Origin of the sequence: Ottowia thiooxydans DSM 14619 (assembly GCF_000422885.1) — a bacterium.
In the GTDB taxonomy this organism is placed as follows: Bacteria; Pseudomonadota; Gammaproteobacteria; order Burkholderiales; family Burkholderiaceae_C; genus Ottowia; species Ottowia thiooxydans.
Window position 1 is genome coordinate 1 of the sequence record NZ_KE383945.1, and the last position, 57470, is coordinate 57470.

54 protein-coding genes (1 of these 54 running past the window's edge) are annotated in these 57470 nt (G+C 59.5%); 23 read left to right on the top strand and 31 right to left on the bottom strand.

Features of this window, described 5'->3' with window-relative positions:
* Window positions 1-127: 127 nt before the first annotated feature.
* From G518_RS38040 to G518_RS0132280, 7 genes are all read left to right on the top strand, one after another.
* Window positions 128-964: a gamma-glutamyl-gamma-aminobutyrate hydrolase family protein gene (locus G518_RS38040; RefSeq protein WP_051237655.1), complete on the top strand. Its 837-nt coding sequence runs from the start codon at window positions 128-130 to the stop codon at window positions 962-964.
* A gap of 49 nt (window positions 965-1013) precedes the next feature.
* Window positions 1014-2021 carry a thiamine-phosphate kinase gene (gene thiL / locus G518_RS0132255; protein WP_028605979.1) on the top strand — a complete coding sequence of 336 codons (1008 nt, stop codon included), beginning with the start codon at window positions 1014-1016 and terminating at the stop codon, window positions 2019-2021.
* A gap of 148 nt (window positions 2022-2169) precedes the next feature.
* Window positions 2170-3057, top strand: a complete 888-nt coding sequence (locus tag G518_RS0132260) for a ParB N-terminal domain-containing protein (protein WP_028605980.1) — start codon at window positions 2170-2172, stop codon at window positions 3055-3057.
* Between the two features lie 192 nt (window positions 3058-3249).
* Window positions 3250-3864, top strand: coding sequence for a glutathione S-transferase family protein (locus tag G518_RS0132265; protein WP_028605981.1), 615 nt, complete (start codon window positions 3250-3252; stop codon window positions 3862-3864).
* Window positions 3865-3868: 4 nt separating this feature from the next.
* Window positions 3869-4114: a Pathogenicity locus gene (locus G518_RS0132270; protein WP_028605982.1), complete on the top strand. Its 246-nt coding sequence runs from the start codon at window positions 3869-3871 to the stop codon at window positions 4112-4114.
* A 208-nt stretch (window positions 4115-4322) separates the two neighbouring features.
* The gene (locus G518_RS0132275; protein WP_245598234.1) at window positions 4323-4799 is read left to right on the top strand and encodes a phosphatidylglycerophosphatase A family protein; all 477 of its coding nucleotides are present in this window, start codon (window positions 4323-4325) and stop codon (window positions 4797-4799) included.
* A 313-nt stretch (window positions 4800-5112) separates the two neighbouring features.
* A complete protein-coding gene (locus G518_RS0132280) occupies window positions 5113-5595 on the top strand; it encodes a CinA family protein (RefSeq protein WP_028605984.1) in 483 nt (160 codons plus the stop codon).
* A 14-nt stretch (window positions 5596-5609) separates the two neighbouring features.
* Here G518_RS0132280 and G518_RS40300 read toward each other — a convergent pair whose 3' ends face one another.
* The gene (locus G518_RS40300; RefSeq protein ID WP_156909629.1) at window positions 5610-5765 is read right to left on the bottom strand and encodes a hypothetical protein; all 156 of its coding nucleotides are present in this window, start codon (window positions 5763-5765) and stop codon (window positions 5610-5612) included.
* Window positions 5766-5955: 190 nt separating this feature from the next.
* Here G518_RS40300 and G518_RS38045 point away from each other — a divergent pair, with 190 nt between their 5' ends.
* The 6 genes from G518_RS38045 to G518_RS0132315 all read left to right on the top strand — a co-directional run bounded on the left by G518_RS38045 (window position 5956) and on the right by G518_RS0132315 (window position 12865).
* The gene (locus tag G518_RS38045) at window positions 5956-7866 is read left to right on the top strand and encodes an FMN-binding glutamate synthase family protein (protein WP_084652486.1); all 1911 of its coding nucleotides are present in this window, start codon (window positions 5956-5958) and stop codon (window positions 7864-7866) included.
* Window positions 7867-8079: 213 nt separating this feature from the next.
* On the top strand, window positions 8080-8841 hold the full coding sequence (locus tag G518_RS0132295) for an ABC transporter ATP-binding protein (protein WP_028605985.1): 762 nt from the start codon (window positions 8080-8082) through the stop codon (window positions 8839-8841).
* A gap of 69 nt (window positions 8842-8910) precedes the next feature.
* Window positions 8911-9624 carry an ABC transporter ATP-binding protein gene (locus G518_RS0132300; protein ID WP_028605986.1) on the top strand — a complete coding sequence of 238 codons (714 nt, stop codon included), beginning with the start codon at window positions 8911-8913 and terminating at the stop codon, window positions 9622-9624.
* Between the two features lie 124 nt (window positions 9625-9748).
* The gene (locus G518_RS0132305; protein ID WP_028605987.1) at window positions 9749-10969 is read left to right on the top strand and encodes an ABC transporter substrate-binding protein; all 1221 of its coding nucleotides are present in this window, start codon (window positions 9749-9751) and stop codon (window positions 10967-10969) included.
* Window positions 10970-11017: 48 nt separating this feature from the next.
* On the top strand, window positions 11018-11902 hold the full coding sequence (locus tag G518_RS0132310) for a branched-chain amino acid ABC transporter permease (RefSeq protein ID WP_028605988.1): 885 nt from the start codon (window positions 11018-11020) through the stop codon (window positions 11900-11902).
* Window positions 11903-11905: 3 nt separating this feature from the next.
* On the top strand, window positions 11906-12865 hold the full coding sequence (locus G518_RS0132315; protein ID WP_028605989.1) for a branched-chain amino acid ABC transporter permease: 960 nt from the start codon (window positions 11906-11908) through the stop codon (window positions 12863-12865).
* A gap of 102 nt (window positions 12866-12967) precedes the next feature.
* On the opposite strand, the gene G518_RS0132320 is transcribed toward G518_RS0132315, so the two are convergent.
* On the bottom strand, window positions 12968-13381 hold the full coding sequence (locus G518_RS0132320; RefSeq protein ID WP_036596900.1) for a putative toxin-antitoxin system toxin component, PIN family: 414 nt from the start codon (window positions 13379-13381) through the stop codon (window positions 12968-12970).
* A 182-nt stretch (window positions 13382-13563) separates the two neighbouring features.
* Between G518_RS0132320 and G518_RS40305 the strand changes: the two genes are divergently transcribed.
* On the top strand, window positions 13564-13713 hold the full coding sequence (locus G518_RS40305; RefSeq protein WP_156909630.1) for a hypothetical protein: 150 nt from the start codon (window positions 13564-13566) through the stop codon (window positions 13711-13713).
* A 247-nt stretch (window positions 13714-13960) separates the two neighbouring features.
* On the opposite strand, the gene G518_RS0132330 is transcribed toward G518_RS40305, so the two are convergent.
* On the bottom strand, window positions 13961-14986 hold the full coding sequence (locus G518_RS0132330; protein WP_028605991.1) for an NAD(P)H-dependent flavin oxidoreductase: 1026 nt from the start codon (window positions 14984-14986) through the stop codon (window positions 13961-13963).
* 21 nt (window positions 14987-15007) lie between these two features.
* Window positions 15008-16168 (bottom strand): thiolase C-terminal domain-containing protein, encoded by a 1161-nt coding sequence (locus G518_RS0132335; RefSeq protein WP_028605992.1) that lies wholly within the window; start codon window positions 16166-16168, stop codon window positions 15008-15010.
* Window positions 16169-16261: 93 nt separating this feature from the next.
* On the opposite strand from G518_RS0132335, the gene G518_RS0132340 reads away from it, so the two are divergent.
* Together G518_RS0132340 and G518_RS0132345 are read left to right on the top strand one after the other, a co-directional pair.
* A complete protein-coding gene (locus G518_RS0132340) occupies window positions 16262-16957 on the top strand; it encodes a nitroreductase (protein WP_028605993.1) in 696 nt (231 codons plus the stop codon).
* A gap of 55 nt (window positions 16958-17012) precedes the next feature.
* Window positions 17013-17756, top strand: a complete 744-nt coding sequence (locus tag G518_RS0132345; RefSeq protein WP_028605994.1) for a TetR family transcriptional regulator C-terminal domain-containing protein — start codon at window positions 17013-17015, stop codon at window positions 17754-17756.
* 86 nt (window positions 17757-17842) lie between these two features.
* Here the strand turns inward: G518_RS0132345 and G518_RS0132350 are convergent, their stop codons facing one another.
* The 14 genes from G518_RS0132350 to lptA all read right to left on the bottom strand — a co-directional run bounded on the left by G518_RS0132350 (window position 17843) and on the right by lptA (window position 35075).
* Window positions 17843-18994: an acyl-CoA dehydrogenase family protein gene (locus G518_RS0132350; RefSeq protein WP_028605995.1), complete on the bottom strand. Its 1152-nt coding sequence runs from the start codon at window positions 18992-18994 to the stop codon at window positions 17843-17845.
* A 29-nt stretch (window positions 18995-19023) separates the two neighbouring features.
* Window positions 19024-20196 carry an ABC transporter substrate-binding protein gene (locus tag G518_RS0132355; RefSeq protein ID WP_036596904.1) on the bottom strand — a complete coding sequence of 391 codons (1173 nt, stop codon included), beginning with the start codon at window positions 20194-20196 and terminating at the stop codon, window positions 19024-19026.
* 280 nt (window positions 20197-20476) lie between these two features.
* The gene (locus tag G518_RS0132365) at window positions 20477-22336 is read right to left on the bottom strand and encodes an AMP-dependent synthetase/ligase (protein WP_028605997.1); all 1860 of its coding nucleotides are present in this window, start codon (window positions 22334-22336) and stop codon (window positions 20477-20479) included.
* A gap of 4 nt (window positions 22337-22340) precedes the next feature.
* Window positions 22341-23114, bottom strand: a complete 774-nt coding sequence (locus G518_RS0132370; protein ID WP_028605998.1) for an ABC transporter ATP-binding protein — start codon at window positions 23112-23114, stop codon at window positions 22341-22343.
* Window positions 23111-23884, bottom strand: a complete 774-nt coding sequence (locus G518_RS0132375; RefSeq protein ID WP_028605999.1) for an ABC transporter ATP-binding protein — start codon at window positions 23882-23884, stop codon at window positions 23111-23113. The genes G518_RS0132370 and G518_RS0132375 overlap by 4 nt, the downstream gene beginning before the upstream one ends.
* On the bottom strand, window positions 23881-24957 hold the full coding sequence (locus G518_RS0132380; protein ID WP_028606000.1) for a branched-chain amino acid ABC transporter permease: 1077 nt from the start codon (window positions 24955-24957) through the stop codon (window positions 23881-23883). The genes G518_RS0132375 and G518_RS0132380 overlap by 4 nt, the downstream gene beginning before the upstream one ends.
* A 27-nt stretch (window positions 24958-24984) precedes the next feature.
* Complete coding sequence (locus tag G518_RS0132385; protein ID WP_028606001.1) at window positions 24985-25866, bottom strand: branched-chain amino acid ABC transporter permease; 882 nt, start codon at window positions 25864-25866, stop codon at window positions 24985-24987.
* Window positions 25867-25876: 10 nt separating this feature from the next.
* Window positions 25877-26314 carry a Zn-ribbon domain-containing OB-fold protein gene (locus tag G518_RS38050; protein ID WP_051237656.1) on the bottom strand — a complete coding sequence of 146 codons (438 nt, stop codon included), beginning with the start codon at window positions 26312-26314 and terminating at the stop codon, window positions 25877-25879.
* A 25-nt stretch (window positions 26315-26339) separates the two neighbouring features.
* A complete protein-coding gene (locus G518_RS0132395) occupies window positions 26340-27173 on the bottom strand; it encodes an enoyl-CoA hydratase/isomerase family protein (protein WP_051237657.1) in 834 nt (277 codons plus the stop codon).
* Between the two features lie 643 nt (window positions 27174-27816).
* Window positions 27817-29799, bottom strand: a complete 1983-nt coding sequence (locus G518_RS0132400; RefSeq protein ID WP_084652491.1) for an ankyrin repeat domain-containing protein — start codon at window positions 29797-29799, stop codon at window positions 27817-27819.
* Between the two features lie 607 nt (window positions 29800-30406).
* A complete protein-coding gene (locus G518_RS0132405) occupies window positions 30407-31696 on the bottom strand; it encodes a THUMP domain-containing class I SAM-dependent RNA methyltransferase (protein WP_028606004.1) in 1290 nt (429 codons plus the stop codon).
* 283 nt (window positions 31697-31979) lie between these two features.
* On the bottom strand, window positions 31980-33557 hold the full coding sequence (gene rpoN / locus G518_RS0132410; RefSeq protein WP_028606005.1) for an RNA polymerase factor sigma-54: 1578 nt from the start codon (window positions 33555-33557) through the stop codon (window positions 31980-31982).
* 64 nt (window positions 33558-33621) lie between these two features.
* Window positions 33622-34416 carry an LPS export ABC transporter ATP-binding protein gene (gene lptB, locus G518_RS0132415; protein ID WP_028606006.1) on the bottom strand — a complete coding sequence of 265 codons (795 nt, stop codon included), beginning with the start codon at window positions 34414-34416 and terminating at the stop codon, window positions 33622-33624.
* A gap of 20 nt (window positions 34417-34436) precedes the next feature.
* Complete coding sequence (lptA, locus tag G518_RS0132420; RefSeq protein WP_028606007.1) at window positions 34437-35075, bottom strand: lipopolysaccharide transport periplasmic protein LptA; 639 nt, start codon at window positions 35073-35075, stop codon at window positions 34437-34439.
* Window positions 35076-35467: 392 nt separating this feature from the next.
* Here lptA and queE point away from each other — a divergent pair, with 392 nt between their 5' ends.
* The gene (gene queE, locus G518_RS0132425) at window positions 35468-36103 is read left to right on the top strand and encodes a 7-carboxy-7-deazaguanine synthase (protein ID WP_028606008.1); all 636 of its coding nucleotides are present in this window, start codon (window positions 35468-35470) and stop codon (window positions 36101-36103) included.
* A complete protein-coding gene (locus G518_RS0132430; RefSeq protein WP_028606009.1) occupies window positions 36100-36462 on the top strand; it encodes a 6-carboxytetrahydropterin synthase in 363 nt (120 codons plus the stop codon). Before queE ends, G518_RS0132430 begins: the two co-directional genes overlap by 4 nt.
* A 68-nt stretch (window positions 36463-36530) precedes the next feature.
* On the opposite strand, the gene G518_RS0132435 is transcribed toward G518_RS0132430, so the two are convergent.
* From G518_RS0132435 to argS, 3 genes are all read right to left on the bottom strand, one after another.
* Window positions 36531-37151, bottom strand: a complete 621-nt coding sequence (locus G518_RS0132435; protein WP_028606010.1) for a thiol:disulfide interchange protein DsbA/DsbL — start codon at window positions 37149-37151, stop codon at window positions 36531-36533.
* An 841-nt stretch (window positions 37152-37992) separates the two neighbouring features.
* Window positions 37993-38874, bottom strand: coding sequence for an SPOR domain-containing protein (locus tag G518_RS0132440; RefSeq protein ID WP_342663797.1), 882 nt, complete (start codon window positions 38872-38874; stop codon window positions 37993-37995).
* A gap of 15 nt (window positions 38875-38889) precedes the next feature.
* Window positions 38890-40563, bottom strand: a complete 1674-nt coding sequence (argS, locus tag G518_RS0132445) for an arginine--tRNA ligase (protein ID WP_028606012.1) — start codon at window positions 40561-40563, stop codon at window positions 38890-38892.
* 218 nt (window positions 40564-40781) lie between these two features.
* Between argS and G518_RS0132450 the strand changes: the two genes are divergently transcribed.
* Window positions 40782-41762 carry a glycosyltransferase family 2 protein gene (locus G518_RS0132450; protein ID WP_028606013.1) on the top strand — a complete coding sequence of 327 codons (981 nt, stop codon included), beginning with the start codon at window positions 40782-40784 and terminating at the stop codon, window positions 41760-41762.
* Window positions 41763-41806: 44 nt separating this feature from the next.
* Here the strand turns inward: G518_RS0132450 and G518_RS0132455 are convergent, their stop codons facing one another.
* The 3 genes from G518_RS0132455 to G518_RS0132465 form a co-directional block, all read right to left on the bottom strand.
* Complete coding sequence (locus G518_RS0132455) at window positions 41807-42679, bottom strand: ChbG/HpnK family deacetylase (RefSeq protein ID WP_245598233.1); 873 nt, start codon at window positions 42677-42679, stop codon at window positions 41807-41809.
* Between the two features lie 44 nt (window positions 42680-42723).
* The gene (locus G518_RS38055; protein WP_084652495.1) at window positions 42724-44316 is read right to left on the bottom strand and encodes an ArnT family glycosyltransferase; all 1593 of its coding nucleotides are present in this window, start codon (window positions 44314-44316) and stop codon (window positions 42724-42726) included.
* Between the two features lie 145 nt (window positions 44317-44461).
* Entirely contained in the window at window positions 44462-45403 is a 942-nt protein-coding gene (locus G518_RS0132465) for a LysR family transcriptional regulator (protein ID WP_028606015.1), read from the bottom strand.
* A gap of 153 nt (window positions 45404-45556) precedes the next feature.
* On the opposite strand from G518_RS0132465, the gene G518_RS0132470 reads away from it, so the two are divergent.
* Window positions 45557-47779 (top strand): malate synthase G, encoded by a 2223-nt coding sequence (locus G518_RS0132470; RefSeq protein WP_028606016.1) that lies wholly within the window; start codon window positions 45557-45559, stop codon window positions 47777-47779.
* A 79-nt stretch (window positions 47780-47858) separates the two neighbouring features.
* On the opposite strand, the gene G518_RS0132475 is transcribed toward G518_RS0132470, so the two are convergent.
* From G518_RS0132475 to G518_RS0132500, 6 genes are all read right to left on the bottom strand, one after another.
* Window positions 47859-48248: a TraR/DksA family transcriptional regulator gene (locus G518_RS0132475; RefSeq protein WP_036596906.1), complete on the bottom strand. Its 390-nt coding sequence runs from the start codon at window positions 48246-48248 to the stop codon at window positions 47859-47861.
* A 116-nt stretch (window positions 48249-48364) separates the two neighbouring features.
* Window positions 48365-48583, bottom strand: coding sequence for a formate dehydrogenase subunit delta (locus G518_RS0132480; protein WP_028606018.1), 219 nt, complete (start codon window positions 48581-48583; stop codon window positions 48365-48367).
* A 3-nt stretch (window positions 48584-48586) separates the two neighbouring features.
* On the bottom strand, window positions 48587-49402 hold the full coding sequence (gene fdhD / locus G518_RS0132485; RefSeq protein ID WP_028606019.1) for a formate dehydrogenase accessory sulfurtransferase FdhD: 816 nt from the start codon (window positions 49400-49402) through the stop codon (window positions 48587-48589).
* Window positions 49399-52308, bottom strand: a complete 2910-nt coding sequence (fdhF, locus tag G518_RS0132490) for a formate dehydrogenase subunit alpha (protein WP_028606020.1) — start codon at window positions 52306-52308, stop codon at window positions 49399-49401. Before fdhF ends, fdhD begins: the two co-directional genes overlap by 4 nt.
* Window positions 52309-52328: 20 nt before the next feature.
* Window positions 52329-53891 (bottom strand): formate dehydrogenase beta subunit, encoded by a 1563-nt coding sequence (locus G518_RS0132495; protein ID WP_028606021.1) that lies wholly within the window; start codon window positions 53889-53891, stop codon window positions 52329-52331.
* Window positions 53888-54373: an NAD(P)H-dependent oxidoreductase subunit E gene (locus G518_RS0132500; RefSeq protein ID WP_028606022.1), complete on the bottom strand. Its 486-nt coding sequence runs from the start codon at window positions 54371-54373 to the stop codon at window positions 53888-53890. Before G518_RS0132500 ends, G518_RS0132495 begins: the two co-directional genes overlap by 4 nt.
* Before the next feature lie 220 nt (window positions 54374-54593).
* Here G518_RS0132500 and G518_RS39710 point away from each other — a divergent pair, with 220 nt between their 5' ends.
* The 3 genes from G518_RS39710 (at window position 54594) to G518_RS0132510 (ending at window position 57338) form a co-directional block, all read left to right on the top strand.
* Window positions 54594-54818, top strand: a complete 225-nt coding sequence (locus G518_RS39710; RefSeq protein ID WP_084652496.1) for a cysteine-rich CWC family protein — start codon at window positions 54594-54596, stop codon at window positions 54816-54818.
* Between the two features lie 2 nt (window positions 54819-54820).
* Complete coding sequence (locus tag G518_RS0132505; RefSeq protein WP_028606023.1) at window positions 54821-56299, top strand: MFS transporter; 1479 nt, start codon at window positions 54821-54823, stop codon at window positions 56297-56299.
* Between the two features lie 274 nt (window positions 56300-56573).
* Window positions 56574-57338, top strand: coding sequence for a class II glutamine amidotransferase (locus G518_RS0132510; protein ID WP_028606024.1), 765 nt, complete (start codon window positions 56574-56576; stop codon window positions 57336-57338).
* A 48-nt stretch (window positions 57339-57386) separates the two neighbouring features.
* Here the strand turns inward: G518_RS0132510 and G518_RS0132515 are convergent, their stop codons facing one another.
* On the bottom strand, window positions 57387-57470 hold the 3' end of the coding sequence (locus G518_RS0132515) for a hypothetical protein (protein ID WP_028606025.1). It continues 261 nt past the right edge of the window; 84 of the gene's 345 nt are visible here — the last part of the coding sequence; the start codon falls outside the window, past its right edge; its stop codon occupies window positions 57387-57389.

The following is a 57470-nucleotide window of genomic DNA, read 5'->3' on the forward strand; positions in this document are numbered from 1 at the left end:
CGCGATACCACGAGGTATCCCTGCGTTTTTCGCCTTGCATCCACAGTCTTTCGAACACAATAGCCCTCGCGCAGAGACTTTGAACAGGCTCTAAGATTCTTCTCACCGCTGAACGTCCAATAAGAAAATGACCATTCGCATCGGGATTTCCGCTCGTCTGCTGCACAGCCCACCGCCGGGGCTTGGCTTACCGCTAAAGCGCCTGCAGTTTCTGGAAAGCAATATGGCGCAGTGGATCATGTCGCACGGGGTGGTGGCGCTCATGATCCCATTCATCGACGAGCGCGTCCCCCGCAAGCGCCGCAACCCACCGTTTCGCGATCTGGTGGAAAGCCTGGACGGCCTGGTGCTTCAAGGCGGCATTGACATCTGCGCCGAAACCTATGGCGCCAAGCCATGGAAGGAAGACACAGATAGCGATCCAATTCGCGACGAATACGAGCTGGATCTTTTGCGCGGCTTCGTGGAGGCCGACAAGCCGGTGCTGGGCATTTGCCGTGGGGCGCAACTTCTGAACGTCTACTTTGGCGGCACGCTGATCCAGGACATCCCCACGCAATGGCCGGGCGCCATCCGGCACCAGGACGAACGAGATTACGACCGGCTGACCCACGAAGTGCATTTTCTTCCCGGCTCTCGGCTGTCTGATATTTACGGCTACGAGCCGCAGCGCGTCACCAGCATTCACCACCAGTGCGTTGATCGCCTTGGCAAAGGGCTGGTGCTCGAAGCGCGCAGCCCCATTGATTTGGTGCCCGAGGCCATTCGCCATACAGACGCACCCTTCGTCATGGGAGTGCAATGGCATCCTGAGTTTCACATGGGCGGTGCGGAAGATGGCTTACCCGGGGTGCTTGACAGCGGCCCCTTGATGATGGCTTTTCTAAAGGCCGCTGTTCGGCGTGCGGGCCGCATGCGTTTCCTCACGGACAGCATGGCGCATGTGCGTGAAAAAATCCGGTGAAAAACGGATCTAAGAGCACGTTCAAAGAGCATTCCGGACTAAACACGACATGGGCGAGTTTGAACTGATAGAGCGCTTCTTCAAGACGCCCGCTCAAACACAAGCAAAAGCGCAATTAACCACCATCGCGCTGGGCATTGGCGACGACTGCGCCCTGATACAGCCCGCTCCAGGCACCCAAATCGCCATCAGCAGCGATATGCTGGTGGAAGGTCGCCATTTCTTCGCCGACGTCGACCCGAACGCCCTGGGCCACAAAGCGCTGGCGGTCAACCTCAGTGATCTCGCGGCTATGGGAGCCGAGCCACTGGGGTTCACCTTGGCTCTGGCACTGCCGCCTGAGCGCGCCCGCGACGAGGCATGGCTCGCGGCCTTTTCAGGCGGGCTGCTGGCTCTGGCCAACGCGCACCACTGCCCCCTCATCGGGGGCGACACCACTGCAGGGCCACTCAACCTGTGTATCACCGTGTTTGGTCAGTTACCCGTCGGACAGGCCTTGAGGCGAGATGGTGCCCATGCAGGTGACGACATTTGGGTCAGTGGCACGCTGGGCGATGCGCGCCTCGCCTTGGGCGTCCTTCGTGGCGAATGGATGCTACCGCCCGACGTGATGGCCGCTGCGCGCCAACGGCTGGAACGCCCCACCCCGCGCCTGGCCCTCGGCGTGGCACTGCGTGGTATGGCCAGCGCCTGCGCGGACGTGAGCGACGGTCTGGCGGGTGATCTGGGACACATCTTGAAGGCCAGCTCGGTCGGAGCGGAGATCGAAGCCAGCATGGGGGCTCATCTGACGGCCGCTGGCGCTTTTCCCTCGCTGGCAGGAGGTCGTTTCCATTCAGAGACCCTACTCCAGTTGGCGCTCACTGGCGGCGACGATTACGAGCTTGTCTTTACCGCACCCGCGGCCGCCCGCCGTGCCGTGCAGTCAGCCGCCGAGCGTGCGACCACCCCGGTCACCCGCGTCGGTCGAATCGTGGAGCAGCCAGGCCTGCGTCTCATCGAAGCGAACGGTCAACCCACGCCACTGGAGGCACGCGCCTTCGACCACTTCGACTAGGAGTCCCTTCATTCCCCGCAGGGAACCCAGCCTGTAAAAGCCGAAGACCGCACGCGTAGAATCGCGCCCTTTCGTTTCTCCAGCCCGCGCCTGCCGGCCTCGGCCTCGGCGGTTCGCCCATCACCCTCTCGCGCCTGATTTATTGCTCATGGATATCGTTGTCAAGGAAGACCTCAAAGCCTATATCGACCCTCTTACCCCAGACGAATACAGCGCGCTGGAGCGCAGCATCCTGGCCGAAGGTTGCCGCGATGCACTGGTACTCTGGGGTGATCTGCTGGTCGACGGGCACAACCGCTACGGCATCTGCCAGAAACATGGTTTGCCTTTCTCCACCGTACAGGCGCTCCAATTCCAGACGCTGGAAGACGTGCATCTGTGGATGATTGACCAGCACCTGGGCCGGCGCAGCATTTCGGACTTTCAACGCGGCGTGCTTGCGCTGCGCAAGCGCGACATTCTGGAAACACGCCTGAAAACTGCACCCGCGGCTGAGAGATCCGTCAGCCCAGCCGGTAGCCCTCCCTTTGACGTGGATGGGGACGGCAGCACTTCAACGCACGAGGCCAGCCCCGAACCTAAGCCCCCCTCCGGCACCACCACCGCCCCCGCTGACACGCAGTTGCTGAAAAGCCGTGAGGCCCTGGCCAAGGCCGCGCGCCTCAGCAGCACCCAGGTGCGCATGATCGAGGCCATCCAGAGCCAGGCTGCACCCGAGGTGGTGGCGGCCGTCAGGGCGGGCGACATCACGCTCAGCACTGCCGCCACGGTCGCCAGCCTGCCCGCCGAGGAACAAGCGCAAGCTGCCCATGGCGGCGCCAAGGAATTGCGCCAGGCTGCCAAACGGGTACGTGAGGCCAAACGCAAGCCCAAGCCAGAAGACACGGGATCGGGCGATGAAGCCGCAGCGACCTCGGAGGAACACAGCGTCGACAGCCTGCTGGCCCGTGTTCGCGAGCTGGAATCCGAGAACGCCAGCCTGCGCGCGCGCATCGCACAACTGCAGGCCCAGCTCAGCCCCAGCGACGCCGACTGATGCTCGGCACCGGACGGCTTGATTCCGTCCGGCGGGAGCCAGCTTGCGCTGCTTCAGCAGACGCATCATTTTTGACGCGCCTGAAATCCTCACCCGTCGAGCTGAGCCAGTAGGGGCCGCCGAAGCGGCTCTATCAGCCAGAAGTGGACCATGCCGATTCGGGATTGGATAATTCACCGACAAGGAGAACCTATGAACGCCCCTCTCACCTTCTATACCCACCCGATGTCGCGTGGCCGAGTTGCACGCTGGATGCTGGAAGAAACCGGCTTGCCCTATGAAACCGTGCTGCTCGACTACGACACTACGATGAAGGCACCCGAATACCGCGCCATCAATCCCATGGGCAAGGTGCCGGCCATCAAGCACGGAGATACGGTGGTCACGGAAAACGCCGCCATCGCCATGTACCTGGCCGATCTGGTGCCGGGCAAGCAACTCTCGCCGCCGGTGGGCAGCGCCGCACGTGGCCCTTACTATCGGTGGATCAGCTTCATGGGGCCAATGGAGCAACTGATGGTAGCCAAGGCATCAGCAGCCAAGCTGCCTGATCCACGGATGGCGGGGTTCGGTACTGAGCAGGAGCTGCTTGACACGCTGGAAAGCGCGGTAAAAGACCGCGAACATCTGGCTGGTGATCACTTCACCGCGGTCGATCTGCTGGTGGCGGCCTCTCTAAGCTGGTACCTGCAGTTCAAACTACTGGAAGCCAGGCCCGCTTTCACACAATTTGCGACGCTCCACCGGACCCGGCCGGCGGCTCTGCGAGCCGAGGAAATCGACAACGCGTTGTTAGCAAAGAAGTAATCTAATGCCTTTTCCGCTCAGTGAACGCCGCGCCTTACTGGCAGTAAAGGGCGTGGGCCCCACGGTCATCGCGCGGCTGGAGCAAATGGGTATTGAGTCGCTCGCGCACCTGGCGAGCGAGCACCCGGTGGATATCCTGGCCAGAGGTGCGCAGCTAACCGGATCAAGCTGCTGGAAAAACAGCCCTCAGGCGCGCGCCGCAATCGCGGCTGCGATTGAGGAAGCGCAGCAGCATAAAGCGCCCGGCTGATAGGATCAGCTTTCGATTGTTCTTAGATCGTGTTCAGAACCCCATGAGCCTGGCCGACGCCCCCCGTGAAGATGTGACTGATGTGCAGGTTCGCCCTGCCGAAACTGTACCCAGGGCGGCAATAGCCCCTGAACCGGTCGAACTCGAACCGCTTTCCCCCGCCGCGGGGCCGCCACCAGCGGGTGCCGTACGGCCCAGTGCCCGCTTCATGCGCACGCACCCCGCGCATTGGATCGCCTTTGGGTTCGGCTCCGGGCTCTCGCCCCTCGCGCCCGGCACTGCCGGCACCTTGTGGGGATGGCTGGCCTGGTTGGTCCTGACGCAATGGCTCACCACCCCGGTGGAGCAAGCCTGGGTGATTGTGATTGGTCTGGCCGTGGCTTGGTGGGCCAGTACGGTCACCGCCAAGCACTTGCGTATCGCTGATCCTAGCGCCATCGTGGTCGATGAGATCATCGCGTTCTGGATCGTGCTGTGGTTGGTGCTGCCTGCCGGCTTCTGGGCGCAAGTGGTGGCATTTGCGCTGTTTCGCTTTTTTGATGCTGTCAAACCCGGACCTGTGGGCTGGGCTGACCGGCTCTTTCATGGTGCGAAAGGATGGCGCGGCGGGTTTGGGATCGTCTGGGATGATTTGGTGGCGGCTTTCTGCACGCTAGGGGTGATTGCGCTTTGGCAGGTGTGGTGAGGGGCCAGATGGGGGGACGTGGCGCGCTATGTGGAAGCTGCTGGCCCTCACGCCGCAGCCGGCCGCCCCAACCCTCTCCCGCATGCGGGAGAGGGAGTAAGTCCGTGTGCTCGGGGAGGGGGTGCCACCATGGACACGCTGCTTGCCCCCACCGGTTGGCCGGCCCCGCCCAACCTTCCCCCAACGGGGGAAGGAGTAATACCAGCGCTCAGTCACAGTCTCAGGTTCTGGGGCTCAAGTCTGCATGCGGGGGAAGGAGCTTTACGGCCGTGTGGTGCGATATGGGTAGCGCAGAGCACTATGGATGACGGATATGAATATGAATGACATCGTTCAGGAATTGGCTGCCGCACTTCGCGGACATCGCTGGCAGCTTTGCACTGCGGAGAGCTGCACAGGCGGGCTGATCTCGGGGGCTTGTACAGACCTCGCAGGCTCGTCCGATTGGTTCGATCGTGGTTTTGTGACCTATAGCAATGCAGCCAAATCTGAATTGCTCGCAGTTCCCATGGACTTGATCGTTCTGCATGGCGCCGTGAGCGAGCCCGTCGTGCGCGCCATGGCGGAAGGTGCGCTGGCTCGATCAAACGCCCAGGTCAGCGTGGCGGTGACCGGCGTCGCGGGGCCTGGCGGCGGTAGTGCGGAGAAGCCGGTGGGCACCGTGTGGTTCGGCTGGTGTGTGAACGGCAAAACCATCAGCGAGTGCGCGCACTTCGAAGGTGATCGCGCTCGCGTACGAGCAGCCACCGTAGAGCATGCGCTGCGCGGGTTGTTGGCCAGACTGAGCACTGTTTGATCTCACGATCGAGCTCAGAAGGTGTCAGTGAATCCTGCATGCCCGAAAGGGCCGCCAGAAACCGCCCACTCCAGGCGCGAAGCACAGGTGTAGATCGAGCTACGGCGTGCATTGGTGCGGCCGGCCCAGGCAACGCCAAGCGTGTGGTTTTTGGCGGTCACAGGGGGCATGAGGGATTCGTTCGTACCTTCTCTGCACGCTGAACTGCGGACCTCCGCTTTTCGTTCGCGGCAGAGACATGGCGTGCGGGCAGGTGGTCTGCAAGAAGTTTCATTTCATACACGTATGATGTTCTGAACACTCGCTGCGGTCACCCGCCAGCTTAGCGCGTCCAGGACGCGCACATAAAGAAAGCCCGCTATGTCCGCATCATCCCTGACGCCCTCGAACACCGTTCGCTACAGCACACTCGCCCTGTGCGCGCTGGTGCTGATCCTGAGTTTGTTCTCCATGATTGCCTTCGGCAGCGGGGGCCTGTGGTTTCTGGCGTCCGGCCTGCTGGTCGCACTGGGGGTGTATGACCTCGTGCAAACACGCCATGCCATCCTGCGCAACTACCCCATACTGGGGCATATGCGTTTCGTGCTGGAATTCATCCGCCCGGAAATGCGTCAGTATTTCATTGAAAGCGACACCGAGGCTCAGCCTTTTTCTCGTGCCCAAAGGTCGGTGGTGTACCAGCGCGCCAAAGGTGACCCGGACAACCGACCGTTTGGCACACAGTTGGATGTGGGCGCCGAAGGTTACGAGTGGATCAACCACTCCATGAGCCCGACGAAGATCGAATCGCACGACTTCCGGCTCTGGATCGGCGGCCAGCCGGGCGCGCAAAACCCCGGCACCGAGCCCTGCACACAGCCTTACAGCGCAAGCGTATTCAATGTGTCCGCCATGAGTTTTGGCGCCTTGTCGGCCAATGCCATTCTGGCGCTCAACCAAGGTGCCAAGATTGGCGGCTTCGCGCACGACACCGGCGAAGGCTCCATCTCCCAGTACCACCGCTTGCACGGCGGAGACCTGATCTGGCAAATCGCCTCAGGCTATTTCGGCTGCCGAGATACCAACGGTAAATTCAGCCCCGAGCGCTTTGCAAAGCAAGCCTGCGAGCCGCAGGTGAAAATGATAGAGCTCAAGCTCAGCCAAGGCGCCAAACCCGGCCACGGCGGCGTGTTGCCAGGCGCCAAGGTCACACCTGAAATTGCCGCCACGCGCGGTGTGCCCGTAGGCGTGGATTGCATTTCGCCCTCAGCGCACAGCTCCTTCTCGACGCCCGTGGAACTTCTGCGCTTCGTGGCTGAATTGCGCCGTCTCTCGGGTGGCAAACCGACTGGCCTCAAGCTTTGCATTGGGCACCCCTGGGAGTGGTTTGCCATCGCCAAGGCCATGCTGGAGACGGGCATTACGCCGGATTTCATCGTCGTTGATGGCGCTGAGGGCGGCACGGGCGCCGCGCCGGTGGAATTTGTGGACCATGTGGGCACACCGCTGCAAGAAGGCTTGCGGCTGGTGCACAACACATTGATTGGCATCGGCTTGCGTGATCGCGTCAAGCTCGGCTGCGCTGGCAAGGTGATCACCGCGTTCGATGTCGTGCGCATGCTGGCGCTGGGAGCCGATTGGTGCAATTCAGCGCGAGGCTACATGATGGCGCTAGGCTGCATACAGGCTCAAAGCTGCCATACGGGCCGCTGCCCCACCGGAGTGACCACACAAGACCCGCTGCGTCAGAAAGCACTGGTGGTGACCGACAAGGCTCCCCGGGTAGCGCAGTTTCATGCCAATACCTTGCACGCCCTCAAGGAATTGCTGCAAGCAGCCGGCCTGAAGCACCCCGATGAAGTGACTTCCCACCACATCGTGCGGCGCATCGACGATACCGAAGTGCGTCTGCTTTCCACCTTGATGCCGCGTCTGGAAGCGGGCGCCATCTTGAACGACCTGGCCCATCAGCCCAATGTGTTTCGACTGTATTGGCCCCTCGCCAGCGCGCACAGCTTTGCGCCGCAACACCCTACTGCGGGCGAAACACCGCCTGACCTGCGGGATTCGCATGCGGGCTATAGAAACCGGGCACCTGCGTCCGCACGCGAAGTGGCGCAGGAGCTGAAAACCAATCACCCACCCGAGCCACCACCAGAGCATCCAGTGGCCGCCGAACAGGCCCCTGCCCCTGCGGCGACGCCTGCCTCACCCACTCAAGTGCCCACCGAATGGACCTCGTCCGATAAAGCACATGCGGCCGAAAAAGCCAAAGCGACGGACGTAGGCTAGCGCTTGCCAAAACAGCATGAGGGTGTCATAACTTGACGCCCGTCAAGCGAGCGTCGATTGAATAGGTACATACCCGAAGAGAACAACTGATCCAGATCATGGGGAAGCTCCGGTACAAACCCGAATCGGCAAAACCCCAATCGGCATAGCGACTTAGCCCCCGCATAATTCCCCGGTCTACAGCGGAATCGGAAAATTTTGCACACGGGTCGCATGAGTTCAGACATCATTTTGGAAACACGGGGACTCGTCAAAGAGTTCAAAGGTTTTGTCGCCGTCAGCGACGTCAACCTCAAAGTACGCAGGGGTACTATTCACGCGTTGATCGGCCCTAATGGAGCCGGAAAAACGACGTGCTTCAACCTGCTCACCAAATTCCTGGAACCCACACGCGGGCAAATCCTGTTTGATGGCCAGGACATCACAAAAGAGAAACCTGCGCAGATCGCACGGCGTGGCGTGGTGCGGTCATTTCAGATTTCCTCCACCTTCCCGCACATGAGCGTGCTGAAGAATGTGCGCGTGGCATTGCAGCAAAAACTGGGCACAGAGTTTCACTTCTGGAAAAAGGAACACACGCTGAACCAGCTTGACGACCGTTGCATGGAATTGCTTGGTTTCGTAGGACTGGCCGAGTTCGCCGACCTGGAGGCCGGAGATTTGCCCTATGGCCGCAAGCGCGCGCTGGAGATCGCCACGACCTTGGCCATGGACCCACAGTTGATGCTGCTGGATGAACCTACGCAAGGCATGGGCCTGGAAGATGTGGAAATGGTCACTCAGCTGATCAAGAAGGTGGCTGCCAACCGCACCATTCTGATGGTGGAGCACAACATGGGCGTGGTGGGCACGATTGCCGACACGATTACCGTGTTGCAGTTCGGCGAAGTGATTGCGGAGGGGCCTTATGCGGAGGTGTCTCGCAACCCGCAGGTGCTGGAAGCCTACATGGGCAGTGCCGATGAAACTCTTTAATGCGCGGAAACCCTCTTCCATGCTCGCACCAGCGCACGGGCCCAAACACGATCGCTGTGGACTTCTGACATGAGCACCTCATCCACCCCTGCCATTCAGCTCAAGGACGTGCATGCCTGGTATGGCGAGTCGCACATTCTGCATGGCGTGAACATATCTGTGATGCCGGGTGAGGTCGTTACTCTGCTGGGCCGCAACGGCGCCGGCCGCACCTCTACGCTTCGCGCCATCATGGGGCTGGTGGGCAAGCGTACCGGATCCATATCGATTTCCGGTTCAGAAACCGTGCGCTTGGCGCCTCACCAGATTGCACGGCTTGGCCTGGGTTACTGCCCCGAGGAGCGCGGCATCATGACCTCGCTCACGTGCGAGGAAAACCTGATGCTGCCGCCCAAGATCGCGGAAGGCGGCATGAGCCTGGACGAGATCTACACCATGTTCCCCAACCTGAAGACACGCCGCTCCAGCCCGGGCGGTCGTCTTTCAGGGGGAGAGCAGCAAATGCTGGCGGTAGCGCGCATTCTGCGTACGGGTGCCAAGATATTGCTGCTGGATGAAATCTCGGAAGGTCTCGCACCAGTGATTGTGCAGACCTTGGCGCGCATGATCCAGGAGCTCCGAAAACGCGGTTTCACCATCCTCATGGTGGAGCAGAACTTCCGCTTCGCCGCGCCATTGGCTGATCGCTTCTACATCATGGAGCGTGGCCTCATCCTGCGTGAGCTTTCCGCCGCCGAACTCAAAGACAACATGCACACCTTGCATGAGTCCCTGGGAGTGTGAGCATTGATTGCCAAGCCCTTTCAGAAAATTGAATCCTCCCGGAGCCAGCGATCATTCGCTCCAAGCGCCGAGGCATAGGGTGATATCCGCTTTTTACAGTCCACTAAGTCAAGGAGACAAACCGATGAAACGCAAACTACTGTGCTCTCTCATGGCCGCCGTTGGCCTCACCGCAGCTGGCCTGGCCCAAGCCCAGATATCGGGCAACGTTGTCAAGATTGGCGTGATGAACGATATGTCTGGCGTGTATGCCGACATCGGTGGCCCAGGCTCTGTGCTGGCCGCCAAGATGGCCGTCGAAGACTATGTGAAGGCCACCAAATCAACGCTGAAGGTGGAGATCGTCTCTGCCGATCACCAGAACAAGCCAGACATTGGTTCCAGCATCGCTCGCAAATGGTATGACTCCGACGGCGTGGACATGATTGTCGACGTACCAACTTCCTCGGTTGGCCTGGCGGTGAGCGAAGTCACCAAGGAAAAGGGCAAGGTACACGTCAACACCGGTTCTGCCGCTTCTGACTTGACCGGCAAGGCATGCTCGCCCAATACCGTACATTGGCTCTACGATACGTGGATGCTTGCTCATGGCACAGGGAGTGCAGTGGTGAAGAGCGGCGGCGATACCTGGTTTTTCCTGACGGCTGACTACGCCTTCGGTCACGCCCTGGAACGCGATACGTCAGAAGTCGTGAAAGCCTCTGGCGGCAAGATCCTTGGCGGCGTGAAGGTTCCGCTGTCGACTCAGGATTTTTCATCGTTCCTGCTGCAAGCCCAGGCCTCCAAGGCGAAGATCGTCGGCCTGGCCAATGCAGGCGGCGACACGATCAACTCCATCAAACAAGCCGCTGAATTCGGCATCGTCAAAGGTGGACAAAAACTGGCTGGATTGCTGGTGTTCCTGCCGGACATTCACGGCTTGGGTCTGGCGACTGCACAAGGCCTGAACGTGACCGAAGCCTGGTACTGGGATCTGAACGACTCCAGCCGTGCCTGGGCTAAGCGCTTCGCCGGAGCCAATAAAGGCAAGTATCCATCCTCAGACCACGCCGGCGTCTATGCGGGTGTAATGCACTACCTGAAGGCGATCGACGCCAGCAAGACCGACGACGGCACCAAAGTAGTGGCCAAGATGAAAGAGCTTCCCACAGACGATCCACTGTTCGGCAAGGGCAGTATTCGTGCTGACGGACGCAAGATTCACCCCGTCTATCTGTTCGAGGTCAAAGCGCCCAAAGAGTCCAAAGGACCCTACGATTACTACAAGCTGAAGCAGACCATTCCAGCTGATCAGGCGTTCCGCCCACTGGCTGAAGGCAACTGCCCGCTGGTCGCCCAGAAGTAATCAGCACACCAGCCTTCATATCAGAGTTAACAGGGAACGAGAGAGCGCATGGAAGTCTTCGGCATTCCGATCCAGGCCATGATGGGGCAATTGCTCATTGGCCTTATTAACGGCTCGTTCTACGCCCTGCTCTCACTGGGGCTGGCTGTCATCTTCGGCCTGCTCAACATCATTAACTTCACCCATGGTGCCCAGTACATGCTGGGTGCCTTTGGTGCTTACCTTCTGCTGAACGTGGTGGGGTTGAGTTATTGGTGGGCGCTGCTGCTGGTTCCGCTCCTGGTAGGCGCTTTGGGCGTGATCATTGAGCGCACCATGCTGGCCAGGCTATACAAATTGGACCATCTGTACGGCCTGCTACTGACCTTTGGCTTGGCGCTGATGATCCAGGGATTTTTCCGAAATGAGTATGGCTCCACTGGCTTGCCTTATGCCATTCCGGAGGAGCTCTCTGGTGGGATCAGCCTGGGCTTCATGTTTTTGCCGAAGTACCGAGGCTGGGTCATTGTGGCTTCGTTTGTCATCTGCTTGTGCACGTGGTTTGTCATAGAGCGCACCAAACTGGGCGGCTATTTGCGAGCGGCCACGGAGAATCCGCAACTCGTTCAAGCTTTCGGCATCAACGTGCCTCGCATGGTCACGCTCACCTACGGCTTCGGGGTAGCGCTGGCCGCACTGGCCGGTGTGATGGCTGCGCCTATTTACCAAGTGAGCCCTCAAATGGGCGCGGATCTCATCATCGTGGTTTTCGCGGTGGTGGTGATCGGAGGCATGGGCTCCATCATGGGCGCCATCGTCACAGGGTTCGGCCTGGGGCTTGTAGAGGGGCTTACCAAAGTGTTCTACCCGGAAGCCTCCAGCACCGTTATTTTTATCATCATGACCATAGTGCTCCTGATCCGGCCAGCAGGCCTGTTCGGCACTCAGAAGTAAGCCATGACCGCGCCCACCACCAATACCGCACTGGCGGCAAGTGCCACGCACCGCAAGGTGTTCATCGCCATGGCTTTGGTATTCGCATTGGCCCCGCTGGCCGGCGTATATCCAGTTTTCATGATGAAAGTGATGTGTTTCGCGCTGTTTGCGTGCTCCTTCAATCTGCTGCTTGGATTTGGCGGGTTGCTCTCGTTCGGCCACGCCATGTTCCTCGGCAGTGCGGGATACGCGGCAGCACACGCCGCCAAGGTTTGGGGCTTCACACCCGAGTTGGCTATTCTTTTCGCAACGCTGTGCGCGGCCACCCTAGGCTGGCTTGCGGGCATGCTCGCCATTCGCCGACAAGGCATTTACTTTGCCATGATCACGCTGGCGCTGGCCCAGATGGTTTTCTTCTTCAGCCTCCAGGCACCATTTACTGGCGGTGAAGACGGCATCCAGGCCGTCCCGCGCGGACGGCTATTCGGCCTGATCGATCTATCGCAACCGATGGCGATGTACGCGTTCGTGTTCACGATCTTCATCGGCGGCTTTCTGCTGATCTACCGTATCGTCCATTCGCCTTTCGGCCAGGTACTCCAAGCCATTCGAGAAAACGAACCACGCGCTATTTCGCTGGGCTATGACGCAGACAAATTCAAGCTCCGGGCCTTTGTGCTGTCTGCAGCCCTCTCAGGAATGGCTGGTGGCACCAAGTCTCTCGTATTTCAACTTGCTTCGCTGACGGACGTGCATTGGAGCATGTCAGGCGAGGTCATTTTGATGACCCTGCTGGGCGGCATGGGGACCATCTTTGGTCCGGTCGTGGGCGCCGCGGTGATCATCACCATGCAAAACTATCTGGCCGAACTGGGCTCCTGGGTTTTGGTGATTCAGGGGGCCATCTTCGTAGTTTGCGTCTTGCTGTTCAGGCGCGGCATTGTGGGCGAAGTCGGGGCGTGGTTTAAGAAATCGCTCTGAGCGTTCTTTGATCGGCCACAGAGCCTGGCCCCAGTGCGCAGGAGGTGGCTCAACAGCCTTGGCCCGCAGAGAGCCCATGACCCACAGCCGGTTGCTCTGCCCCTACCCCGTCCATGTTGACGAAGTCTTTGCACCGAGAGATTGCATTGGCCGGCGCAGAGACAGCACGGCTGCATCTTTACTCAGTAAAAGCGCGCCGTGCTGAACGGCCAGGTCAATGAAAGGCTGATCATCAGCATCAGCACACCGGCAAGGCGCTGTGGGTGCGGGCGCTACGATGCACGTCAGCCGATCAAACTCAGCCAGGACTGCCTCGACATCCAGGCCACGGGCCGCTACGCGGGGCGCCACTTTGGGATAGTCCAACACCCGCGCCAATTCATCACGCATACCCGTGCTCGCAAGCCAGATGGCCTTCTCCGCAAGTAGCGCTTCGCGCAATGCCTCCGTAGTGGGATCCGCAAACACCAGCAAATCCAAAGCCACGTTGGTGTCGATGACCAGTTTGGTCGTCATACCCACAACCTACGCGCCCGCATTTCCGAATGCATCGTTGGAACCCAAGATCCGTTGCACGCTACCAATCTCCATCATGTGGCAAGAATTGCCGTGAAACACACAGCGATTGTGCGGTACCTAGAACTCCCCCTGGCGAAACGGCCTCTCTCCAAACAACCACTGCCCGACAGGAAGCATACATGCGGTTCTTTCCAGCCGCCGTTGGCCACCCGCTCCCGCTTCCATTCCCCGCATCCCAAGCTCAGCTTGCGACCACCCTGCATGCTCAGCTGACCACGGTCGTGGGTAACGGGGCCAGTACGCAGAACTTGCAGGATAACGTCCATTAGTTGGCTATACCGGTCAATGCAGCACATCGATCTGGGGCATCACACTGCCTCTGAAGAGGACGGCACCATTCTCGCAACCGGAGCTTGAGCACCAGTTCGCGCTGCACGTGCGGCAAGGCACGATCGATCCGCACTCCACGCATGGCAGCTCTTTCGTGCAGCTAGCAGCCTACAGCGTCGACGCAAGGGCGTCATGGAACCTTGGAGGTGACCGAGGAGGCCTTTCAACGCCTTTGAGAGCCTATTTTCAAGACCGGACTCTCCCCCCCAGGGCTTGCAAAATCTCACAGGCTTCTTCCGCCATCTTTGGCACAAACTCCGCTACATGCACGATGCTGTCGATTGCGCTGGAAACTTGGCCAGCTGCGATCAGGCCGTCTTCGACATCGCCCTCGCTCTGCGCACGTATCAAAGCCTTGTCCTTCCATTCGTTCAGCGCTTCGGCAGACATTTCACCGGCGTCTATGAGTTCCCGAAGCCGCTCCACCCCTTGGTTTCTTAAGCCACGGCCTGGCCCGTAGACAGAAGGGAAGAGCGTGTCGTCACCCTCGCGTGCGTCCACGATCTTTTGTCGATATACAGGGTGCCATTCGTTCTCGTATGTGGCGATGAAGCGAGTGCCCATAGCCACACCATCAGCGCCCATCGCCAGCGCAGCAGCGAGTGTTCGGCCGTCGTGCGCGCCACCGGAGAGCAGAACCGGCACGCGTACCTTAGCAGTAACATTGGGAATCAGCACAAAGGTGTGAACCGGCGAAGCGTGTGTGTGCCCGCCCATCTCGTAGCCGGATGCGATCACCACGTCTACTCCGGCAGCTTCCGCCTTGAGCGCCTGACGGGTGGATCCAACCTTGTGCATGTGAACAATCCCTGAGTCCTTGATGCGGTCACGGAACATGCCAGGAAAGCCCGCACTGGTGGTCAACACACGCAACTGCTTGGCGATGGCCGGGTCCGAGTCACGCGCATCAAGAACGGCCTTCACATAGGCGGCACTCACAGGCATCATCTCGCCAGATTCGGTAGTTCCTACCGGTACATTGACCGCAAAAACCGCTGACGTGAGCTTCATCACCTCATCGATCTGCGCACGCATGTCGCGCGCACCCACTTCCGGTGTTGCGGTCATGCCGGGAATGCTCACAGTGCCCAGGCCACCTGCAGACGATACAGCAGCTGCAAGACGAGAGGTACGAAAAGGTCCCATCCCCTCTTGCACGATAGGAAAGCGGATACCCACGAGTTCCGTGAACCGTGTCGTGATGGTTTTCATAGGAAATCTTTCAGTGCTGGATCAGCTTGTAGCGGCTTGATCGGAGAGAAGAACCATGGCCGATCCGTCGCACAGTGCTCCCGAAGTCACCACGCAACAGTCGTGGCGCGGCACCTGCCGGTTGCCACCACGCCCCTGCATCTGCAGCACTGCCTCGGCTACTGTATTCATGCCATGAAGATAGCCCTCAGACAACAATCCGCCATGTGTGTTGACTGGCAGGCGCCCATCGATCGCCGTGGCCCCGGAGGCGATGAACGCGCCCGCCTCGCCGCGCTCGCAAAAGCCCATGCCCTCAAGTCCCATGAGCACCACGCTAGTGAAGCAGTCATAGATCTCAGCGAATTGCACGTCATTCGCAGAAATACCGGCACGACGGTAGAGCTCCTCGCTCAACAGGCTGGTGAAGTTGCGCGTGTAGTCGTCATAGAGCATCTGGTCGCCGATGTCGAGGCCGGGCCGGGCGCCCGCACGGTAAGCAGCGGCGGCGACGACGGCAGGTGGATGGCGTAGATCGCGCGCACGTTCCAGCGAAGTCACTAAGATCGCGCACGCGCCATCTACCTCGGCGGTGCAGTCGGCCGCACGAAAAGGATCAGCGATCCACGGCAACTTGTAATAGCTCTCCAGATCTAGCGGCTTGCGCTGGACCGCGCGTTCATTGCGTTCGGCAAACCAGCGCTGCGCAACCGCCACGTTTGCCAGTGCTTCTGGCCCCTGCCCAGTCTCGTGTAAATAGCGACGCGCCCACATGGCGATGTACATCAGGTAAGAGTCATAGCCGATGGGATAGCGGTACTGCGACGCACCGCCCGGCATCTGGCCGCTACCCACACGCACACCAGAACGGCCGTTCAGCGCGCGAAACACAATGACGGATTCAGCCAGCCCATTTTCTATGGCCATCGCGGCTTGTCCGACCACATGCGACGGGCTTTGACCGCCTTGCTGAAAGTCCAGCACCCAGCGCAGACCAGGCAGGGCCAACGCGGTGGCCAACGCGTTACAGGTGACAGAGTCATTGAGCACCATGAAGGAGCCGACGCCATCCACCTCGCGCGCTGGCATTCCCGCGTCAGCCAACGCGGCCGATGCGGCCTCACAGGCCAGATCAAGGACGGTGCGTCCGGAATTGCGCGTGAACGCCGTGTAACCGACTCCTGCGATGGCTGCTTTTCCCACTGATATCTCCTTCAAACGTACCTTATGGCGTTTTGTGATTAAAATATTAACGTAATATTTAATTTTTGACAATGGCAGTCGGGGGCAAGCGGGATGATCGAATCGGATATGCAGCGTTGTGTCGACCGAGTGCTGCTGGAACGCAGGTCGATTCGGGCATTTCTTTCCGATCCGGTTGCACGGGAAGACATCGAGCAGATCCTGCGCTGCGCCGCCCGCGCGCCCTCTGGCACCAATACGCAGCCTTGGATGGTGCACGTCCTGCGGGGCGACTCCAAGGAGCGGCTGTCGCGAGAAATCCTGCGGATCCACGATTCGCCGGAACTGCGGGAGCAGCACTCAGAGGAGTACCCGTACTACCCTGACCGTTGGATCTCACCGTTCATCGATCGTCGCCGCAAGGTCGGTTGGAGCTTGTACTCTTTGCTGGGTCTGACCCGCGAAAACAAGCCAGGCATGCATGCACAGCTCGGGAGAAACTTCACTTTTTTCGATGCACCGGTGGCGCTCATGTTCACCATCGACCGTGTGATGTCACATGGATCATGGCTAGACTACGGCATGTTCCTGCAGAACATCATGATTGCGGCGCAGGCTCGCGGCCTCGGCACCTGCGCGCAAGCGGCGTTCAGGCCATACCACCGACTGATCGCCGCTCACCTCAAACTTCCTGCCCACGAAACGCTCGTCTGCGGTATGGCTCTGGGACATGCCGATCCGGCCGCCATCGAAAATACCCTGGTGACTGAAAGAGATGAACTCGAAGCTTTCGTTCGGTTCAACGACTGACATAATCCAATACGCATTCGCTCACCATCGCACCCCCTAATCGAGACTAGCCCCCATGGTGAAAGCTGCCACCAAACAGCCCCGCAGAAAGCCGGGACGCCCCCTTGCCACCGCCGACGTTGACACCCGCAAGGCGCTGCTCAACGCGGCGCACGACCTTCTCCTCGAAAGCAAAGGGCTACCAGTGCCCATCAGCGCGATCTGCGAGAAAGCGCGCGTTAACCCCGCGATGGTCAACTACTACTTCGGTGGTAAACGTGACCTCACGGTTTCACTTTTCGAGCAGTTGTGTGAATCGTGGAATCCCGATCTGGAAAGTCTGCTTTTGCTGGACGTCCCTCCAAGCAAGAAGTTGGAGATCCACATCCGGCAGATGATCCGCAACTACCAGAACACCCCATATGCCAGCAGGCTGATGACGGAAGTCATCATGACTACCAAACCTGCAGTCGCCAAGCGGCTCGGGAATAACTTCGTGAGGCCACTGATCTCGTTTTACGAACGGCTGATTGAGCAAGGCGTGGCAGCCGGCGAGTTCCGGCCGGTTGAACCAATGTTCCTGTTCTTCTCAGTGGTAGGCCAATGCGAGTACATGTTCGCCTCGTTGCCGCTGCTGTCGTCCGCGCTTGGTATCACCAAGCTCGACGAAGAGTTCCAGGAGTCTTTCATCAAGCATACGACGCAACTCGTGTTCTACGGCGTGGCCAGCGGTAACAACGCAAGCTCAGAAAGCCCTGCGAAGCCGGCGCGCAAGGCAACGGCTAAGACAACAAAGGCCGCAGCCAAGATTCAAGAATAGGTGTCTGTGTAGCCGAAGATACCCAAGAAGCGCGCACATCGAGAGTAACGGTTGTACCGAGAAGCTCCTCCCAGACAGTAGCACCGTTACCGGCGCGAGCCGAAGCCCTTCATTTTTGCAATCACCTGCAACATGGTCTCGTCGCTACCGCCCCCAATCGACAGGAGACGCAGGTCGCGGTAATAGCGGCTGACAGGGTTGTCCCACATAAATCCCATACCCCCCCAGTACTGAAGGCAAGAGTCGGTCACGACTCGCGCCAGGCGCCCTGCCTTGAGTTTGGCCATCGTGGCCAGCAACGTGACGTCTTCGCCCGCGACATAGGCATCCGTCGCCCGGTAGACCAAGGAGCGTAACGCCTCCACGTCAACCTGGAGTTCAGCGAGGCGAAACTGCACCGCCTGGTTGCCAAGCACCGAGGAGCCGAAGATCATTCGCTCCCGACAATAATCCGCCGTAGTGTCGATACAGCGCTCCATGGCACGCAGCGTGGTGGCCGCCACATACAGACGCTCGTCCTGAAACTGCACCATCTGGTTGCGAAAACCCTCACCCTCTTCGCCGACCATAAAGCTCGCGGGCACGCGCACGCCATCGAACACGATCTCGGAGGTTTCTGACGAGCGCATTCCCAGCTTGTCCAGAGGCTTGGAAACCGCAATGCCTCGCTGCTTGGCGGGCACGATGAACATGCTCTTGTTTCGGTGCGATGGCTCGTCGGAGGTATTGGCCAGCACACAGAAGAAGTCTGCCTGCAATGCATTCGTGATCCACATTTTGGTGCCAGTGACGACGTACTCACCGCCATCCCGTACGGCCTTGCACTTCAGGCCGGCCACATCGGACCCCGCTTGCGGCTCACTTACGGCCACCGCGGCCACGTAATCCCCAGCGATCACCGGTGCGAGGAACTCGCGGCGCAACTCGTCGCTGCCGAACCGCGCGAGGGCCGGCGTGCCCATGCAGGTCTGTACACCAAAAGCCATAGGCAACGCGCCGATGCTGCAATGTCCGAGCTCCTCGGCTACAAGAACTTCCCAGCTGAAGTCCAACCCCAGGCCACCGTATTCCACAGGCTTGGAGACACCTGTAAGTCCAAGTTCCGCCATGCGCCGGAACACTTCATGCGCAGGGAATGCTCCGCGGCGCTCCCACTCTTGCGCGTTCGGGTCCACCTCTTCGGCGATGAAGCGCCGAATGACGGATCTAAGCGCGACTTGTTCGTGGGAGTTTTGCATGTCGTGATCCGTGGCTTGGACGTTGGTGATCAGTAATCCAGATACTCGGTGATCGCCGCCCAGCGACCCGCCTTGATCTCACTCACCCGCGAGCGCTCATTGCCCAGGTGGGTCTTGGCGGTGAATTTGTATTCGGGACTACCAAAGACGTCGCGCGGCACCACCGTCTTTTCCAGTTGTGCATTCAGCGTGTCTACGGTGATGTTGTTGCCAAGTTTGGCAATGGCGTCAAGCGTGATCTGCATCATCGAATAGCCATATACGGAGAAAACACCCGGATCTTCCTTGAAGCGGGCTTGGTAACGCTTCACCCAGTCACGCACCGCTGGCGATGCATCGTCCGGATACGGCTGACCGACCTGATGCACCGCGAGGTAGCCATCCATGCCCGGACCACCGATCTTGTGGATCAAATCGGTATAGGAGCCGGCCACGCCTATGAACTTGGGCGCCCAGCCAATCTTCTTGGCTTCGTTGAGTGTTCCAATCGTCTCGCGGATGATGGTGCCCATCACCACGGTATCGCAACCAGAGGTGCGCATGCGCGCCACCTGGGAGGAGAAGTCGGTCGAGCCGCGCTTGTAACTGGTCTTCTCCTTGAAGGCTTGGCCCAGCTCCTTCAGTCCAGCTTCAGCGCCGCGCAAAATCTCCAGACCGTAGTCGCCGTCTTCATAGATGATGCAGAAGCTCTTGGAGCCACGATCACGCGTCATGTACTTCACCGCCGTGGTCGCTTGCAACAGGTATGGCGGCAGGAAGGCGTATTTCAGCTTGGTGGTGGGCTCAAACATTTCTGCCGCGCCCGATAGCGGGAACAGGTTTGGAACATTGCGCTCCATAAGCATCGGCAGCGAGGGCACCACCACCACCGTGCCCATAGTCGAGACCATCGCGAAGATGTTGTCGCGTTCAATCATTTTCTGCGTGGCAATGATGCCCTTCTTGGGGTCATAGCCGCTGTCTTCGATCACGAGCTTGATCTTGCGGCCGTTGATCCCGCCCGCGGCGTTCGCCTCCTCCACGCGCATGATGAGGCCATCGCGGGACTGCTTGCTGAAGCCGGATGTAGGGCCCGAGAGATCCTGGACAGAACCCAGGATGATCTCGTCCTTGGTGATACCGCGCACCTGGGCTGAAGCGGTTGTCGCGACGGCGAGGCCGATCGCAACGGCCGCCAGACCGAGTCTGAATTTCGTGTTCACTGCTGTCTCCTTATGGTTGATATGGCATTGACCAATACACACTCTCTTGCCAAGCCAGGAGGCTTTCGAACTTGGAAATCGCCAACTAAAAATCAGCGCTTCAAGTCCGACAGCTTCCCAGTACTGCGCTTCACCAAAAGGCTGACGAAATAGAGTCGATGGATTTGTTCGCCAGGCAAGGCGCAAACCATAGCGATAGCCGTAGCTATCGCTATGGTTTGCAACGCAGCATGGCAGGCAAAAACGCGATTTCATTTCAGCTTTTTGGTGCAACGCAGTACTAGTACATCGACTCGATCAGGTCGGCGTACTTGGCGTTCACAAACTTTCGCTTGAGCTTCATGGTGGGCGTGAGCTCCTCGTCTTCGGCGGTCAGTTGCGTCTCGATCAACCGGAACGCCTTGACCTGCTCTACTCGGGCGAACTTCGCATTCACCGCTTGCATCTCGTTTTCGACCAGGTTCTGGATGGCCTGCGCGCGGCACAAGCTCACGTAGTCTGAGAATGGGATGTCGTGGTCCTGCGCGTACTTGACGACGTTGTCCAGGTCAATCATGATGAGCGCCGTGAGATAAGCGCGGCGATCGCCTATGACAACTGCATCGGTGATGTAAGGCGAGAACTTCAACTCGTTCTCTATCTCCGAGGGCGTGATGTTCTTTCCGCCAGCCGTGATGATGATGTCCTTCATCCGGTCGACGATCTTGAAGTAGCCATCCTCGTCCACGCGACCTACGTCGCCTGTGTGTAACCACCCTTCTGCATCCAGCGTCTCGGCGGTCTTTTCCGGCAAGTTCAAGTAACCCATGAACACGTTCGGACCGCGAATCAGCAACTCGGATGTCTGAGGGTCTAGCTTCACTTCGTTCATTGGGGAAGCGGGGCCAATCCATCCTGGCTTTATCTTCCCCACCGGGGTGGCGGTGCCGCCGCCAGCAGCCTCGGTTTGCCCCCAAATTTCTCGCACAGGAATACCCAGTGCGAGGTACCAACGGATCAGATCCGGCGAAATGGGCGCAGCGCCAGTGATGATGAAGCGGCAGCGGTGAATGCCCAACAGGCGGCGTGTGTTGTTCAGCACCAGGGTCCGCGCGAGCCAGTAGCGTACTGCGAGGCCCACCGGCAAGGGTTTGCCGTCTTGCAAATAGGGCGCGGCGTCATACCCCACCTTCAGGGCCCGGGCATAGGCCCACTTTTCCAGTGGAGTGGCCTCCGACAACGCAATAGTGGAAGCTGAATAGAACTTCTCCCAAATCCGCGGCACAGCAAGGAATACTGTGGGCGCAATCTCGCGCACATTCTCGGGAATGGTTTGCGGGTTCTCCACGAAATTGAGGCACGTGCCCGAGTAAAGCGCCAAGTAGGCGCCCATAATCCGCTCGGCCGCATGACACAAGGGAAGGAAGCACATACGTTGATCGCGTTCGTCTTGATCCACAACACGACGCAGGCCGCGGATCGAAGCCACGACATTGCCGTGCGAGAGCATCGCACCCTTGGGCTTTCCAGTGGTGCCGGAGGTGTAGATGAGGATGGCCAGATCTGATACTTGCCGGCAAGACAGACCCTGCTCCCACCGCGCGTCCGCACCTGCTTCTGTCATGCGTGCGCGCCCCAGAGCCCGCAGGCCGTCCAGGCTGATGACACTCGGATCATCGAATTTTTGCAGGCCTTCCATATCGAAGACGACCACGCGTCTTAGCAGCGGCAATTGTTCGCGCACAGCAAGCGCTTTGTCCAACTGTTCCTCGTCCTCGACGAAGAGAATGGTGGAAGCCGAATCGGCCATCAGGTAATGGGTTTGCTCAGCTGAGTCGGTAGGATAGATACCACTGGAAACACCACCCACGAACAGAGCGCCCAAATCTGCATACAACCATTCGCGCACGGTGTTCGACAGGATAGACACGCACTCGCCGCGTTGAAACCCAACGGCGAGCAAACCCTCGCCCAACTCACGGCTGATATTGGCCAGTTCGCCATTGGTGATGCTGATCCAGATGCCGAGCTCTTTCTGCCGCAACGCCACTTGTTGGCTGCGCTTCATGAAGGTACGCCAGAACACCTCGGCCACCGTGTCGCCCGGGATGTAATGCGGCAGGCCGGCGGCGTCCGACTCCGTCTGAGGTTGTGACTGCATCACGTTATCTCCAGTTCTTCTTGCGTTTCCACCGGTGCTGACCGCGAACACCGGCTTCTTTGATGCCCAGGTAGAACTCCTTGATGTCACTCTGCTCACGCAACACGGCGCACTCGCCTTCCATCACAATGCGGCCAACCTCGAGCACGAACCCATGGTCTGCGCAATCCAACGCGACGCGCGCGTTCTGCTCCACCAAGAGGATGCTCGTGCCCCTCTCTCGGTTGATGCGCTTGATGATGGTGAAGATGTCTTTGATCAGCTTGGGCGACAGCCCCAGGCTGGGTTCATCCAGCAACATCAGCGTGGGTTCGGTCATCAGACCGCGGGCGATCGCCAGCATCTGCTGCTGTCCGCCCGAGAGCAGCCCTGCCCGGGCTTCAGCTTTTTCCTTGAGGATGGGAAAGTAGGTATAAACCGTCTCCATGTCACGCGCGACCGCGTCGCGATCGGAACGGGTGAACGCACCCATCACGAGGTTCTCGCGCACGCTAAGGAAAGGAAACACCTCTCGGCCTTCCGGCACATGCACCACGCCGCGGCGCACGATCTTTGCAGGGTTGAGGGAGGCAATCGAGGCGCCATCGAAAATGATGCTTCCCTTATCCGGGTCGATGATGCCGGAGATGGTCTTCAAGATGGTCGACTTTCCTGCACCGTTAGCGCCCAACACCGTAGATATCTTGCCGCGAGCAATGCTCATGCTGACGCCGCGGATGGCCTTCACGGGCCCGTAGCTGCTTTCAACGTTGCTGAGGGTAAGAAGGGCGTCGCTCATTCTTCGGGTCCCCCAAGGTAGGCTTCGATCACACTGGCGTTGGACTGCACCTCTGCGGCGGTACCCGTTGCAAGCACGCGGCCATAGTTCAACGCAAGGACCCGATCAGACACGCGACTCACAAGCGACATGTCGTGCTCCACCATCACCACAGTGATGCCCAGATCGTCGCGTATGTCTTCAATCCAGTACGCCATGTCCTCGGTTTCCTCCGGATTGAGTCCAGAAGAGGGCTCGTCTAACAGCAGCAAGTGCGGCTTCATTGCCAATGCTCTGCCCAGCTCCACCACTTTGCGCACACCGTACGGCAAGCCATCTACCAACATGTCGCGGTAGTGCTGCAAGTCCAGGAAATCGATGACTTGCTCCACCTGAGTGCGAAACTCCAACTCGCGACGACGTGCGGTCCGTGTGAACAGCGCGTCTTGCCACATGCGGCTGCGCCGTTGCGTGTGGCAGCCGATGAGCAGGTTCTGCAACACGGTCGCATGTTCGAACAGCTCAATATTTTGGAACGTGCGGGCCACACCAAGCCCGGCAATCCGATGCGCCGGCAGACGCGATATTAACTCGCCGTTGAGCCTGATCTCCCCAGCTGTAGCGCGGTACAAGCCGCTGATGAGGTTGAAGGTAGTGGTCTTGCCAGCGCCATTGGGGCCAATAAGCGAGAACACTTCTCCTTGACGCACGGTGAAGTCCACACCGTCCACCGCCTTTAAACCACCGAATTGCACGGTGAGGCCTTTGGCCTCCAGCAGGGGCTGACTCATCGCATCCGCTCCGATTTCACATAGGTCTTCTGGCGACGGTGGCTGCCCTTGCGGTAGTAGGGGAACTGCTCCAGGTAGCTGCGCACCTTGATCCAACGTCCGTTGATCCCCTTGGGCTCGAAGATGATGAATGCGATGAGGATGACGCCGAAGATGATAGGTTGCAATCCGACCTGATTCGAAATGGCTGCTGGCAGGTAATCCTTGAACATCAGAATCATCTGCTGCACCACGATCCAGAAGGCCGCACCGAAATAGACACCCTTGATCGAACCAAGCCCCCCAATCACCATCATCATCAGCAGCTCAATGGAAAACGCGAAGGTGAACTGCTCGGGTGAAATGAAGCGCAGCTTGTGCGCATACAAAGCGCCAGCGATGCCGGCCAGCAGTGCGCTGATGGAAAAAGCCGCTGTTTTGTAATAGGCCAGGTTGATGCCCATGCTTTGCGCGGAAATCTCGGAATCACGGATGGCGATGAAAGCACGTCCTGTCGGGCTGCGTAGTAGATTCAAGATGCACAGCGTCGCAGCCACCGCGATCGCCAACGCGAGGAAATAGAAGCGTGCATCCGTGTTGACGGGAAAGCCAAACAGGCTGATGGCACCCACTGTCATACCAGAGTTCCCACCCGTGATGCCTTCCGCACGGGTCAACACTTCCTCAACCACCACCGCGCAAGCGAACGTCGCGATCATGAGGTAAATACCCTTGGTGCGTAGCGCCGGAAGCCCCACTGCGATCCCGACCAGGGCCGCCGATAGCGCGGCCACCGTGATCGAGACCGGGAACGGAACGCCCTTCTTCGATAGCCAGGCCTCCACGTAGGCACCGATCGCAATGAAAGCGGCGTTGCCAATCGACACCAGGCCTGTGAAACCTGTCAGCAGCATGAGGCCAAGCCCGGCGATCGCGTAGATCAATATGAAGATCAAGGGCGTCAGCAGATATCCCGGCAGAAAAATCGGCGCCGCCAGCGCTGCCACGGCAAGCGCACCGTACCAGAAGCGCATGCCGCCGTGCCGCAACAGCACAACATCCTGCTCGTAGTCAGTCTTGAATATGAATCGCATGTTCGTCCTGGATGGGTGCTGCGTCGTTCAGGCCCGCTTGGCCATTTTTTCGCCAAACAAGCCTCTTGGCCGCACGACGAGCATCACCAGCACCGCAACATATGGCGCCACATCTTTGAAGCCTTCGGGCAGGTAATAGCCAGCCATCGCTTCGATGACACCGATGATCAGCCCGCCCACGATGGCGCCCGGAATGCTGCCGAATCCACCGATGATGGCCGCCGGAAATGCCTTCATACCGATGAAGCCCATGTTGGCGTGCACGAAAGTGATCGGCGCCAGCAAGATGCCCCCTATCGCGGCAATGGCGGCAGACAAACCCCATACCGCGGTGTTCAGGCCGCGTACGGGGATGCCCATGTAATAGGCGGCCAACTGGTTCTGCGACACGGCCTGCATCGCGATGCCGTATTTGGAGTAGCGAAAGAACAAGTACAGGGCCAGGCACAGCACAGCGGTCGCGCCGATGATCACCAACTGTTCTACGCTGATCACCAATTGCCCGCCAGCCACTCGAACAAGCTCACCCTTATACGGAACTGGCAACGCATGCGTGTCAGTGCCCCAGCCAGGGATCATCGTGATGGCTCCGCGCGCAATGTAGCCAAAGCCAATGGTCACCATGACTACCGTGAACGCCATTTGCCCCAGGAGGGGGCGAATCAGCGCCCATTCCAGGATGACTCCAACGGTCACCATAGCCAGCATTGTCACGATGATGGAAGCCCAGAACGGCAGACCGAGCACCGTCATACAGGCCAAACCAATAAAGGCACCGAGCATCATCAACTCTCCTTGGGCGAAGTTGATGGTCTCAGTCGCTTTGTAGATCAGCACGAAGCCGAGCGCGATAAGCCCATAGATGCAGCCTTGCGCAAGGCCGCTCAGTAGGATCTGGGCAAGCTGCATGAGGCGCCGCTCAGACTCGATTCACCGGCGCAACGGTGAATCGAAGCTCTGTCCAGTCACCGTGATCGAGGTAACCTGCACGCACCCCTTGACCGATCACAAGCTCTGCTCCAGGCGTGTCCACTCGCGCAGCGATGCGCCCACCCCCTTCAAGATCAATGGTGGCAACGATGTATGGCAGGTCTGCCTTGAAGGCTGGGTGAAAAGCATGGTGCACCACCACCCAGCTGTACACGGTGCCCCGACCCGTGGGCTCCACAATCCTCGACTCCCGCCCGGCGCAGAACGGGCAGGTTGGCATCGGTGGGAAGCGGCGCTTGCCGCAATCCAAGCATTCCTGCACCTTGAACTCGTGGGCACGCAAACCGTCCCAGAAGAACGCACTGTCCTGGTCCGGAGAGGGGATAGGGCGCGGAGGCAAATCGGAGAGTGAGAGGACGTTAGGCATGGCGCTTGCGCTTGTGGTGAGTGGCTCAGCGGCCAGTGAACTTGGGTGGGCGCTTGGTCGCGAATGCTTCCAGGCCCTCGTGCGCATCGCTGCTGGTAAGGCAATAACGCGCGGTCGCCTCGCGCTCTAACCGGAATGCAGCCTGTACACCTGTACCCTCATTCAAGCCCGCGTTAAGCACTTGCTTGGCGTTCGCGACCGCCAATGGAGACTTCTTTGCGACATCCCGGGCGAATTCAAGTACCGCGTCCAGCAAACCCCCATCTGGAACGATTCGGTTGACCAACCCGAACTCCATCGCTTCCGCTGGCTCAAGCAAACGACCGCTGAAGATCAACTCGCGAGCACGCATTGGCCCAATGATCCGAGGGAGCATCGTCAGGACGCCACCACCGCCCATCTGTCCGAAGTTCAGGTGCGCATCGCCGATGCGCCCAGACTGCGCACAGATCACGAGGTCGCAAGAGAGGATCAGCTCTATACCGCCAGCCACCGCGATGCCGTTGACGAGGGCTACATACGGTTTCGGGTACGTCGCGATCCTCTGAAATGTCTCATGGATGTCAGCCAGGAAGTGGGGGAAGTCTGTGCTTTCGCGCTGGAGCTTCTGGTACTTCTTCATATCACCACCAGCACTGAATGCACGGCCAGAGCCTGTGATGCCGACAACGCGCACATCCTCATCCACCGCCAACTGGTCAAACACACGACGCATTTCACGCGCCATTGCCCAATCCATGGGGTTCATCTTGTCCCCGCGGTTGAACGTAACGATCGCCAGACTGCCGGCGCCTTCCCCCAAAGAGTGCTTTTCAACCAGCAGAAGGGGCGCCTGCTCTTCGATCTGTACGGCGCTCATGGAGTCAAGCCTCCGGGAATGCCAGAAAGCACCCCTGATGCTGGCCTGAAGCCCAAGCTCGCCAAGGCAGATTTCTCTTTGAGTCGTGCGGTCACTTTGTCTCCAGTTCGAGTGAGGTCCGTCGTGCGTCACACATGGCTGGGATGAGCCAAGGCAAGAGCGATGAAAATTATTATATGTTCCTTTAATTAATTTTCAACCGGATAGGCCTTGCACTGGGGAAAACCCCGGTAGAGGTAACCCGGGGGCTGCTGAGGCGCGTGCCGCCGCCCGGGTTGGTGCTCTCAAATCGAGTCACTCACACAGACCCGCTAGAAGCTCTCGTCATCGCGATGAGTCATAGTGCTAGGACAACAAAAGCAACACCCGCTGCAGCGCGTGAAAGAACGGACGATCACGTGACGACCTCTTACGCCCAAGGCTCTGAGCAGGTAGTGGCAAGGACGCAGCGCTGAAATACCCTGAGAAGACTTCTTCCCTTGGAGAAGGGCGATGTCGCGCATCCTTGCAAATTGGTTTGGATAGGCATGGGCCCCCGCGGCATAGACAGCTTGCGAAACTACCCGCGTGCTCCTCGGTTCAAACTCCTAGAGGTGCTCGGATCCAGCCGTCTGGGTGCCTATGGTCCCGCGAACGCAAGGGCTTAATCGTCTTGTAAAGCGAGCACGCGTTCATCGGCAAATTGCTCAGGAACGAACTCAGCATGGACTGCGAGCGCCACGGAGTTTAGATCTGCCTCGGAACTGGCGTCCGACAAGATCCCCACAATTTCACTGAAGCCTAATTCGGTCGCATACATGAGCGCGTTCCTATGGAATTTGTCTCGCGCGTGAATATTGGCTGGCCCGTGCTCCCTCGTTGTTCGCACCAGCAACTCAACCAGAGCAACGTTTCTTGCTACTGCAGCCCATATCAACAGGGTCTGCCCGTTCCACATATCTATTTCTGCATCTGCGCCTGCAAGGAATAGAGCCCTCACCACATCCATATGGCCTTTCTCGGCGGCGACTTCGATGGGTTGACCTGAATTCAAGTCAGCACCCGCCGCGATCAGCATCTCTACGATCTGAAGGTGACCCGATTCAGAAGCTGAGTGGAGTGCCGTTTTGCCGGAACCTGATTTGGCCTCCAGGTTTGCACCTGAATCAATGATGATTTTCATCGCATCAGGCTTGTTGAAAACCGCTGCCAGCGTGGCGATGGTATAGCCCACGGGGCACGGCAAGTCAATTCCGAGCAACTCAACTTTCTCCACTTTGGCCTCATTGACGTAGCCATTCAGGATATGTTTTAAGAACTCAAGTTGATCGTAGACGATAGCCGATTTAATGCCCTCCCATATTCTGTAACCATCCTTCGCCCGCTTAGGATGATCCGCAGGCCTGGGATCAGTCTTCATCAGGTAGTCGAACATCTCCACGTGCCCATGCCTTGCGGCATAAGCGAAGCTGCTATCCCCCAAGGCATTTTTGGCATCGAGATTGGCGCCAGAACCAATCAGCAGGCCTGCGGCTCGAATGTCATTTAACTGAGCCGCTCGCATTAAGGGAACTTCAAAATGATAATTGCGCTCATCGACATTTTTCCTAAGCTTAATAAGAATTTCGAGAGCCGGAAGTGCATGGTGTTCGACACATAGCATGACTGCAGACGATGCGCGCTTTTCGCGTGTATCAGAATCCAAATCAATTTCCCTCAAATATTCTGATTTCAATATATTTTCGGGAGGAGTCAATTTACCCGAAAAATGACGCATCACCTCTTCCTCCAAATCAGTGCCTCGTTCCGAAATTGCTTTCAGAAAATTCCACTTTCCAAACTCGAGGGCCGTCGGAATGAGGCTTCTCTTGAGATCGATCGCTACATCTTCAATTGATGAAACAGGTTCAAGCCCATTAACGGGGTGATCTCCCAGGATGATTCGAATTACCTCAGGGTTATCTTGTTTTAGTGCTAGATGAAGGAGCGCTATTTTTTCAACTTCGGTAGAGCCCATGTGGGCGCCAGCCTCCTTGAGGATAGAAAGCACGCCAACATGTGATTCCTCAACGGCCAACATCACCGCAGTGAGCCCTTTTTCATTCTTGGCTTCCAGCAATTTACTCCGTGCTTCGGGGTCTGCAACTCGTTCAATCAGGGCATTTAGAATGTTAGCGGCACCCATGCGGCTTGCGGTCATAGCGACGGTTTCGCCGCAGTTATCTGAAATGGCTGGACTCGCGCCTACGGCTAAGAGTTCGTTGAAAGTCTCCTGCTTTTCTGACTGCGCTGCCCATGCCAACGCCGTTCGACCTTGAGCATCTTTGTCATCAATTTCTATCCTCCCAGAACCCGCTGAAACCAGAGTCTTTAACGCGTCTATAAAACCGTGCCGGGCCGCGATCATCAGCGGGCTAAGGCCATATGTGTTTTTTGCATTCAGGTCTTGACCTGGGTCTATCGCCAGCAAAAATATATTATCAAGGTCATTATCCTCTATGGCTCTGTGGAGCCCAAAGGCTTCCTCAGACCTTGATGAGGCTTGAAATTCCTCCGATTTATCGAGGAAAAGTTGATTGTCATTGTCCATAGAAAATAATCTGGACAAAAAATTTCCAATACCTAGGTTGCTTGAAGGATTGTTCATTTGATTAGATATCAGCTAAAAATATTTATATTCGAGATTTACTATTTCAGGGCAGAGCACACCACACCAGGGACATTGCATGTCGTCAGCTTTTGATGCTCAACAATCGAAATTTCGAGGTCGCCAAAGTGCAACTCCAGGGAAATTACAAATTTCACTAGGTAACATATTATTTTTGGTACACGCACTGAATTAATCGCGCGTCACGTGAACCTGAAGGCGTCTCAGGCACTTTATTCAAGCGGCCTGAATTAGCACCGCCCGCCCGAACGCGGGCTTAGATTCAAAGCGAAAAGGGGCATGCCATTGAACCTACGGCGTGCTGCCTCCCCCAATGCGGAACTCACGGTTTCATGCACTTCATGCCGAGCACTCCTGACTTGCGATCAGGAATTAGCTTGAGCCCGCTTGCGGCGAGCGACATCAAGAGCTCTAAGAATTGCAAAGCTCGGACTGTTGCCGGGCGATCTCCGTGCGAAGATCAAAAAGCGTCTCGCAGTTTAGCACCAAAGTACTACATTAAAAGAAGGCGCTATATCCTTGACTATGCGCTGCGTTCCGGCCAGGCGCGCACTCGTGCCGCGATTGCGCAGCAACGCCCGCTTTTTTACGCAGCTTCCTGATTGACCGGGGGGCGCCGCGCAGTCAGATCGAAACGAAACATCCGGCATTCAATAGGACCATTCCACATGGGAACACGGCGCGACTCTTTCAGACGCAGCTTGCCAGGGAGCTTGAGATCGGGCGTCAGCATCCAGGCGGTCCAGCCCGCAAAGTGGCTTTTCCAGTGCGTACTGAGTTGACGGAAGAAGTCGTCGCCAGCGTCGACTTCAGCAACCGACTCGCTGTCGCCGGCGCGGGCGCGGGACAACGCACCGCTCTGAAACGCTTCCCGGCCCCGGCCTGCCACCCCTGCGGCCGCTATGCGCTCGCCATAAGGAGGGTTCATGAGAATGACGCCCGGCTGCTCGCTAGGGGGCATGCGCTGAAGGGCATCACCGCCGCGCAATTGCAGGGCGCGCGCGACGCCTGCGCGCTCGGCATTGCGCTCGGCAAAATCAACCATACGGTGTGCGACATCACTGCCGAACACGGTGATGCTTTCGGAGCCGCTTTGAGGTGTGGCTGAGCGTGTGGCCTCGTTTTTAATGGTGCTCCATTGCACACGGTCAAATGGCCGCAATTGCTCGAAACCGAAGCGCCGCTGGCCACCCGCTGGTAACCCGAGCAGGATCTGCGCTGCTTCGATGACGATGGTGCCGCTGCCGCAGCAAGGGTCATACAAAGGCACCTGAAGCACCGAACGCGTGGCAGGCGTCCACCACCCACTGGCGGCCAACATGGCAGCGGCCAAGGTTTCTTTCAGCGGGGCATCACCTTTGTCTTGGCGCCATCCGCGCTTGAAGAGCGGCTCGCCTGACGTGTCTATATAGAGCGTGGCGGTATCGGTCGTCAAATGCCCATGCAGCCGCACATCGGGGGTGTGGGTATCAATGCTGGGCCGCTCGCCGCCGACCTGCCGAAAACGGTCTGCCACACCATCCTTGATGCGCAGGGTCGCGAAATTCAGGCTCTGGAGAGGGCTGTGCTGGGCTGTGAGCTCAATGCGAAAGCTCTGCCGCGGCGTGAACCATCCTTCCCACTTCACCCCCATGGAGAGCGCATAGAGATCCTCAGGATCACGGTAGGGGCCTTGCGCCAGCTCGATCAGCACGCGCTGGGCCAGCCGGCAATGCAGGTTCAGGAGCAAGACGCCCGCCCAATCGGTACGCACACGCACCCCAGCACGCACGGTGAGCAAGTTATCACCGGTCAAACCCGTCAGCCCGTGCACTTCATCGGCCAGGAAACCCTCAACACCAGCGGCGCAGGGTAGAAAAACGGTGAGTTGGTTCATTTGTTTGCTTATTTGGGCGAGGCGTACGGTGGATTGTCGCTGCGTACGGGGAATTCAGGGACTTGACGAATGTCTAGGAGGCTGTCGGACTTGGAAATCGCCGGCTGCAAATGGGCCGCAGCGGTCCATTTTCGCTATCGGCACTCCAAGTCCGACAGCCTCCTAGCACGCAATCCGAAGCGATACCGAGTGGGTTCGCTGGGAGTTGTGACGCAGCATGGCACCGATCCTTGGCAAATTTATTCAGCTAACTTCTAGCTCACAACATTAGGGCGTGTTCACACTAGCTATTGACTGCCTTGCGCAGACTCGCGACGGGGATGCGTAGACCTTCACGGTATTTGGCTACCGTTCGGCGTGCGCAATCGATGCCTTGCTCTTTGAGCATTTCGGCAATCTGGTTATCAGACAGCGGCTTCTTCGTATCTTCCGAAGCGATGAACTGCTTGATGAGCGCACGCACGGCCGTGCTGGAAGCATTGCCGCCAGCTTCCGTGCCTAGTGCGGATCCGAAGAAGTGCTTCAGCTCAAAGGTACCCTGTGGGGTGGCCATGTACTTGGCTGTCGTGACGCGGCTAATGGTGGACTCGTGCACGCCCAACTCGTCCGCCAGTTCGCGCTGCACCATGGGGCGCATAGCGAGCTCGCCATGGACGAAGAAATTCTTCTGCCGCTCAACAATGGCCTGGGACACACGCAAGATGGTGTCAAAGCGCTGCTGGATGTTCTTGATGAACCAGCGTGCTTCCTGAAGGCGCTGCGTTAGCGCCTGATGATTTTCTCCGCCTCGACTTCCGCGCAGGGCATTGGCATAGAGTTCGTGCACGCGCAGGCGCGGCATGACTTCAGGATTGAGCTGCACGCGAAAACGCTGCTGGGTGCCCTGGCCACTGCAGGAGACGATGACATCGGGCACGATGGCATTGCGCGAGACATCAGCGAAGCGGCGGCCGGGCTTGGGTTCGAGCCGGCCGATATAGGCTATAGCCGCACGCACGGCTTCTTCGCTCTCTCCCACGAGTTGCGCCAGACGCTTGGCATCTCGTCTTGCCAACAACTCCAGCACGCCGTGCTGTGCACAGATCTGGAGCGCCACGCTCAGCAGTGATTGCTCTGAGGACGCTACGCCGCGCTCGGATTGGCGGCTCTTGATTTGCAGCGTCAGGCACTCCACCAAATCACGCGCACCGATTCCGGCAGGCTCCAGGGATTGAAGCAGTTTCAGCGCCAGTGAAAAACGATGCACCAGCTCTTCCATCTGCTCGAGCCCGTCGTCCTCATCGAGTAGCGTGGCGGCCAGCTCGGCCAGGGTGTCTTCCAGGTAGCCATCGTCACTCAGTGAGCCGATCAGAAAACGCAAGGCTGCCGCATCCTCAGGACCCAGGCGCAAAGACAAGGCCTGGCGACTCAGGTGATCGGTCAGCGAGGGCTGAAGGCTTCCACGCTCACCGGGATCGAGCGCATCGTCATCGTCGAGGTTGTTGCGGCTTGCGGGTGCGTCGCCACCCCACTCGCCATCGTCGGGGGTGGCTTCCACGCTGCCGTCGCCCTCCCAACTCTCGGCCACCAATGATTGCGCATCTCCAGATTCAACGGATTCTGCGCGATCGTCGTCACCGCTTTCATAGGCCTGTTCGCTGGCGCGGTCGCCCTCACTGACGGCGGTATCGGCACGCGCAACGCCGAAGTCCTCGCGGGGCGCGTCATCGTCTGAACGGTCGAGAAACGGGTTGTCATCCAGCATCTGCTCGACCTCGCTGGCGAGCTCTAGCGTGGAGAGCTGCAAGAGTCGGATGGACTGCTGTAGCTGCGGAGTGAGCGCAAGATGCTGCGAGACGCGCAGCGAAAGGCCGGGCTTCATGTCATCACCGCCTGGCCCAGATACTCAATGGATAGATGCAGCTTGCGATACACCAGCGCATTGATCAAAGCCGGAAATTCTCGCCAAGGTAGACGCGCCGCACTTCGGGGTCTGCCACGATGTCGTCAGGCGTACCTGTGGCCAGCACCCGTCCTTCACTGATGATGACCGCGTGGTCGCAAATACCTAGTGTTTCGCGCACGTTATGGTCAGTGATGAGCACCCCGATCCCGCGTCCCTTGAGAAACGCGATGATGCGCTGGATCTCGATGACGGCGATGGGGTCGATACCGGCGAAGGGCTCGTCCAGCAAGATAAAGCGAGGTTGGGTAGCCAGCGCACGGGCAATCTCCACGCGGCGGCGCTCTCCGCCTGAAAGCGCAGGCGCTGGAGAATCACGCAGATCCTGCACATGCAACTGCTCCAGCAATTCGGTCAGACGGCGTTCAATCTCCGGCTTGGAAAATGGCCGACCGTCTTCGCCTCGCTGAAGCTCCAGCACTGCCCGTACGTTTTCAGCCACGGTGAGCTTGCGGAAGATGGAGGCCTCTTGCGGCAGATAGGAAAGGCCCAATCGAGAGCGCCGGTGGATGGGCATGTGCTCGACCGGCTGACCATCAATGCTGATCTCACCGCCGTCCGCGCGAACGAGGCCAACGATCATGTAAAACGAAGTGGTCTTGCCTGCACCGTTGGGGCCAAGCAGCCCCACGACTTCGCCATTGTGTACGGTGAGAGATACATCGTGAACCACGCGCCTGGCGCCATAGTTCTTGCGCAAGCCGCGCGCTTCGAGCCGGCTGGTGCCGCACGCCACCGCAGTGGGATCGGCAGCTGAACCTTCAGGATGGGTGGCCAAGGCTTGCTCGGCTTGCACACTCACTTGGTGGGCCCAGTGGTGGGCCGCAGCGGCAGGGCCGGCTTGGCAGGTTGAGGGGCGGCTGGCGCCGGCGTGCCACGTGGCGCAAGCGTGGCTCGCACTCGCCCACCAGGGCTGCTGGCAGCTCCTGCGGGTGCTCGGGGAGCGCCATCTACGGTATAGACCTCGGTCAGATTGTTGTAGACGATCACTGGACCGCTGACTTCATCTTGCAGCGTGGCACCGGCCAAACGCCGCATCTCCGCGCGGCGCACGAACCGCACGGTGTCTGCCTTGCTGTCGTATTCAATGACTTCGCCTTCACCTTCGATGAATTCGTCCAGCCCTTCGCGCTTTTGGCGAAAGAAAGCGCGCTTGCCCGGTTCTGCGAACATCACGCCGAATTGATTGCCGGCGGCATCTTGCCGAACCTCGAGACGCGCACCGCGCATCACGATGGTGCCTTTGGTGGCCACCACACGACCCGTGAATGTGCTGAGCTGTTGCTGATCTTCATAGCGCAGCGCATCAGACTCGATGTTCATCGGCTTTTCGCGGTCTGCCCGTTCAGCCCAGGCAGGTCCCGCGAGCAAGGCCACCAGCAGCGAGAAACAGCCGCCCAGTGTCCAAGCCGGCAATTGGAAAACATGTGGTTTCATTGAAGGCACGATTTTTGCTTAAATTGCTCGCTGCATTTTAAGCCGCGCGGCTTGGTCGTTGCCGGATCAGGAGAAAATGACCTGTAAAAAAATTCCGAAAAGTAGGTATGTGCGAAACTCGCTACCTCGACTAACGAGGATTCCGGCGAAAAAATCCAAACGATGCGAGCGTCGTTGGGCTTGGATTTGGGTTGAGCAGGCCTTCCAGCGATCACAGCTTGGCGCCATGCAAGCCGATCAAGATCGACCTAATAGAACCTTTTCTCTGGCTACCCAGTGACCGGAAGTGCCTGCATGAGGCCGCCTGGGCTAAGAGCCTGCTTAAGCGCCCGTTCAAAGGCTAATCACCGTTTGCACTCTGCAGGTGGCGGAATTCAACATTTGACAAATTCATGACCTATTCCGTCAAGGAGATCTTTTATACCCTGCAGGGCGAAGGTGGGAACGCTGGCAGAGCCGCCGTATTCTGCAGATTCGCAGGGTGCAACCTGTGGTCCGGTCGTGAGGCCGACCGCGATACCGCCCAGTGCACCTTTTGCGACACTGACTTTGTGGGCACTGACGGCTCCGGAGGAGGGAAATTCGCCACGGCCGCGGCGCTGGCGACCGCCATCGCAGGCTTTTGGCCAGCCACTGCAGCAGGCAAGCGACTGGTGGTTCTGACCGGCGGAGAACCGCTGCTGCAGGTAGATTCGGCTTTGATTGCCGCGCTACACAGCTTTGATTTCGAGATTTCAGTGGAAACCAATGGCACGGTGGAAGCGCCTGAAGGTCTTGACTGGGTGTGTGTCAGCCCCAAGGCGAACACTGAACTCAAAGTGCGCGAGGGGCGTGAACTGAAAGTGGTGGTGCCGCAAGCTGGCCTGGATCTCGATGCGTTGGTCGAGCTCCCTTTTGACCGCCACCTCCTGCAACCCATGGATGGCCCCTTGCTGAAGCAAAACACTCAGTGGGCGATTGAATATTGCATGCGAGACCCTCGCTGGCGACTCAGCGTACAAACACACAAGATGGTTGGAATTCGATGAGGTTTGAACTGAGCCAGAAGTTCTTTTTCGACGCAGCCCACACGCTTCGTCGAGAGATTGAGGCCGAGCCCAGCCGGCGAATCCACGGCCATACCTACCAGGTTGAGGTGGGGATTGTGGGTACTAAAAACGAGGCCACTGGCATGGTGTTCGATCTCGGCTTCCTGCGCCGAGACATCGCCGTTCTTCGCGACGAACTGGATCACCGTATGCTGGACGAGGTGATTGGGTTGGGAACGCCAACGCTTGAGAATATCTGCCTGTATATCTCTCAGCGGCTTCAAAGCTCCGCAAGCCTGCAATATGTGAAGGTTTGGCGTGAGTCCATCGGCGACTCCTGCACCTTGCGATTGAGTTAGTCGCTGGAAGGCTCTGCGGAATGATTTCCGCAGAGTTTGGAAGCACCTTGGCCTCAGCGGCCCTGGCTTCAGGCCGTCTTGATCAGTTGGTTGGTCACCTGGAGCATGCGCTCAAAGCCACCTGCCATGGAGCCATCGGTGTAGTAGCGACCGGCGATGCCCAGAGCTGGCGTGCCTTCGACTTTGTAGGCTTCCTGTAGCTGCACAGCACGGCGGACCTTGCTGGCAACGCCGAAGGATTTGTAGGCTTGCTCAAACTTGGCGCGGTCCACGCCCTGCTCTGCGATCCAGGGAAAGAGCACGTCTGGTTTGTCCAGGCGTTTACGCTGAACTTGCAGGGCCTCAAACACTTTGCCATGCACCTTGTCTACCGCGCCAACGGCCTCCAGGGCGTAATAGATTCGTTGCAGTGGTTCGAAGCTGCTTTGGAAACCCACGTGCTCCAGACGCACCACGACGTTTTTCGGTGCGGTTTTCTTCCAGGCATTGAACACTGGCTCGAAGTGCATGCAGTGCACGCACCCGTAGGAAAAGAATTCGATCACCTCGACCTGACCAGCCGGCACATCAACCGGAGCCTTCTGGCTGAGTTCCACGTAGCCCTTGTTGCTTTGCGCATAAGCTGGCAAAGCCAAAAACCCAGGGAGCGCCGCCACTGTGGCGCCAAGGGCAAATTCACGACGTTTCATAGAAAGAAGCTCCATTTTCAACAGGCTGTCAGAGCCAGTTAGGGACCCGGGAGTTCCGTAACTGGCTTGTTCAGGCGAGATTATTGATGTTTTTTGGATGGCTCGTGCGTTTGGTCCCCTTCCGAAAGGACTGTGAACCTAGCTGAACCGTGCAGCGCGATACCCCCCGCCCCTGGTCAGACCTGGCGAAGTGGAGCCCGCGCGCGGGCCCGCCACTTTGAATCGCGATGTGACATCTGCCAAGGCATGATGCAAATTTTGATGCAAATGCATTAAGCCCCCGCTGTCGCGTGCCTCAGAGCCTTGGGAGGAAGGCTAGAAATGGCGCGAGAGAGGTCAATAGTCCCCAGAGAGAAGCCACATGCCACTCTTGTTCACTAAGCATCCTGATCAAATGGTGACGCTGCTGACCCTCACCCCAGCCCTCTCCCGCCTGCGGGAGAGGGAGTAAAACCCCAGCGAAGCTCTAATGGGCGCGGAGCAGGCTTTTCCTGTGTGACGAGGGGCTTGGAACAACGCTGGGTCCGACGGTGACGCCGCTGGCCCTCACCCCTACCCTCTCCCGCCTGCGGGAGAGGGGGCAAAACCTCAGCGAAGCTCTAATGGCCGCGGAGCAGGCTTTTCCTGTGTGACGAGGGGCTTGCAACAACGCTGGGTCTGACGGTGACGCCGCTGGCCCTCACCCCTACCCTCTCCCGCCTGCGGGAGAGGGGGTAAAACCTCAGCGAAGCTCTAATGGCCGCGGAGCAGGCCATACGGGGCCACCGCGGAGCTGGCTTTGCCAGGCCGCCAGTGGCGTCCCCCTCAGGGGGATGGCGCGTAAGCGCCTCAGGGGGAGCCTCTACTTCTGCACCCTGACCAACGCAGAATCAAACCCATTGCCGTCCAGGCGTTCCTTCACTCGGTCGGCAGCGTCCTTGTTCTGGAAGGGGCCTACGCGTACTCGGTAGACGGTGCGTCCGGCCTGCTCGCGCTCGGTCACCCGTGATTCGACACCCATCAAGGACAGTCTTGCACGCTGAGCCTCCGCATCATCGCCATTGCGGAAAGCGCCGGCCTGCACGAAGTAGGAGAAAGGATCCACGGCTGTGGATGAGTTGCCTGCGCGAGCAGCCGCCAGGTCACCCAAAGGGTCCGCTGAAGGAGGTTTGGCCGCAGCAGGTGCACGGGAGGCTGGTGCAGTTGCCGGTGTGCGGGCGACTGTGGCAGACGCCGCGGCTGCTGGCTTTTCTGCGGTGCGCTCAGTCCGGGAAGGTGGTTTGACTTCAGCGGGCGCCGGGACCGCCACGGCAGGAGGGGCGATCTGAGGCGAAGGGATGACCTGCGGAGCAGGCTCAGAGGCTACCGTGCCGCTGACCGCGGGCGCTGGTTGACGGCCGGTATTGCGGCCGCGCAGTGCGCTGTTGGGATCCCAGTCCTTGTTTTTCTCCGCTTCTGCGGCGTCTTGGCCGCTGGTACGCGAGGAGCCCTTGTTGACGAAGGGCACGGGCACCTTGGCCACATAGATAGCTACACCCAGCGCCACCGCCAAGCCCACCATGACGCCAAGAATGACGCCCAGGAACGTGCCCCCGGACTGAGAACGACCCCGAGAGGCACGCAAGCGATAGAACGACGAAAGTGGCATACGGGGCAAGAGAGCGCCGCCAAGGTCCGGGGCGCGCTCAGTGCGCGACAGCCCTGGTGTGGCTTGCTCCGCAGCTTCCTGTTTAAGTGGGTTCATGTCGCTGATAACCGTTTACATCTTGGTGGGGGCAGACACGCCCAGCACCGACAGGCCATTGTGCAACACCTGGGCAGTGGCGGCGACCAGGGCAAGCCGGGCTTTTTTCACGGACTCATCATCCACCAGAATCCGCTCCGCGTCGTAGTAGCTGTGGTAACTGGCTGCCAATTCGCGCAAATAGAAGGTGATGTCGTGTGGGGCGAAGTCCTGGGCAGCGGCGACCAGTACATCCGGGTACTTGGCGAGTTGCAGCATCAAGGCCTGAGCGGCAGGGGTGTCCAGTGGGGACAAATCTGCATCCAGCAAACTGCTCACATCGCTGCCCCAGGCGCCCAGTACCGAGCAGATGCGCGCATGGGCATATTGCACGTAGTAGACGGGGTTGTCGTTGTTCTTGGCAACGGCGAGATCAATATCGAAGGTGTATTCAGTGTCTGGCTTGCGCGAGAGAAGGAAAAAACGCACGGCATCGGCGCTTGTCCATTCGATCAGGTCACGCAGGGTGACATAGCTGCCCGCGCGCTTGCTGATCTTCACTTCCTGCCCACCCTTGACCACGCGCACCATGGTGTGCAGCACGTAATCGGGGTAGCCCACGGGGATACCGACACCGGCCGCCTGCAGGCCGGCGCGCACGCGGGCAATGGTGCCGTGGTGGTCAGTACCCTGAATATTGACAACCTTGTGATAGCCGCGCTCCCACTTCGTGATGTGATAGGCCACATCTGGCACGAAATAGGTGTAGCCGCCATCAGTCTTGCGCATGACGCGGTCTTTGTCATCACCGTAGTCTGTGGTTTTAAGCCACAGCGCGCCGTCTAGTTCGTAGGTCTTGCCGGCTTCGATCAGGCGCTTGACTGTGGCCTCCACGCGCCCGCTGGAATAGAGGCTCGACTCCAGGTAGTACTCATCGAACTTGAGGCGAAATGCCTGCAGATCCTTGTCCTGCTCGTGGCGAAGATAGGCGACGGCAAACTGACGAATGCTGTCGCGGTCGTCTACGTTGCCGCTGGCGGTAAAGCTGCGGTCATCGGCTTGTACGGTTTTTCCGGCGAGGAAATCAGTGGCGATTTCGGCGATGTAATCACCGTTGTAAGCCGCCTCTGGCCACTCTGCATCGCCTGGTTTGAAGCCGCGTGCCCGCAGCTGCACCGAATTGGCCAGCGTTTCGATCTGCACACCAGCGTCGTTGTAATAAAACTCGCGATGTACGCGCAGGCCCTGGGTTTCCAGCAGATTACAGATGGCATCGCCCAACGCGGCCTGCCGGCCATGGCCCACATGCAGCGGACCCGTGGGGTTGGCGGACACAAATTCCACCAGCACTTGCGCCTGGCCTTCCGGCTTGGAGCCGTATTGCGCCTGCTCCTGCATCACTTGGCGCACCACCTGCTGCTTGGCTGCAGGCGTGAGGCGCAGGTTCAGAAACCCCGGGCCCGCGATCTCGATGGCGGACACCCAGCGCGCGAATGCCGGCGTGGCTTCCAGCGCTGCCTTGAGCTGCTCGCCCAACGCACGCGGATTCATTTTCAGGGGTTTGGCCAGTTGCATGGCCGAGTTGCAGGCAAAATCGCCATGTGCGGCCTGCTTGGGAGATTCGAACGCAGCTTGCGCGCCCGCTCCCGGGACCAGTTTTTCAAGCTCTACCGCTAATGCGGCGAGCAATTCGTTCTTGACGGATGACATCGGCTGATTTTACCGGTGGCATCGGGCATGATCCTAGGAGGCTGTCGGATTTGGAGCGCCAGAAGCGAAAATGGGTCCCAGTAAGGACAGTTTTCTGCGATAAGCCGCCCCTTGGATTCGCAGGCCGATAGTCGGCTATGGGTCAAGAAGCCGAAGAAAAATGGACCGCTGCGGCCCATTTGCGGCCGGCGACTTCCAATTGCGACAGCCCCCTAACTATGAGCGATAGACACCAAAGTACACCCAGTATTTCCTGCGTCATGCCGGCCTACAACGAGGCCGGCGGCTTGGCCGCGGTCGCCGAGCGGGTGTTGGCAGCGCTGAAGGCGCTGTCCCCTCAGGTGGAAATCATCATCGTGAATGACGGCAGCCGGGATGACACCAGCGCCATCGCGCGGCGCCTGTGTGCAGAGCACCCGCAACTGCGGCTCCTGGATTTGTCCCGGAATTTCGGAAAGGAAGCGGCGCTGACGGCAGGGCTTGAGGCTGCATCAGGAGATGTGGTCATCCTGATGGATGCAGATGGTCAGCATCCGGTGAGCTTATTTCCCGACATGCTGGAAAAATGGAGACAAGGCAGCGACGTGGTTTACGCGGTGCGGCGTTCACGTGAGGACCAATCAGGTATCCACAAGCGTTTGGCGAACCTCTTTTACTCGCTCGTCAACTTTGGCAATCAGGTCAAGATTCCAGCCGGTGCCGGCGATTTCCGCCTGCTGGATAGGCAGGTGGTGCGCGCACTGAATTCTTTGCCTGAGCGCCATCGGTTCATGAAGGGGCTCTACGCCTGGGTGGGCTTTCCCTCCATCGCCATTGACTACTTGCCGCTGGAGCGAGAGGGTGGTCAAAGCAATTTCCGGCTACGGGGTGCCCTACGCCTGGGTGTGACAGGGCTGCTGGCGTTTTCATCTGCTCCGCTTCGCGCGGTGGGCTTTCTAGGCCTGCTGCTGTCAATGTTGTCGCTGGGCTACGGCGCCTGGGTAGTGATTGAATATTTCTGGCTGGGTATCAGCGTGCCTGGCTATGCGACTCTGGTGGTCGGCATGATGCTGCTGAGCGGCGTTCAATTGACAGCCATTGGCTTGCTGGCCGAATACGTGGCGCGCATCTACGATGAAGTCAAACAACGCCCGAACTACCTGGTGGCGGCAAGGATCGGCCAAGGTCTGAGCGGAGAAAAAGCGCAGACTGATAAATGACAAGGCTCACCACATTGGAAGCCTGGTCGCGCTAGAACGGGTTCTTAGAAAACCTCAGAACCCCGAGTCAGCCGTATACCTGCCACCTGCAGCTGATCGGCAAAAGCCGGACTCGCCAGAAACTCTAATTCGCGTACCCGGGCCGGGCCGATCTCATCGCCAGGCTCGGCCTCTGTGGAAGGGTGGCACATCAATACAGCGCCATCGGGGGCTTCGGCCAACCATTGAGCCATGTGACGCGCATATAACCCAGCCTTGGCGTCAAATCCGTAGATGCCAGAAAGCGCCTGGCTCACGGGCACCCCCGCACGGCCAGAGGCGGCGGTCAGCGCGTTGGCTCCCAGGGCGGAGATGATCTTGCTCTTGAGGCCGAGCCGCTGCCCAGCCGGCCGCGACACTCGAAGCCAGGGTGATTGCGCGCCGTAGCGACGAGCCAGCACTTCTATCAAAGCCTGCCGGATACCGGCGAATTGCTGCACGTGTTGATGGCCATCGATATGGTCGGGCGGCGCTGCCCAGGCAGCCTCGAAGGCGTCAAGCTGCCGTTCGATCTCACCCTGCGCCGCCCTCTTATCGAAGCCGCCCAGCAGCGCGCGGCGCATCGCCGCCCCCAATGCCATGCCATGGCCTGCGGTTTGCGCGAAAGCGCTGGTCCAGTCAAGGTGCAGGCCGACATCGAGCGAGCCCCGCAGCTCAGCCAAGCGCCGCGCATCTTCCGGCCAACGTGGAGCCAGCACCATGGCACTGGTTGCGTTGAGAACGCGCTGGCGACCTAGCTGGATCACGGCATCCGACACGCCGGCACTCATGCCGTAGTCATCTGCGCACAGCACAATGCGCTTTTCAACTTCCAAGGGTCGGCCTGAGACGGCGTGCACAAGTCCCTCGTGCCCGCCTTGACCGCGCGATTCATTCACACTCTCTGACTCCATAGCGGCGCCACTCATTGCCGGATCACGGATCACTGGGGAGGGTCTTCATGAAGGGGGCGTACGTCCTTGGCCTCCAAGCGTGCCAGAGGTGAAACACCCACCCGCCATGCCCAACCGCGCCCAATCCAGTGTCCGCCTTCGGGGAGTGTGTGCGCCGGAAAGACTTCAACAATGCGCGGGCTCCGCAAATCCTCGGGCGATAGCCAGGGGCTGGTGCTGGGGTCGCCGTTGATCATGACCTTCGGGCGCTCCGGCAGGCGCAGGGCCAAGGCCCCGGCGATGGCGGATCTACCAGCGATGACGTCGATCGGCCCACCCAACACCGGGTGTGCCTGCTGAGCCAGACGGTCTGCCAGAGCTTGAGAAGGGAAATGCTGCCAATGGTGGGTTTTATAGCTCCGCAGCCCCTGGGGCGATGTGGCCCAGAACTGCAAGAGGACCACGGCCTGAATTACGCCGAACGCCACCCAGGCCGCTCGCAATGCAGCAGATGTGCCCAGGGATTTCACGGTTTCGGGTGCCAGAGCAAGAGCGGCTGGCAGCGTCCAGAGGGCGAATGCCGTACCCCAATGCATTTGCAGGTCAACGCCCAGGCCCAACCCCAGCAGCAGCATGAAAAGAAGCGGAAAAAGACCCCACAGCCACCAGAATTCGCGCCAGTAAGCCGGTGGCGCTGGGACGGATTGGCTGGGTGAACTCAGCTCCTGATCTCCGCTGGCTGAGCTACCCAAAGATTCGCCCTGCTTTTTCATCATCCGACGGGCGGACCAACCCAGCGCGGAGGCCAGCACGATCCACGCCGGCAACGAGCGATTAAGCAACCAGTCGAGCGCCCACACCAGGGACGCCGCCATTCGCTTGGCCGGCGACAGGCTGACGCCGAGCGAGCTCTCTTCCGCGTAGCGCAGTGGTGCCCATTCGTGATGAATCAACCACATGAGATGCGGCAGGAAGATGGCTCCGGCAATCAGCGCCGCCAGAACCAAGCCCCAGCGATGCACAGGTTCACGCCACCAGCGCATGCGCAGCCACCACAAGCCAATGCAGATGCCGGCCAGGGCCATCTGGTATTTCACCAGCATGCCCATCCCCATGGCCACCCCAATGGCCACCCAGCCGAGCCAGCTGGCGCGCTGGGTCAGCCGCCAGGTCATGAGAACGCACACCGCAATGGCCGGCATCATGACCACGTTGTGGTTGTAGTAATAAAGCCGCTGGTTATAGAAGGTGATGCACAGCGATGCCAGCAGCAATATGGTGGCGATGCGCGGGCCGTGCACCTGCCGCAATAAATGCCAAAAAATGGCGTGAGCGCCCAGAATGCAGCTCGCACCCAGCACATAGGTGAGCGCTGGCCCCTGTGGCACGAGCAGAGAGGCCGCCGCCAATAGCCAGGTGGGCAGTGGTGGGTGCTTGAAATACCCCCACTCAAGCGAGCTGATCCACACCAATTGCTCGATGTTGTCGATGGGCGGGGTAAGGGCACACCACGCCAACAGCAGCAGCCAGCCAGCCGCAAAGGCGCCTAGCAGCAAAGGCAGGCGAAACTCATTCAGAACCAGCGCTTCTCCGCCAATGGGGGCCAGGCCCTTACTGGCGCCAGAAACCATTATTTTCGACATTCAGCAACTTTACACATATTCACGTAAATGACGGATTGTGCCAAGCTCGGGTCGACACGGGAAGGCCTATACCCCTTTAGTTGTCAGGCGAACGGTTTCCAGGCCCGAAAGGCGCTGATATGAAAAAACGAGAGAAGCGCTTGGGTCATGTGAAATGGTTTGCCAACGGCGTTGGCGGCTCACCGCGCCAGAAGGCAGGATCTCCGTAGCGCGCACGCAGGAAGTCCACCCAAAGCCTTACGCGCAATGGTAAATGCTTGGTGGGGTGCGGCAAGATGGCGTAGATGCCATTGGGCAATGCCGCGAAAGCCTCCAGCACGGGGACGAGCCGGCCAGTGGCAATTTCTTGCTCCACCTCCCAGATGCTGCGCCAGGCGATACCGTGCCCGGCCAGGCACCAGTCATGCAGAACCTGACCATCTGAGCAATCCAGCGGACCACCCGGACGAAGATAGGTCACTTCACCTTGTTCGCTGAAAGCCCATCCGCGGGTCTGGGAAGCGTCACTCGACAGCACAAGACAATCGTGCTGCGCAAGCTCTCTGGGGTGCATGGGCGTGCCATGGCGTAGAAGGTAATCTGGCGTTGCCACGCACAAGCGCCGGTTGTCGGCCAACCTCACGCTGATAAGTGAGGAATCAGGCAGATCGCCTACGCGTACCGCGCAGTCATAACCTTCCCCCGCCAGATCGATGACGCGGTCAGAGAGATTCAGGGAAATGCGCAGACGCGGGTGCTGGGCGTGAAATTCCGGCACCAGCGGGGCCACATGACGGCGCCCGAAGCCAGCCGGCGCGGTAATGCGCAGGTGCCCACTGGCCTGTAACCCTCCGGCGGATACGCTGGCCTCCGCGCCCGCTACCTCCGCCACGATACGTTGGCAATCGTCCAGGAAAGCCGCACCTTCATGCGTGAGGGCGATACGACGGGTGGTGCGAATGAGCAGCTTGACGTCCAGGTGTTCCTCCAGCGCATCCAGCCGCCGGCTGATCACCGCCGGCGCTACGCCCTCTGCCCGAGCGGCAGCGCTGAGGCTGCCCCGCGTAGCCACGGAAACAAAGGTTTCAAAGGCTTTGAGCTTGTCCATGGGCAAATTATGCGGAGAAATTGCTCACTTTTGTCTTTTAGTTAAAGGTTTTTCTATTTTTAGATGTCTTTTGTGCGGAAAACAAATCGAATATTATTTGACGTCCCATCCAGAAGAGTTGATTCATCTCTCTTCACAACCATTTGATTCAGCATGACTTCACGCACCAAGATCCACGACCTGCAAGTCGCCACCGAACTCTTCGACTTTCTCAACCAGGAAGTCCTGCCTGGCGTGGGTGTTTCCCAAGGTGATTTCTGGCAGGGATTTTCTACCCTCGTGACCGAGCTGGCACCCAAGAACGCCGCCTTGCTGGCCGAGCGTGATCGCCTGCAGAAGGAGCTGGACACCTGGCATGGCGCCAATCCAGGCCCCATCAAGGACATGCGTGCCTACCGCGCCTTCCTGGAAGGCATTGGCTATCTGGTACCTGATCCCGGCAAAGTGCAGATCACCACAACCAATGTGGATGAGGAGCTGGCCCTGCAAGCCGGCCCGCAACTGGTGGTTCCCATCCTCAATGCCCGTTACGCGCTCAATGCCGCCAACGCGCGCTGGGGCAGCCTGTACGACGCGCTCTACGGCACCGACGTGATCCCGCAAACCAAAGGCTTGGAAAAAGGCGTCAAGTACAACGCCCGCCGGGGCGCCAAAGTCATTGAATGGGCGCGCCATGTGCTCGACCGCACCGCGCCGCTGAAGAGAGGTTCCCACGTAGACTCTACCGGCTACGTGGTGAAAGACGGAGAGTTGGTGGTCAAACTCAAGAGCGGCAAGAGCAGCAAGTTGGCCGACAACAGCCAGTTTCTGGGCTATCAGGGTGAGGCCAAGGCACCTGCTTCGGTCTTGCTGGTGCACAACGGCCTGCATCTGGATATCCGCATCGATCACAAATCGCCCATTGGCAAGAACGATCCGGCCGGGCTCAGCGACCTGGTGGTGGAAGCAGCCGTCTCGACCATTCTTGATCTCGAAGACTCCGTGGCCGCAGTCGACGCGCAGGACAAGGTGATTGGCTACCGCAACTGGCTGGGCATTCTGAATGGCACTTTGACCGAGTCATTCAAGAAGGGCAGCAAAACCTTGACGCGCGGTCTGAACCCTGACCGCGTCTACACCGCGCCAAACGGCAAAGCCAACGTCACGCTGCACGGCCGCTCGCTGATGTTCGTGCGCAATGTGGGCCACCTGATGACCAACCCGGCCATTCAGTGGAAGGATTCGGCAGGCCAGTGGAAAGAGATCCCGGAAGGCATCATGGATGCCGCCGTGACCACCGCCATCGCCATGCATGACCTGCAGGGCAAGGGTGCGAATGGCATTCGCAACTCACGCACCGGCAGTGTCTACATCGTCAAACCCAAGATGCACGGCCCTTCAGAAGTGGCGTTTGCCAGTGAGCTGTTTGGCCGGGTCGAGAAAGTACTTGGCCTGCGCGCGAACACCGTCAAGCTGGGCATCATGGACGAAGAGCGCCGCACCAGCGTCAACCTGAAGGCCTGTATTGAGGCTGCCAAGGCGCGCGTGGCGTTCATCAACACCGGCTTCCTCGATCGCACGGGCGACGAGATGCACAGCTGCATGCAGGCTGGCCCCGTCTATCGCAAAGGCGATATGAAGACCAGCGCCTGGATCCAGGCCTACGAACGCAACAACGTACTGGTTGGCCTGGCTTGCGGCTTGCGTGGCAAGGCGCAGATCGGCAAGGGCATGTGGGCTGCACCTGATCTGATGGCGGAAATGATGAAGCAGAAGATCGGCCATCCAAAAGCAGGGGCCAACACCGCCTGGGTGCCCAACCCTACGGGAGCCGCTCTGCACGCCATGCACTACCACCAGGTGTTGGTGAGCGATGTGCAAAAGCAACTTGAAAATGAGCTGGCGCAAGCCAACGCCAAGGCTCTTCGCGATGAGCTGTTGACCGGTCTGCTGACCATTCCCGTGGCGCCCGAGGCCAAGTGGACACCCGCCGAGCGCCAACAGGAGTTGGACAACAATGCACAGGGCATTCTGGGCTATGTGGTGCGCTGGGTGGACCAGGGCGTGGGTTGCTCCAAAGTCCCTGATATCCACAATATCGGCCTGATGGAAGACCGCGCCACGCTGCGCATCTCCAGCCAGCACATGGCCAACTGGCTGTTGCATGGTGTGGTGACCAAGGCTCAGGTCAAGGCGACTCTTGAGCGCATGGCGGCACTGGTGGACCAACAGAACGCGGGCGACCGTCTCTACCGGCCTATGGACGGAAACTTCAAGAAGTCTGCGGCGTTCAAGGCTGCCTGCGACCTGGTGTTCAAGGGTGTCGAGCAGCCAAGCGGGTATACCGAGCCTTTGCTGCATGCATGGCGGCAGAAGGTGAAAAGCGGCAAGGCTTAAAGCCTAAGCCCATCAAAAACGGCGCCCGAGGGCGCCGTTTTTGATGGCAGATCTTTTTACTCTTGAAAGCAGGTTCGCATCAGGCGCGGACGCTGCCCTGCTTTTGCTCCCGCTTGGATTTGCATGCCACGCAGTGCTGGGTCATGGGCTCAATCTTCAGGCGCTCAAATGGAATAGAGCAACCGCATTCATCGCATTCGCCGTAACTGCCGTCCTCGATCGCTTCTAGCGCGCGATCGATGCGAATCAACTCTTGTTCATCCAGCGAGGTGAGCGCTTGATCGACTTCCCGTGTCTGATTGGCCAGCCGTGCGTTGTCATCTTGGGACACGCTGCCTGCGGTATTTTCGGTTGGCGCCAAGTTGGCGATGTTTTGCTCCATCTGCCCAGCCAGCTCCTTGCGGCGAGCCAGTAGCTGGTCTTTCAACTCATTCAGCTGAGGTGCAGTCAAGGTCAAATTCTGGGTCATGGGGATGTCTCCTGATAGGGATATGTAGCGTCAACGCTGATCCCCCACCATAACATCCGCTTTAAGAGCCTGTCCTTGATCTTTGCCAAGCCAAAAGGTCAAGAACCTTAATCCCCCTAAAGCCGATGGCCATGCACACGCAAGGCTTCGGCGACGATGGGCGACAGGCTGGTGCTCGCCTCTCCTGCGTAGCCCACGATTGCCCGGCGCATACGCGGCTCCCAGTACAAGAGGATGTGATTGGCGATGCTGTCCAGCGCTTCCTCTCGATCCGGCAGGGATTCGAAGAATTGGCCAATGCGGTTGGCCATGTTGGCAAGGTTTTCAGTGTCCATGAATCAAGTAAGCAGGTTTCTCAGGCCGAGGCGTTCCGGGAAGGCGTAAGCCACAAAATTTTCACCGCGCAGAAAGCCTGCCAGCGGCAAACCACAGGCCTTGGCGGTATCGACAGCCATTGCCGTGGGTGCAGAAACGGCGGCTAGAGCGCCGGCACCCATCATGGCGGCCTTTTGCACCATCTCAAAGCTCGCCCGACTGGTAATGCAGGCGAAGCCTGGCGTGCCTAGCCACGGGCTACGCAGCAGAGCGCCGGCCACTTTGTCCAGTGCATTGTGACGCCCCACGTCTTCGCGCACGATGAGCGTCTCTCCGTTGGGAGCACACCAGGCAGCTGCATGAGTGGCGCCTGTGAGATGTTGGATGGCCTGCTGTGCAGACAAGGCTTGCAAGGCGTGTCCAAAGGCCGCAGCGGTGAAAGTGACTACAGGGCAGGCAGGCAGGGTACGGCGCACCTCCGCCAGGCTATCTGTACCGCACAGGCCACACCCCGTACGGCCGGCCAAGGTGCGCCTGCGCTCTTTGAGACGCCATTCACAGGCCGCCGCCACCGACAGGTGCACCGAGATTCCATCTGCAGACTCTGACACTTCCAAGCCGTACAACTCGCCTGGATGCGCCAGCAGCCCCTCCGTGATGCCAAAACCCAGCGCAAAATCATGCAGATCGGAAGGGCTGGCCATCATGACGGCGTGCGAGATGCCGTTGAAGACAAGGGCCACCGGCACCTCTTCCGCCAGCCAATCCGACTGCGCACGCGCATCCGGACTCCCGTGCACCACCACGCCGGCAGACCGCACGCCAGCGGGAAGGGTCATTTCGCAGGAACGCCGACGTCGGCCGGGGCCTGCTCTTGCGCATGAGCCAGCAAGTCCAGTTGTTGTTGGTTGAACGCGGCGTAATCGCGCTGCCAGTCAGAGTGCTGCGCCACCTTGTTGACCTGTACTGCCGTGACTTTGTATTCGGGGCAATTGGTGGCCCAGTCGGAGCTGTCCGTGGTGATGACGTTGGCGCCAGATTCCGGGAAATGGAAGGTGGTGTAGACCACGCCCGGCTGCATGCGATCGCTCACCTTCGCACGCAACACGGTCTGGCCCGCGCGGCTGGTGATGCCTACCCAATCGCCTTCGACTACGCCACGCTCTTTCGCATCTTCGGGGTGGAGTTCCAGGCGGTCCTCGTCGTGCCAAAGATTATTGGGCGTACGACGCGTCTGCGCGCCCACGTTGTATTGGGAAAGAATACGCCCGGTAGTGAGCAAGAGCGGGAACCGGCGCGTGACCTTTTCGTCGCTAGGGATGTACTGCGTAATGAAGAAGCGACCCTTGCCGCGCACAAAACCGCCCTCATGCATGATGGCCGTGCCAGCGGCAGGTGTGCTTTCATTGCAGGGCCACTGCAAACTGCCCAAGCGCTCGATGGCCTCGTAGCTCACACCACGGAACGATGGCGTCAGCTCCGCGATCTCCTGCATGATTTGCTCGGGATGGTCGTAATGCATGGGATAGCCCAAGGCATTGGACAGACGCACCGTCACTTCCCAGTCAGCCAGCCCAGGCATGGGCGGCATCACCTGCCGGACACGCGAAATGCGGCGCTCGGCATTGGTGAAGGTGCCGTCTTTCTCGAGGAAGGAACTGCCGGGCAGCAACACATGGGCGAACTTGGCGGTCTCGTTGAGGAAGATGTCTTGCACAACGATGCATTCCATGGCCCCGAGTGCCTGGGAAACGTGCTGAGTATTGGGATCCGATTGGGCGATGTCTTCGCCCTGGCAGTACAAGCCCTTGAAGGTGCCGCCAATCGCCGCTTCGAACATGTTGGGAATTCGAAGGCCGGGCTCTGGGTTGAGCTCCACGCCCCAGGCAGCTTCGAACTGCGTGCGCACGGTGGTGTCAGATATATGGCGGTAGCCAGGCAGCTCATGCGGAAAGCTGCCCATGTCGCAGCTGCCCTGTACATTGTTCTGACCGCGCAGTGGGTTCACACCCACACCTTCACGGCCCACCATGCCGCAAGCCATGGCGAGGTTGGCGATACCCATGACCATGGTGGAGCCCTGGGCATGCTCGGTCACACCCAGCCCGTAATAGATAGCGGAATTGGGGCCGGCAGCATACAAACGCGCGGCGGCACGCACTTCAGCAGCCGGCACACCCGTGGAGATCTCCAGAGCTTCGGGAGAGTTTTCTTCCCGCCCTACGAACTCGCGCCATTGCTCAAAGCTACGGGCATCGCAGCGCTCAGCCACGTAGGCTTCATTCACCAGGCCTTCATTGACCACCACGTGGGCCAGGGCGGTGATGATGGCCACGTTGGTGCCGGGCCGCAAGGCCAGGTGGTGTTCGGCCCGCACATGGGGGCTGCTGACCAGATCGATACGGCGGGGATCGACCACGATCAGGCGAGCACCGTCTCCATGGCCTTTGCCGCGCAGGCGTTTTTTCATGCGCGAGGCAAACACGGGGTGTGCATCGCTGGGGTTGGCGCCAATGACCATGATCACGTCAGCGTGGTCCACCGACTGGAAGGTCTGCGTACCAGCCGAGGTGCCGAAGGTCTGCCCCAGGCCATATCCGGTGGGAGAGTGGCACACGCGTGCGCAGGTATCGACGTTGTTGGTGCCGAAGGCGGCGCGCACCAGCTTTTGCACCAGATAGGTTTCTTCGTTGGTACAACGGCTGGAGGTGATGCCACCGACGGAGTCGCGGCCATGCGTGGCCTGAATCTCGCGGAAGCGGCGAGCGGCATACCCGATGGCTTCGTCCCAACTCACCTCGCGCCAAGGGTCCGTGATGCGGTCGCGGATCATGGGCTTGGTGATGCGGTCTTTGTGCGTGGTGTAGCCCCACGCGAAGCGACCCTTGACGCAGCTATGGCCCTCATTGGCCTTGCCGTCTTTCCAGGGGACCATGCGCACGACTTCATTGCCCTTCATCTCAGCCTTGAAGCCGCAGCCCACCCCGCAATAAGCGCAGGTGGTGATGACGCTGTGCTCAGCCTGGCCGAGCATGATCACGCTCTTTTCCTGCAGAGTGGCGGTGGGGCAGGCCTGCACACAGGCCCCGCAGCTCACGCAATCACTCTCCATGAAAGACTGATCCTGGCCGGCTGAAACACGGCTTTCAAAGCCACGCCCGGAAATGGTCAGTGCAAAAGTGCCTTGGGTTTCCTCGCACGCACGCACGCACCGATTGCAGACAATGCACTTGGCGGGGTCGTAGGTGAAGTACGGATTGGATTCGTCTTTCTGCAGGCCCAGGTGGTGCTTGCCGCCATACTGCGCGCCCACTCCATAGCGCACTTCTCGCAGGCCGGTCACACCCGCCATGTCTTGCAGCTCGCAATCGCCGTTGGCCGCACAAGTCAGGCAATCGAGCGGGTGATCGGAGATGTAAAGCTCCATGACCCCTTTGCGCAGTTGCTGCAGCTTGGGAGTTTGCGTGCGCACCTTCATGCCCGCTTCAGCGGGCGTGGTGCAAGAAGCCGGGTAGCCACGGCGGCCCTCGATCTCCACCAGACACAGGCGGCAGGAGCCAAAGGGATCGAGGCTATCTGTGGCGCATAGCTTGGGCACCTGTACACCAGCATCCAAGGCGGCCCGCATGAGCGAGGTACCTTTGGGCACAGTGATATCTGCGCCGTCGATCTCCAGGGTAACGGTCTCGGATGAGATCACGGCGGGCGTGCCATGATCGATTTCAGGATTGTGGTGATAGAGCATCGTGGTCTCCTGACTTCTTCTCAATGGGCTGCCGGGGCTACGGCCTCTATGCCGAAATCTGCCGGGTAGTGGTTCAAGGCGGACAGGACCGGATAAGGGGTCATACCCCCCATGGCGCACAGGCTGCCATGCACCATGGTGTCGCACAAATCCCGCAATAGATCAACTTGGCGAGCATGGTCTTGCCGCTTGGTGATGCGGTCAATCACTTCCACGCCGCGAGTGGAGCCAATGCGGCAAGGTGTGCACTTGCCACAGGACTCCAGCGCGCAAAATTCCATGGCGTAGCGCGCCAACGCGGCCATATCCGCCGTGTCGTCGTGCACCACCAAGCCGCCGTGGCCCACAACCGCGCCAACGGCTGCATAGGCCTCGTAGTCCAGCGGGATATCCCACTGTGACTCTGGCAGATAGGTACCAAGCGGCCCCCCCACCTGCACGGTTTTAACAGGCCGGCCAGAACGTGTGCCGCCGCCGAAATCGAACACCAGCTCACGCAGCGTGAGGCCAAAGGCTTTTTCCACCAGGCCACCATGGCGGATGTTGCCAGCGATCTGAAAGGGCAGCGTACCGCGCGAGCGGCCCATACCGAAATCACGATAGAACGCCGCGCCACGCGCGAGGATGATCGGAACGGTGGCGAAGCTGATGACGTTGTTGATGACGGTGGGCTGGCCGAATAGGCCTTCAATAGCCGGCAGCGGCGGTTTGGCGCGCACCACGCCGCGCTTGCCTTCGATGCTTTCCAGCATGGCGGTCTCTTCACCGCACACATAGGCACCGGCCGCCTTGCGCACTTCCAGGTGAAAGGCGCGGCCCGTATCCAGCACGCTCTCGCCCAGATAACCTGCGGCCGTGGCATGGGCAATGGCTTCGGCCATCACGGCCACCGCGTGGGGATATTCGGAGCGGATGTAGATATAACCCTGCGTAGCGCCTACGGCCAAGCCGGCGATAGCCATGCCCTCGATGAGCATGTAGGGATCGCCCTCCAGTGTCATGCGGTCAGAGAAGGTGCCGGAGTCGCCTTCATCCGCGTTGCAGACCACATATTTCTGCGGCGCTTGCACTCTATGCACAGTTTGCCACTTGATACCCGTGGGGAAAGCCGCACCTCCGCGGCCACGCAGGCCGGAATCGAGCACTTCCGCCACGACGGCAGCGCCCTCCAGCGCAACGGCACGCTTCAGGCCTGCCCAGCCCTCATGGGCCTCGTAGTCACTCAAAGACAGCGGATCGGTGATACCCATGCGCTTGAAAGTCAGGCGCTCCTGCTTGGCAAGATAGGGCATGGCTTCGGTCAAGCCGTGCCCAAGGGGATGGTTGCCACCCGTCAGAGCCCCGGCATCCAGCAGAGAGGAAACGTCTTCTGGCTCCACGGGGCCATAGGCCACCCGGCCTTGCGGCGTTTCCACCTCCAGCATGGGCTCCAGCCAAAACATGCCACGAGAGCTGTTGCGCACGATCTGCACGGGATGGCCACGGCGCGCGCATTCGGATGCCAGGGCCTGCGCCACCTCATCGGCTCCAACGGCCAAGGCCGCTGAGTCTCGTGGCACGAAAATTCTTGTGACTGAACTCATGCCGCTGCTCCGTGTGCGGCGATGACGCGGTCAAATTTTTCAGGGGTCATACGAGCGTGCAGCTTGTCTCCAACCTGCATGGCCGGAGAAGAAGCGCACAAGCCCAGGCAATAGACTGACTCCACCGAATAGGCTTTTTCAGTGGATGTTCCGCCGGTGCTGCTCCCCAGGGTCTGCGTTGCGTGGGCAAACAGCGCTTCGGAACCACAGGCCTGGCAAGCTTCGGCTCGGCACACTTGCACCACTACGCCCACTGCGGGTTCGGTACGGAAGTGGTGGTAATACGTAAGCACTCCATGCACTTCAGCTCGTGAGAGATTCAACGCGACGGCTATAGGCTCTACAGCGGCGGCTGGCACATAGCCCAGCGCATCTTGAATATCGTGCAGCAAGGGCAAAAGCGCACCGGGGCGGTCTCGGTGGACAGCAACGAGGCCCGCAACGCAATCCAGCGGCGCTGCGGCAAGGGAACGAGCATTCATGGTGGGGCGAACTCTGTCAGCGGGTTATCCTCGTAATTATGACCATCCAGGCTTGATCAGGGGCAAAAAGGGTATATACGACCAAAGCCGCAGACCCCAGAGCGAGCCCCTGATCAGGTGAACGCCTGGCGCATCCAACACCCGCGGCCCTGATGCAAAAGACCGCTTTGTCGCCTACGTTGCGAAGCCCGCCTGCGTCATCCCGCAAAATACCAACCGTATGACGTCTGCCAGAGCCGCGAATCCCGCCACGCATTGCCCCCTCTGTGGGCAGGCCAACCAATGTGCCATGGAAGTAGAACGCGCCACCGGTCAACCCCAAGAAGCGTGCTGGTGCATGCAGGCTAGTTTCCCGCCTGCTCTGCTCGATCAGGTTCCTGCCGAGAGCCGCGGAACAGCCTGTATCTGCCTGGCCTGTTCGGAAAACGCCGCGAGCCTGGCCTGAACATGTCAGCCAGCGCCCCCGAGCCCAACGCACCGCACCCTCATTCAGGCGAAGCGCTGCGCGCACGCTACGGTGAGCGATATCGCTGGCTGCTGTTAATGGCCGTCATGATGGGCACCGTGGCGTCGGTGATGTCGTCCACCGTAGTGAATGTGGCCATCCCTGGCTTGTCTCATCAGTTCGCTTTGGGACAGGAACGCGCGCAATGGGTGACCAGCGGCTTCATGGTGGCCATGACGGTGTCGATGCTGACCACGCCGTGGCTGCTGGCACGCTTTGGTTATAGAGCCACCTACGCTGGCTGCATGTGGCTTTTGATGGCGGGGGGCATCGTTGGTGGCTTCGCCCAGAGCTTCAACCTGGTGCTGGCCGCACGTGTGGCGGAAGGACTGGCGGCCGGGGTCGTGCAGCCCATTCCCGCCATCATCATCATGCGCGCCTTCCAGCCGCACGAGCAGGGCCGCGCCCTCGGCCTGTTCACCACCGGTGTTGTGCTGGCACCGGCGCTGGGGCCATCCATAGGCGGAATTTTGGTGGACTGGTTCGGCTGGCGATCCATTTTCTTCATGGTGGTGCCCTTTTGCCTGGGCTCCCTATGGATGGGCCGGCGCTATGTGCCCACCACGGCGCCCGGCGGCGCATTGGCCACCCGCAGCGAGTCACTGGATTGGCTGGGTCTGGTGCTCGGCACTCTGGGCACCTTGAGCCTGCTGGATGGCCTGGTGTCCGTACGTTCCGAAACCCCACTACATGCTGCAAGCGTCCTGGCATTTGCTGCCGCTTGCTTCGGTGCCTTCGTGTGGTGGCAGGCCCGCCGCACGCGGCTTGGTCAGGCGCCCCTGATGAACCTTCACCTTTTCAGGTGGAGACCATTCGCCATGGGCAGTCTGGTGGCCGCTATCTATGGCACGGCGCTCTTTGGCTCCACCTACCTGCTTCCGGTGTACATGCAAATGGGGCTGGGTTTGTCTGCCTCCACCGTGGGCAGCGTCATGTTGCCGGCAGGGCTGATACTGGCTGGAACCATTGCGCTCGTCTCACGCTGGGCCGATCGGCTTCCTGCCAACGGATTGGTGAGCATAGGGCTGGCGATTCTGGCGCTTTCGTTTTCGATGATGGTCACCATTGGCCCCAGCGCCAGTTTATGGCTGCTGATCGCCTACAGCGCGGTGGGGCGCATCGGCCTGGGTTTCATTTTGCCTTCCCTCAATCTGGGCGCCATGCGGGGCCTGGAGAACGACCTGATCTCCCAAGCCTCCAGCGTGATCAACTTCCTGCGCATGCTGGGCGGCGCGGCGGGTGTGAGCCTGTGCGGCATCGTGCTGGAATGGCGACTCGCGGCTTACGGCGCTTCGCTGACCAGCGGCGAAAACGTGGCGGCCCGGTTGGCGGCGTTCAATGAGGTGTTTCTCATGCTGGCGGCCCTTTGCGCGCTGGCGATGCTGGCGGCGCGCTCTCTGGGGCCCCATAGCCGGGCATAAAAATATACCTAAGTATTCGCCAGAGCTGATCACCACCAAAAATGGGCCCCCCACGCTCCCCGCTCCGCGTGGTTCGCTGCCCCCAAGGGGGTGCTTTTTGTTTTGGGGCGGCTCGGCAACAAAAATAGGACCCCCACGCTCCCCGCTCCGCGTGGTTCGCTGCCCCCAAAGGGGGTGCTTTTTGTTTTGGGGCGGCCCGGCAACAAAAAACGCTCATCTACATGCGCTATCCGTCGCAGCGGTCGATCGTGGCCTTGCCTTAGACTAGAAGAATATGTGTCAGCTACTGGGAATGAACTGCAACACGCCGACGGACGTGACCTTCTCCTTCGCGGGCTTTGCTCAGCGCGGTGGCCTCACGGACCATCATGCGGATGGCTGGGGCATCGCTTTCTTTGAGGAGCGGGGAGTCCGCCTGTTCGTTGACCCCACGGCAGCCTCGGCTTCTCCCGTTGCCGACCTGATCCGTCGCTACCCGATCAAGAGCAAGAACGTCATCTCCCACATCCGCAAGGCCACTGTGGGCGAGGTAAGGCTGGAGAACTGCCACCCCTTCGTGCGCGAGTTATGGGGCCGCTATTGGGTGTTTGCCCACAATGGCGACCTGAAAGACTACGCCCCGCGCCTGCATGGCCAATTTCGCCCCGTGGGATCGACCGATAGCGAACAGGCTTTCTGCTGGCTGATGCAAGAGTTGGCCAAGGCCCATGCCAGCGTACCGCCTGTAGAAGAGCTCACGCGCACGCTGGCCGAGCTGGTGCCTCAGGTAGCCCGCTTCGGCACTTTCAATTTTCTGCTTTCAAATGGCGAGGCACTCTGGGCCCACGCCTCCACCAAACTTTGCTATATCCTGCGCCAGCACCCGTTCGCCACCGCCCGGCTTTCGGATGAAGATTTGGCAGTGAACTTTGCAGAGCACACCACACCCAACGACCGCGTGGCGCTGGTGGCCACGGCCCCCCTGACATGCGATGAGGCCTGGACGCCTTTCGCACCGGGGGAGTTAAAAGTGTTCGTCAACGGATCGACCCTTCCCTGAGACGCACGGCCGGTTGCGTGCACATGTGCAGGGGTAGTCGGGCCCGATTTATGCGGTGGGTAACCAGGAAGCCTTTGTGATGGGGTCCACCCGCCGCAATGCCCGCCCCAGCCATCCGATCTGCCACCACGC

Coding starts and splice junctions, on each gene's coding strand:
- G518_RS38050 (WP_051237656.1), bottom strand. CDS start 26,314: ATGCCTAACGTCCTCTCACTCTCCGATTTGCCTCCGCGCCCTATCCCC.
- lptA (WP_028606007.1), bottom strand. CDS start 35,075: ATGAAACCACATGTTTTCCAATTGCCGGCTTGGACACTGGGCGGCTGT.
- G518_RS0132510 (WP_028606024.1), top strand. CDS start 56,574: ATGTGTCAGCTACTGGGAATGAACTGCAACACGCCGACGGACGTGACC.
- G518_RS0132440 (WP_342663797.1), bottom strand. CDS start 38,874: ATGAACCCACTTAAACAGGAAGCTGCGGAGCAAGCCACACCAGGGCTG.
- G518_RS0132450 (WP_028606013.1), top strand. CDS start 40,782: ATGAGCGATAGACACCAAAGTACACCCAGTATTTCCTGCGTCATGCCG.
- G518_RS0132430 (WP_028606009.1), top strand. CDS start 36,100: ATGAGGTTTGAACTGAGCCAGAAGTTCTTTTTCGACGCAGCCCACACG.
- G518_RS0132340 (WP_028605993.1), top strand. CDS start 16,262: ATGATCGAATCGGATATGCAGCGTTGTGTCGACCGAGTGCTGCTGGAA.
- G518_RS0132345 (WP_028605994.1), top strand. CDS start 17,013: ATGGTGAAAGCTGCCACCAAACAGCCCCGCAGAAAGCCGGGACGCCCC.
- G518_RS38040 (WP_051237655.1), top strand. CDS start 128: ATGACCATTCGCATCGGGATTTCCGCTCGTCTGCTGCACAGCCCACCG.
- G518_RS0132265 (WP_028605981.1), top strand. CDS start 3,250: ATGAACGCCCCTCTCACCTTCTATACCCACCCGATGTCGCGTGGCCGA.
- G518_RS0132315 (WP_028605989.1), top strand. CDS start 11,906: ATGACCGCGCCCACCACCAATACCGCACTGGCGGCAAGTGCCACGCAC.
- fdhD (WP_028606019.1), bottom strand. CDS start 49,402: ATGACCCTTCCCGCTGGCGTGCGGTCTGCCGGCGTGGTGGTGCACGGG.
- G518_RS0132470 (WP_028606016.1), top strand. CDS start 45,557: ATGACTTCACGCACCAAGATCCACGACCTGCAAGTCGCCACCGAACTC.
- argS (WP_028606012.1), bottom strand. CDS start 40,563: ATGTCATCCGTCAAGAACGAATTGCTCGCCGCATTAGCGGTAGAGCTT.
- G518_RS0132310 (WP_028605988.1), top strand. CDS start 11,018: ATGGAAGTCTTCGGCATTCCGATCCAGGCCATGATGGGGCAATTGCTC.
- G518_RS0132300 (WP_028605986.1), top strand. CDS start 8,911: ATGAGCACCTCATCCACCCCTGCCATTCAGCTCAAGGACGTGCATGCC.
- G518_RS0132475 (WP_036596906.1), bottom strand. CDS start 48,248: ATGACCCAGAATTTGACCTTGACTGCACCTCAGCTGAATGAGTTGAAA.
- G518_RS0132350 (WP_028605995.1), bottom strand. CDS start 18,994: ATGCAAAACTCCCACGAACAAGTCGCGCTTAGATCCGTCATTCGGCGC.
- G518_RS0132295 (WP_028605985.1), top strand. CDS start 8,080: ATGAGTTCAGACATCATTTTGGAAACACGGGGACTCGTCAAAGAGTTC.
- G518_RS0132395 (WP_051237657.1), bottom strand. CDS start 27,173: ATGAGCGCCGTACAGATCGAAGAGCAGGCGCCCCTTCTGCTGGTTGAA.
- G518_RS40300 (WP_156909629.1), bottom strand. CDS start 5,765: ATGCCCCCTGTGACCGCCAAAAACCACACGCTTGGCGTTGCCTGGGCC.
- queE (WP_028606008.1), top strand. CDS start 35,468: ATGACCTATTCCGTCAAGGAGATCTTTTATACCCTGCAGGGCGAAGGT.
- G518_RS0132280 (WP_028605984.1), top strand. CDS start 5,113: ATGAATATGAATGACATCGTTCAGGAATTGGCTGCCGCACTTCGCGGA.
- G518_RS0132500 (WP_028606022.1), bottom strand. CDS start 54,373: ATGAATGCTCGTTCCCTTGCCGCAGCGCCGCTGGATTGCGTTGCGGGC.
- G518_RS0132275 (WP_245598234.1), top strand. CDS start 4,323: ATGCGCACGCACCCCGCGCATTGGATCGCCTTTGGGTTCGGCTCCGGG.
- G518_RS0132380 (WP_028606000.1), bottom strand. CDS start 24,957: ATGCGATTCATATTCAAGACTGACTACGAGCAGGATGTTGTGCTGTTG.
- G518_RS0132320 (WP_036596900.1), bottom strand. CDS start 13,381: ATGACGACCAAACTGGTCATCGACACCAACGTGGCTTTGGATTTGCTG.
- rpoN (WP_028606005.1), bottom strand. CDS start 33,557: ATGAAGCCCGGCCTTTCGCTGCGCGTCTCGCAGCATCTTGCGCTCACT.
- G518_RS0132480 (WP_028606018.1), bottom strand. CDS start 48,583: ATGGACACTGAAAACCTTGCCAACATGGCCAACCGCATTGGCCAATTC.
- G518_RS0132505 (WP_028606023.1), top strand. CDS start 54,821: ATGTCAGCCAGCGCCCCCGAGCCCAACGCACCGCACCCTCATTCAGGC.
- G518_RS0132365 (WP_028605997.1), bottom strand. CDS start 22,336: ATGCAGTCACAACCTCAGACGGAGTCGGACGCCGCCGGCCTGCCGCAT.
- G518_RS0132270 (WP_028605982.1), top strand. CDS start 3,869: ATGCCTTTTCCGCTCAGTGAACGCCGCGCCTTACTGGCAGTAAAGGGC.
- G518_RS0132385 (WP_028606001.1), bottom strand. CDS start 25,866: ATGCAGCTTGCCCAGATCCTACTGAGCGGCCTTGCGCAAGGCTGCATC.
- G518_RS40305 (WP_156909630.1), top strand. CDS start 13,564: ATGCGGTTCTTTCCAGCCGCCGTTGGCCACCCGCTCCCGCTTCCATTC.
- G518_RS38045 (WP_084652486.1), top strand. CDS start 5,956: ATGTCCGCATCATCCCTGACGCCCTCGAACACCGTTCGCTACAGCACA.
- G518_RS38055 (WP_084652495.1), bottom strand. CDS start 44,316: ATGTCGAAAATAATGGTTTCTGGCGCCAGTAAGGGCCTGGCCCCCATT.
- G518_RS39710 (WP_084652496.1), top strand. CDS start 54,594: ATGACGTCTGCCAGAGCCGCGAATCCCGCCACGCATTGCCCCCTCTGT.
- G518_RS0132370 (WP_028605998.1), bottom strand. CDS start 23,114: ATGAGCGACGCCCTTCTTACCCTCAGCAACGTTGAAAGCAGCTACGGG.
- G518_RS0132495 (WP_028606021.1), bottom strand. CDS start 53,891: ATGAGTTCAGTCACAAGAATTTTCGTGCCACGAGACTCAGCGGCCTTG.
- fdhF (WP_028606020.1), bottom strand. CDS start 52,308: ATGCTCTATCACCACAATCCTGAAATCGATCATGGCACGCCCGCCGTG.
- G518_RS0132330 (WP_028605991.1), bottom strand. CDS start 14,986: ATGAAAACCATCACGACACGGTTCACGGAACTCGTGGGTATCCGCTTT.
- G518_RS0132305 (WP_028605987.1), top strand. CDS start 9,749: ATGAAACGCAAACTACTGTGCTCTCTCATGGCCGCCGTTGGCCTCACC.
- G518_RS0132465 (WP_028606015.1), bottom strand. CDS start 45,403: ATGGACAAGCTCAAAGCCTTTGAAACCTTTGTTTCCGTGGCTACGCGG.
- G518_RS0132435 (WP_028606010.1), bottom strand. CDS start 37,151: ATGAAACGTCGTGAATTTGCCCTTGGCGCCACAGTGGCGGCGCTCCCT.
- G518_RS0132400 (WP_084652491.1), bottom strand. CDS start 29,799: ATGAACAATCCTTCAAGCAACCTAGGTATTGGAAATTTTTTGTCCAGA.
- G518_RS0132260 (WP_028605980.1), top strand. CDS start 2,170: ATGGATATCGTTGTCAAGGAAGACCTCAAAGCCTATATCGACCCTCTT.
- G518_RS0132405 (WP_028606004.1), bottom strand. CDS start 31,696: ATGAACCAACTCACCGTTTTTCTACCCTGCGCCGCTGGTGTTGAGGGT.
- thiL (WP_028605979.1), top strand. CDS start 1,014: ATGGGCGAGTTTGAACTGATAGAGCGCTTCTTCAAGACGCCCGCTCAA.
- G518_RS0132375 (WP_028605999.1), bottom strand. CDS start 23,884: ATGAGTCAGCCCCTGCTGGAGGCCAAAGGCCTCACCGTGCAATTCGGT.